The 57,123-nt window shown below is 70.6% G+C and carries 54 protein-coding genes (2 of these 54 running past the window's edge); 44 read left to right on the forward strand and 10 right to left on the reverse strand.

Annotated features, from left to right (window positions below):
- Positions 1–411, reverse strand: the start of a protein-coding gene (sepH, locus tag JOD52_RS06600) for a septation protein SepH (RefSeq protein ID WP_204409139.1). Its footprint begins 867 nt before the window's first position; only the first 411 of its 1,278 coding nucleotides appear in the window; its start codon is at positions 409–411; its stop codon lies off the left edge, out of view.
- A gap of 296 nt (positions 412–707) precedes the next feature.
- Here sepH and JOD52_RS06605 point away from each other — a divergent pair, with 296 nt between their 5' ends.
- Positions 708–1,007 carry a DUF4193 domain-containing protein gene (locus JOD52_RS06605; protein WP_017823650.1) on the forward strand — a complete coding sequence of 100 codons (300 nt, stop codon included), beginning with the start codon at positions 708–710 and terminating at the stop codon, positions 1,005–1,007.
- Positions 1,008–1,076: 69 nt separating this feature from the next.
- Here the strand turns inward: JOD52_RS06605 and JOD52_RS06610 are convergent, their stop codons facing one another.
- Positions 1,077–1,571 (reverse strand): DUF3093 domain-containing protein, encoded by a 495-nt coding sequence (locus JOD52_RS06610; protein WP_204409140.1) that lies wholly within the window; start codon positions 1,569–1,571, stop codon positions 1,077–1,079.
- A gap of 71 nt (positions 1,572–1,642) precedes the next feature.
- Between JOD52_RS06610 and dut the strand changes: the two genes are divergently transcribed.
- The 4 genes from dut to JOD52_RS06630 are packed head-to-tail and all read left to right on the forward strand — an operon-like array spanning position 1,643 to position 3,920.
- A complete protein-coding gene (gene dut / locus JOD52_RS06615; RefSeq protein ID WP_204409141.1) occupies positions 1,643–2,125 on the forward strand; it encodes a dUTP diphosphatase in 483 nt (160 codons plus the stop codon).
- Positions 2,126–2,128: 3 nt separating this feature from the next.
- Positions 2,129–2,893: a DUF3710 domain-containing protein gene (locus JOD52_RS06620; protein WP_204409142.1), complete on the forward strand. Its 765-nt coding sequence runs from the start codon at positions 2,129–2,131 to the stop codon at positions 2,891–2,893.
- On the forward strand, positions 2,890–3,186 hold the full coding sequence (locus JOD52_RS06625; RefSeq protein WP_150108404.1) for an OB-fold nucleic acid binding domain-containing protein: 297 nt from the start codon (positions 2,890–2,892) through the stop codon (positions 3,184–3,186). The genes JOD52_RS06620 and JOD52_RS06625 overlap by 4 nt, the downstream gene beginning before the upstream one ends.
- Positions 3,183–3,920, forward strand: coding sequence for a DUF3159 domain-containing protein (locus JOD52_RS06630; RefSeq protein WP_204409143.1), 738 nt, complete (start codon positions 3,183–3,185; stop codon positions 3,918–3,920). Before JOD52_RS06625 ends, JOD52_RS06630 begins: the two co-directional genes overlap by 4 nt.
- On the opposite strand, the gene JOD52_RS06635 is transcribed toward JOD52_RS06630, so the two are convergent.
- Together JOD52_RS06635 and JOD52_RS06640 are read right to left on the reverse strand one after the other, a co-directional pair.
- Positions 3,841–4,524: a potassium channel family protein gene (locus JOD52_RS06635; protein ID WP_017823644.1), complete on the reverse strand. Its 684-nt coding sequence runs from the start codon at positions 4,522–4,524 to the stop codon at positions 3,841–3,843. The two genes, JOD52_RS06630 and JOD52_RS06635, sit on opposite strands and share 80 nt — an antisense overlap.
- Complete coding sequence (locus JOD52_RS06640) at positions 4,521–5,228, reverse strand: potassium channel family protein (protein ID WP_204409144.1); 708 nt, start codon at positions 5,226–5,228, stop codon at positions 4,521–4,523. Before JOD52_RS06640 ends, JOD52_RS06635 begins: the two co-directional genes overlap by 4 nt.
- Positions 5,229–5,319: 91 nt before the next feature.
- Here JOD52_RS06640 and JOD52_RS06645 point away from each other — a divergent pair, with 91 nt between their 5' ends.
- From JOD52_RS06645 to JOD52_RS06665, 5 genes are all read left to right on the forward strand, one after another.
- A complete protein-coding gene (locus JOD52_RS06645; RefSeq protein WP_017823642.1) occupies positions 5,320–7,338 on the forward strand; it encodes an APC family permease in 2,019 nt (672 codons plus the stop codon).
- Entirely contained in the window at positions 7,335–8,657 is a 1,323-nt protein-coding gene (locus tag JOD52_RS06650; protein WP_204409145.1) for a class I SAM-dependent RNA methyltransferase, read from the forward strand. The genes JOD52_RS06645 and JOD52_RS06650 overlap by 4 nt, the downstream gene beginning before the upstream one ends.
- A gap of 184 nt (positions 8,658–8,841) precedes the next feature.
- Positions 8,842–11,655, forward strand: a complete 2,814-nt coding sequence (locus tag JOD52_RS06655) for an aconitate hydratase AcnA (RefSeq protein ID WP_259885247.1) — start codon at positions 8,842–8,844, stop codon at positions 11,653–11,655.
- A gap of 314 nt (positions 11,656–11,969) precedes the next feature.
- On the forward strand, positions 11,970–13,931 hold the full coding sequence (locus JOD52_RS06660) for a 1-deoxy-D-xylulose-5-phosphate synthase (RefSeq protein ID WP_204409147.1): 1,962 nt from the start codon (positions 11,970–11,972) through the stop codon (positions 13,929–13,931).
- Positions 13,932–13,961: 30 nt separating this feature from the next.
- Positions 13,962–15,857: an HNH endonuclease signature motif containing protein gene (locus tag JOD52_RS06665; protein WP_338124056.1), complete on the forward strand. Its 1,896-nt coding sequence runs from the start codon at positions 13,962–13,964 to the stop codon at positions 15,855–15,857.
- Positions 15,858–15,877: 20 nt separating this feature from the next.
- Here JOD52_RS06665 and map read toward each other — a convergent pair whose 3' ends face one another.
- The 3 genes from map to JOD52_RS06680 form a co-directional block, all read right to left on the reverse strand.
- The gene (map, locus tag JOD52_RS06670; protein ID WP_031307138.1) at positions 15,878–16,693 is read right to left on the reverse strand and encodes a type I methionyl aminopeptidase; all 816 of its coding nucleotides are present in this window, start codon (positions 16,691–16,693) and stop codon (positions 15,878–15,880) included.
- Positions 16,690–17,766, reverse strand: coding sequence for a COX15/CtaA family protein (locus tag JOD52_RS06675; RefSeq protein ID WP_204409148.1), 1,077 nt, complete (start codon positions 17,764–17,766; stop codon positions 16,690–16,692). The genes map and JOD52_RS06675 overlap by 4 nt, the downstream gene beginning before the upstream one ends.
- Before the next feature lie 95 nt (positions 17,767–17,861).
- Entirely contained in the window at positions 17,862–18,653 is a 792-nt protein-coding gene (locus tag JOD52_RS06680) for an ABC transporter permease (RefSeq protein WP_204409149.1), read from the reverse strand.
- 171 nt (positions 18,654–18,824) lie between these two features.
- Here JOD52_RS06680 and istA point away from each other — a divergent pair, with 171 nt between their 5' ends.
- Together istA and JOD52_RS06690 are read left to right on the forward strand one after the other, a co-directional pair.
- Positions 18,825–20,387, forward strand: a complete 1,563-nt coding sequence (gene istA / locus JOD52_RS06685) for an IS21 family transposase (protein WP_204408388.1) — start codon at positions 18,825–18,827, stop codon at positions 20,385–20,387.
- Positions 20,384–21,130, forward strand: coding sequence for an ATP-binding protein (locus JOD52_RS06690; RefSeq protein ID WP_338124028.1), 747 nt, complete (start codon positions 20,384–20,386; stop codon positions 21,128–21,130). Before istA ends, JOD52_RS06690 begins: the two co-directional genes overlap by 4 nt.
- A gap of 110 nt (positions 21,131–21,240) precedes the next feature.
- Here the strand turns inward: JOD52_RS06690 and JOD52_RS06695 are convergent, their stop codons facing one another.
- Both JOD52_RS06695 and JOD52_RS06700 read right to left on the reverse strand, forming a co-directional pair.
- Positions 21,241–22,092 (reverse strand): ABC transporter ATP-binding protein, encoded by an 852-nt coding sequence (locus JOD52_RS06695; protein ID WP_204409150.1) that lies wholly within the window; start codon positions 22,090–22,092, stop codon positions 21,241–21,243.
- Positions 22,093–22,198: 106 nt separating this feature from the next.
- A complete protein-coding gene (locus JOD52_RS06700) occupies positions 22,199–23,257 on the reverse strand; it encodes a glutathione S-transferase family protein (RefSeq protein ID WP_204409151.1) in 1,059 nt (352 codons plus the stop codon).
- Between the two features lie 220 nt (positions 23,258–23,477).
- Between JOD52_RS06700 and JOD52_RS06705 the strand changes: the two genes are divergently transcribed.
- The 6 genes from JOD52_RS06705 (at position 23,478) to JOD52_RS06730 (ending at position 28,574) form a co-directional block, all read left to right on the forward strand.
- Positions 23,478–24,284 carry a helix-turn-helix transcriptional regulator gene (locus JOD52_RS06705; RefSeq protein WP_204409152.1) on the forward strand — a complete coding sequence of 269 codons (807 nt, stop codon included), beginning with the start codon at positions 23,478–23,480 and terminating at the stop codon, positions 24,282–24,284.
- On the forward strand, positions 24,281–25,708 hold the full coding sequence (gene sufB, locus JOD52_RS06710; protein ID WP_017823631.1) for a Fe-S cluster assembly protein SufB: 1,428 nt from the start codon (positions 24,281–24,283) through the stop codon (positions 25,706–25,708). Before JOD52_RS06705 ends, sufB begins: the two co-directional genes overlap by 4 nt.
- Positions 25,708–27,057 carry a Fe-S cluster assembly protein SufD gene (sufD, locus tag JOD52_RS06715; protein WP_204409153.1) on the forward strand — a complete coding sequence of 450 codons (1,350 nt, stop codon included), beginning with the start codon at positions 25,708–25,710 and terminating at the stop codon, positions 27,055–27,057. The genes sufB and sufD overlap by 1 nt, the downstream gene beginning before the upstream one ends.
- Complete coding sequence (locus JOD52_RS06720) at positions 27,057–27,395, forward strand: non-heme iron oxygenase ferredoxin subunit (protein ID WP_204409154.1); 339 nt, start codon at positions 27,057–27,059, stop codon at positions 27,393–27,395. The genes sufD and JOD52_RS06720 overlap by 1 nt, the downstream gene beginning before the upstream one ends.
- 68 nt (positions 27,396–27,463) lie before the next feature.
- Positions 27,464–28,222 carry a Fe-S cluster assembly ATPase SufC gene (gene sufC / locus JOD52_RS06725; protein WP_204409155.1) on the forward strand — a complete coding sequence of 253 codons (759 nt, stop codon included), beginning with the start codon at positions 27,464–27,466 and terminating at the stop codon, positions 28,220–28,222.
- Positions 28,223–28,235: 13 nt separating this feature from the next.
- A complete protein-coding gene (locus JOD52_RS06730) occupies positions 28,236–28,574 on the forward strand; it encodes a metal-sulfur cluster assembly factor (protein ID WP_017823627.1) in 339 nt (112 codons plus the stop codon).
- A 78-nt stretch (positions 28,575–28,652) separates the two neighbouring features.
- Here JOD52_RS06730 and ald read toward each other — a convergent pair whose 3' ends face one another.
- Entirely contained in the window at positions 28,653–29,771 is a 1,119-nt protein-coding gene (gene ald / locus JOD52_RS06735) for an alanine dehydrogenase (RefSeq protein WP_204409156.1), read from the reverse strand.
- A 217-nt stretch (positions 29,772–29,988) separates the two neighbouring features.
- Between ald and JOD52_RS06740 the strand changes: the two genes are divergently transcribed.
- From JOD52_RS06740 to gltB, 26 genes are all read left to right on the forward strand, one after another.
- Positions 29,989–31,593, forward strand: coding sequence for an ABC-F family ATP-binding cassette domain-containing protein (locus tag JOD52_RS06740; RefSeq protein ID WP_017823625.1), 1,605 nt, complete (start codon positions 29,989–29,991; stop codon positions 31,591–31,593).
- 67 nt (positions 31,594–31,660) lie between these two features.
- On the forward strand, positions 31,661–32,266 hold the full coding sequence (locus JOD52_RS06745; protein ID WP_017823624.1) for a MarR family transcriptional regulator: 606 nt from the start codon (positions 31,661–31,663) through the stop codon (positions 32,264–32,266).
- A 99-nt stretch (positions 32,267–32,365) separates the two neighbouring features.
- Positions 32,366–32,923: an elongation factor P gene (efp, locus tag JOD52_RS06750; RefSeq protein ID WP_017823623.1), complete on the forward strand. Its 558-nt coding sequence runs from the start codon at positions 32,366–32,368 to the stop codon at positions 32,921–32,923.
- 1 nt (position 32,924) lies between these two features.
- On the forward strand, positions 32,925–33,464 hold the full coding sequence (nusB, locus tag JOD52_RS06755) for a transcription antitermination factor NusB (RefSeq protein ID WP_017823622.1): 540 nt from the start codon (positions 32,925–32,927) through the stop codon (positions 33,462–33,464).
- A gap of 68 nt (positions 33,465–33,532) precedes the next feature.
- A complete protein-coding gene (pyrR, locus tag JOD52_RS06760; protein WP_042343163.1) occupies positions 33,533–34,147 on the forward strand; it encodes a bifunctional pyr operon transcriptional regulator/uracil phosphoribosyltransferase PyrR in 615 nt (204 codons plus the stop codon).
- Positions 34,144–35,100, forward strand: a complete 957-nt coding sequence (locus JOD52_RS06765) for an aspartate carbamoyltransferase catalytic subunit (RefSeq protein WP_204409157.1) — start codon at positions 34,144–34,146, stop codon at positions 35,098–35,100. Before pyrR ends, JOD52_RS06765 begins: the two co-directional genes overlap by 4 nt.
- Complete coding sequence (locus JOD52_RS06770; protein ID WP_204409158.1) at positions 35,097–36,431, forward strand: dihydroorotase; 1,335 nt, start codon at positions 35,097–35,099, stop codon at positions 36,429–36,431. The genes JOD52_RS06765 and JOD52_RS06770 overlap by 4 nt, the downstream gene beginning before the upstream one ends.
- A 4-nt stretch (positions 36,432–36,435) precedes the next feature.
- On the forward strand, positions 36,436–36,936 hold the full coding sequence (locus JOD52_RS06775) for a PH-like domain-containing protein (RefSeq protein WP_204409159.1): 501 nt from the start codon (positions 36,436–36,438) through the stop codon (positions 36,934–36,936).
- A complete protein-coding gene (gene carA / locus JOD52_RS06780) occupies positions 36,933–38,129 on the forward strand; it encodes a glutamine-hydrolyzing carbamoyl-phosphate synthase small subunit (RefSeq protein ID WP_017823617.1) in 1,197 nt (398 codons plus the stop codon). Before JOD52_RS06775 ends, carA begins: the two co-directional genes overlap by 4 nt.
- Positions 38,129–41,515, forward strand: coding sequence for a carbamoyl-phosphate synthase large subunit (carB, locus tag JOD52_RS06785; RefSeq protein ID WP_017823616.1), 3,387 nt, complete (start codon positions 38,129–38,131; stop codon positions 41,513–41,515). The genes carA and carB overlap by 1 nt, the downstream gene beginning before the upstream one ends.
- The gene (gene pyrF / locus JOD52_RS06790) at positions 41,512–42,393 is read left to right on the forward strand and encodes an orotidine-5'-phosphate decarboxylase (protein ID WP_017823615.1); all 882 of its coding nucleotides are present in this window, start codon (positions 41,512–41,514) and stop codon (positions 42,391–42,393) included. Before carB ends, pyrF begins: the two co-directional genes overlap by 4 nt.
- Positions 42,394–42,500: 107 nt before the next feature.
- Positions 42,501–42,827 (forward strand): integration host factor, actinobacterial type, encoded by a 327-nt coding sequence (mihF, locus tag JOD52_RS06795; protein ID WP_017823614.1) that lies wholly within the window; start codon positions 42,501–42,503, stop codon positions 42,825–42,827.
- Positions 42,824–43,420: a guanylate kinase gene (gmk, locus tag JOD52_RS06800; protein WP_017823613.1), complete on the forward strand. Its 597-nt coding sequence runs from the start codon at positions 42,824–42,826 to the stop codon at positions 43,418–43,420. The genes mihF and gmk overlap by 4 nt, the downstream gene beginning before the upstream one ends.
- Positions 43,421–43,500: 80 nt before the next feature.
- On the forward strand, positions 43,501–43,863 hold the full coding sequence (gene rpoZ / locus JOD52_RS06805; protein WP_017823612.1) for a DNA-directed RNA polymerase subunit omega: 363 nt from the start codon (positions 43,501–43,503) through the stop codon (positions 43,861–43,863).
- 4 nt (positions 43,864–43,867) lie between these two features.
- Positions 43,868–45,154, forward strand: a complete 1,287-nt coding sequence (coaBC, locus tag JOD52_RS06810) for a bifunctional phosphopantothenoylcysteine decarboxylase/phosphopantothenate--cysteine ligase CoaBC (protein WP_204409160.1) — start codon at positions 43,868–43,870, stop codon at positions 45,152–45,154.
- Entirely contained in the window at positions 45,151–46,356 is a 1,206-nt protein-coding gene (gene metK / locus JOD52_RS06815; protein ID WP_017823610.1) for a methionine adenosyltransferase, read from the forward strand. The genes coaBC and metK overlap by 4 nt, the downstream gene beginning before the upstream one ends.
- The gene (gene hisI / locus JOD52_RS06820) at positions 46,353–46,751 is read left to right on the forward strand and encodes a phosphoribosyl-AMP cyclohydrolase (protein WP_017823609.1); all 399 of its coding nucleotides are present in this window, start codon (positions 46,353–46,355) and stop codon (positions 46,749–46,751) included. Before metK ends, hisI begins: the two co-directional genes overlap by 4 nt.
- Positions 46,748–48,349 carry an anthranilate synthase component I gene (locus tag JOD52_RS06825; protein ID WP_204409161.1) on the forward strand — a complete coding sequence of 534 codons (1,602 nt, stop codon included), beginning with the start codon at positions 46,748–46,750 and terminating at the stop codon, positions 48,347–48,349. Before hisI ends, JOD52_RS06825 begins: the two co-directional genes overlap by 4 nt.
- Positions 48,346–49,032 carry a Trp biosynthesis-associated membrane protein gene (locus JOD52_RS06830; RefSeq protein ID WP_042343158.1) on the forward strand — a complete coding sequence of 229 codons (687 nt, stop codon included), beginning with the start codon at positions 48,346–48,348 and terminating at the stop codon, positions 49,030–49,032. Before JOD52_RS06825 ends, JOD52_RS06830 begins: the two co-directional genes overlap by 4 nt.
- A 32-nt stretch (positions 49,033–49,064) precedes the next feature.
- Positions 49,065–49,304: an HGxxPAAW family protein gene (locus JOD52_RS06835; RefSeq protein ID WP_017823606.1), complete on the forward strand. Its 240-nt coding sequence runs from the start codon at positions 49,065–49,067 to the stop codon at positions 49,302–49,304.
- An 8-nt stretch (positions 49,305–49,312) separates the two neighbouring features.
- The gene (locus JOD52_RS06840) at positions 49,313–49,765 is read left to right on the forward strand and encodes a DUF2752 domain-containing protein (protein ID WP_338124057.1); all 453 of its coding nucleotides are present in this window, start codon (positions 49,313–49,315) and stop codon (positions 49,763–49,765) included.
- 37 nt (positions 49,766–49,802) lie between these two features.
- Complete coding sequence (trpC, locus tag JOD52_RS06845; protein ID WP_017823604.1) at positions 49,803–50,636, forward strand: indole-3-glycerol phosphate synthase TrpC; 834 nt, start codon at positions 49,803–49,805, stop codon at positions 50,634–50,636.
- Positions 50,633–52,045: a tryptophan synthase subunit beta gene (gene trpB / locus JOD52_RS06850; protein WP_017823603.1), complete on the forward strand. Its 1,413-nt coding sequence runs from the start codon at positions 50,633–50,635 to the stop codon at positions 52,043–52,045. The genes trpC and trpB overlap by 4 nt, the downstream gene beginning before the upstream one ends.
- Positions 52,042–52,914, forward strand: a complete 873-nt coding sequence (gene trpA, locus JOD52_RS06855; protein WP_017823602.1) for a tryptophan synthase subunit alpha — start codon at positions 52,042–52,044, stop codon at positions 52,912–52,914. Before trpB ends, trpA begins: the two co-directional genes overlap by 4 nt.
- Positions 52,911–53,855 (forward strand): prolipoprotein diacylglyceryl transferase, encoded by a 945-nt coding sequence (lgt, locus tag JOD52_RS06860; protein ID WP_017823601.1) that lies wholly within the window; start codon positions 52,911–52,913, stop codon positions 53,853–53,855. The genes trpA and lgt overlap by 4 nt, the downstream gene beginning before the upstream one ends.
- A gap of 137 nt (positions 53,856–53,992) precedes the next feature.
- A protein-coding gene (gltB, locus tag JOD52_RS06865; protein WP_204409162.1) for a glutamate synthase large subunit crosses the window boundary here: on the forward strand, positions 53,993–57,123 show its 5' portion. The gene runs 1,435 nt beyond the window's last position; the window shows 3,131 of its 4,566 coding nt (coding positions 1–3,131); its start codon is at positions 53,993–53,995; its stop codon lies off the right edge, out of view.

Genomic DNA, 57,123 nt, shown 5'->3' on the forward strand with positions numbered 1-57,123 from the left:
CCAGGCGTCCCAGACGGTGTCGGGGGAGGCATGGCGTGCGGCGAGCCGCTCGGTGACCATCTGCTCCAGGGCGGGGCCGCCTCGGCCCACGTGGAAGGTGCGCGCCCGCTGGGCGGTCCACTCGCGCTCGGCGAGGACCGGCCCCTCGTAGCGGCGCACGTGGTCCAACGGGATCTGCGACATCTCGGAGATGTCCTCGGCACTGCGACCGGAGCGCAGCATGGCCTGGATGTCCTTGGGGCGCAGGGCGCCTGCCTCGGCAGCCCGGACCATGCCCAGGGCGGGGCGGTCACGGCGCACCGCCGCGCGCAGCGCCTCGCCGATGCGCAACGTGTAGCGCTCACCGTCGGAGTCGACCAGGATCAGGTGCTCCCCGTCGTCGTGGATCCCGTCGAGTTCGAGCTCTCGCATCGTCGTCCTCTCCGTCGGAGACCTGTGGGTCGGGTATGCGGATGTGCGGGTGTGTCGGTGAAGGCCGGGTGTGTCGGTGAGGACATGGCGCTGTCACGGCACTGCCGCAGTGTACGGCCCTGACCCTATCCCGCCGCAGGGCTCGTCCAAGCGTCCGCTCCCAGGGGGCGTGTTGTGAGGTGCAGAATGCTCTGCAATAATGCCGCCGCATTCGACGTTGCGACGCGGAGCTGCACTCCTCGTGCAGGACCGGCTCAGGGTCGGCAATCCCTCTGACTACCAGGAACGGACCGTAGATGGCCACAGATTACGACGCCCCGCGCAAGACCGACGACGAATCCGGTGAGGACTCGATCGAGGAGCTGAAGGGTCGGCGCAGCGAAGCCGCCGCCCCCACGGTGGACGAGGACGAGGCCGAGGCCGCGGATTCCTACGAGCTGCCCGGCGCGGACCTCTCCGGCGAGGAGCTCTCCGTCCGCGTCCTGCCCCGCCAGGCCGACGAGTTCACCTGCGCCAGCTGCTTCCTGGTGAAGCACCGCAGCCAGATCGACCATGTCGAGGGCACCCTCATCTACTGCAAGGAGTGCTCTGCCTGAGCAGAGCCCGCCGGCGCTCGGCGCGGTGCACCGTCAGGGACGGGGCGCCGCGCCGTTCTCGTTCCGCCGTCAGTTCGCCTGCGCGGCCCTCAGCGCCAGCGCCAGGTCCTCCGGGCGCCGGGAGGAGGCGATCCACGCGGTGGTCGGATCCTCGTCGTCCAGCACCTCGGCGCGCACACCCGTGTGGATCCAGCCGCGCGTGCAGTGATGGGCCATCGGCTCGAAGTCCTGGCCCATGGCGCGGGCCCACTCCTGGTCCCGCAGCTCCACCGGCTCGCCCAGCAGCCGCACCGGGATCCGCGCGCGTCCCATCGTGAACTGGCCGTCGCGCACCTCCAGCACGGGGGAGGTCACGTACGCCAGCGCGCACAGGGCGATCACGCCGATCACACCCACCACGGCGGCCAGGGTGTAGGACAGCGGCACCAGCACCACCCCGAACGTGGCGCCCAGCACCACGATCACGATCCAGGCGCCGATCCCCGGCAGGAGCCTCTCGTGGAACGACGGGGCAGCAGCGCTGGACGTGGCGGAGGCGGTCGGTGCGGTGGACGGCTCAGGCATGCCGCCATCGTCTCACGCAGCGCTGGGGGAGAGCCGGGCCCCATGCAGGCGCACCCCCTACTCTTGGGGGCATGTACGACGACCCCACCGCTCCCTCCAGCACCCTGCAGGTCAGGCTCGAGGACGGTGTCCCCCTGCCTCATCGCGCCCATGAGGGTGACGCCGGGCTGGACCTCACCAGCAGCGAGGACCTGGTGATCCCCGCCGGCGGTCGCGCACTGGTGGACACCGGCACCGCCGTGGCCCTGCCCCACGGCACCGTGGGCCTGGTGTGTCCCCGCTCGGGCCTCGCGTCCCGTCACGGGGTCACGGTGCTGAACGGTCCCGGTATCGTGGACGCTGGCTACCGCGGCCCCATCCGGGTCGCGCTGCACAACACCGACCTCACCGAGCCGTTCACCCTGCATCGGGGCGACCGCATCGCCCAGCTGGTGATCGTGCCGTTCCTGGCGCCCGTGCTGCAGCAGGTCGATGAGCTCGACGAGACCGATCGGGCCGCCGCGGGCTTCGGCTCCAGCGGTGGCTTCGGCACCGCGCCCTCGAAGGAAGGCTGAACCATGGCACTGTTCTCACGCGGCCGGCGAAAGAACGCCGGGGCCGGACACGACGACGAGACCACCACCGACGCCGTCGCCGCCGACAGCGAGAAGAGCGTCGAGGACGACAGCGCCGACAGCGCCGGCAGCGCCGGCAATGCATCCGCGAAACGTCCGTCGCACCTCGAACCCGGGCCCTACGACCAGGCCGATGCCCCCGACGAGGACCGCATCGATCTCGGTGGCCTGCAGGTGCCCACCATCGACGGCATGGAGCTGCGGATGGAGGTGGACCAGCGCACCGGCACCGTCACCGGCGCGAACCTGGTGATCGCAGGCTCCTCCCTCCAGGTGCAGGCCTTCGCCGCGCCCAAGTCCCGTGGACTGTGGGAGGAGGTGCGCACCTCCCTGCGCGACTCCGTGGTCGAGCAGGGCGGCACCGCCGAGACCCGCAGCGGCGCCTTCGGACCCGAGCTGATCACCCGCCTGCCCGTCAAGCGGGCCGACGGTCGCACCGGCTACCGGCCGGCGCGCTTCATCGGCGTGGACGGCCCGCGGTGGTTCCTCCGTGCGATCCTGACCGGCCCGGCCCTCTCGGACAAGGAGAAGGCGCGCCGCTTCGAGACCCTGCTGTCCCGCCTGGTGGTGGTGCGCGGCAGCGAGGCGATGGCCCCGCAGGAGCTGATCCCGCTGGTGCTGCCGGGCAAGCGCCCGGGTCTGATCCCGCAGAAGGCGGCCCTGATCGATCCGCTCGAGCGCGGCCCCGAGATCACCGAGATCGGATGAGCGCTCCCGTGGAGACCGTCGCGGCGGTCGACGACCGTCGCAAGGTGCACCTGGCCGGCATCATCAGTTCCCTGGTGATCCTGCCGCGCAGCGCCGCTCCTGCCGTGGAGGCGGAGCTCGACGACGGCACCGGCACCATCGCCCTGGTGTGGCTGGGCCGTGACCGCATCCCCGGGATCGAACCGGGTGCGCGCCTGGAGGTCACCGGCTTCGCCGCACGGCGCGGCGGACGGCGCGTGATGTACAACCCCCGCTACGAGATCACCCGGATCAGCGGCCAGGAGGACTCATGAGCAGCACCCCGCCCGGAACCGAGGGACCAGAGCCCGGCCCCGCACCCCGTCGCGGCATGGGCAAGCTCCTCCAGGAGGAGGAGTTCTCCGTCGCCGAGGCCGTGGGAGGCCCCCGCGGTATCATCGAGTCGGTGGCCCCCACGCTGCTGTTCGTGGTGCTGTACGTGGCCACCCGCTCCGTGATAATCGCGGCCGCGGCGGCGGTCGCCGTGGTGCTGATCGCCCTGATCGTGCGGATCGTGCAGCGGCAGAGCCCGGCCACCGTGCTCGGTGGCCTGCTGGGGGTGGCGCTCGGCGCAGTGCTCGCGGTGCGCAGCGGTGAGGGCAGCGACTTCTACACCCCCGGCATCGTGATCAACGCGGTGGCACTGCTGGTGCTGCTGGTATCGCTGGTGGCCCGTCGGCCGCTGGTGGGGCTGTTCATCGGGGTACTGGACCCGCGGGTCGAGGACTGGGCCGAGGACCCTGACGCCCGGCGCGTCTACAACCGCGCCACCATGCTCTTCGCAGGGCTCTACGCCGCCAAGCTCGCCGTCCAGGTCCCGCTGCTGCTGGCCGGCCAGGTGGCGGCACTCGGCGTGGCGAAGCTCGCGATGGGCCTTCCGGCCTTCGCGGTGATCGCCTACCTGGTGTGGCTGATGCACCGCTCCCTGCTCAGCCGTCGCTCCCGTCGGCAGGAGACGGCGGTGCCAGCAGCTTCTCCAGGGACGCCACCTCCGCCTGCACGGCCATGAACAGCAGTTCGTCCCCGCTCTCCAGTGCATCGTGAGGCGTGGGCGCCAAGGGGCGGCCGTCACGGATGATGCCCACCGGAACACAACCCCCGGGCCACCGCATCGACCCCACGGTGCGGCCCACGGCAGGGCTCGCATCCGGCAGGGTGATCTCCACCATCTGGGTGTCGCTGCCGGCGAACTGGAACAGCCGCACCACGCGACCCACGCTCACCGCCTCCTCCACCAGGGCGGTGATCATGCGCGGGGTCGAGACAGCCACGTCCACCCCCCACATCGGCCCGAACATCCATTCGTTGTCCGGATGGGACACCCGGGCCACGGTGCGGGGCACCAGGAACTCGGTCTTCGCCAGCAGTGACACCACCAGGTTCACCTTGTCGTCACCGGTGGCCGCCACCAGCACGTCGGCCTCGTCGATCGCGGCCTCGCGCAGGGTCTCGAGCTCACCGGCGTCCCCGCTGACCCACTCGGCACCGGGCAGCACCTGCCGCCGTTCCGGGGTCACCTTGCGGTCGATCAGGGTGATGCGATGCTGCTTCTCCAACAGTTCGCGGGCGATGGAGCGGCCCACGCTGCCGGCCCCGACGATCAGGATCCTCATGACTGTTCCCCCCGCAGTGCCCGATCGAAGCTCTCGCGCACCTCGTCCTCGTCCCGCTGGTGGGACAGGAGCGTCTCCACCCGGGCCAGGTCCGCGGTGGGAACCATCAGATGCAGTCTGTCCCCCTGCTGCAGGTGCGCATCGGGCCGGGGCAGCTCACCCTCGCCGAAACGGGTCAGGTGCACCACCCGGGATCCCGTCACCCTCTCCATCTCCGTCAGCGCGGTCCCGATCCAGGAGGAATGGGGCTCGGCGGCGATCATGGTGAGCGTCCCGGAGACATCGCGGTACTGGCGCTCCGGAACACCCGGCAGCAGCCGGTTCATCACCTGGGCGGAGGCCCAGCGCACCGTGGGCACCGTGGCGATCCCGAGCCGCTCGTAGACCTCCGCGCGGTGGGGGTCGTAGATCCTGGCGACCACCCGTCGCACCCCGAACTCCTCACGCACCACCCGGGCGGCGATGATGTTGGAGTTGTCACCGCTGGAGACGGCCGCGAAACCGGCGGCCTCCCGCACCCGGGCCCGTTCCAGGGTGGCGCGGTCGAAGCCCATCCCGGCCACCGTCTGGCCGGCGAAGTCCCGGCCCAGCCGCGAGAACGCCGCAGGTTCCTGGTCGATGACCGCCACGGAGTGGCCGCGCTCGTCCAAGGAGAGGGCGAGCATCGCTCCCACTCGCCCACAGCCCATGATCACGAAGTGCATCGAAGTCTCCTCAGGTGCCCCCGCAGTTCTCGGGGCTGCACGTGCGATGGTCACGATAGACCTCCGCGCGGGCGGGCTTACAGTTGACCGCGTGTCGGGCCTTACCTCCACCTCCCTCAAGCGGGCGCTCCTGGGCCGTGCCTTCGCCACGGAGGACCTCTCCCGCGAGCGCCTGCCCAAGCGCCTCGCGCTGCCCACGTTCGCCTCTGACGCACTGAGCGCCGTCGCCTACGCGCCCGACGAGATCCTGCTGACGCTCGCGATCGCCGGGGTCACCGCCTACACCGTCAGTCCGTGGGTGGCGCTCGCGGTGGTGGCGCTGATGGCCGTGGTGGTCACCGCGAACCGCCACAACGTGCAGGAGTACCCCGATGGCGGGGGCGACTACCGCGTGGTCCAGGACAACCTGGGCCAGCGCGCCGGGCGCGCGGTGGGGGCCGCCCTGCTGGTGGACTACGTGCTCACGGTGGCGGTGGCGATCTCCCAGGCGGCGAACTACGCCTCGGGCGGTCTGCCCTTCCTGCACGGCTGGGAGCCCTGGATCGCGATCGGCCTGATCGTGCTCGTGACCCTGGTGAACCTGCGAGGGGTGCGGGAGTCGGGCCGGGCCCTCGCGGTACCGGTGTACCTGTTCATGGGATCGCTGGGACTGCTGCTGCTGGCCGGCGGCGTGCAGGCCCTCACCGGGCAGATCGGGGCCGCCCCCAGTGCGGGGCTCGAGATCGTGCCCGATGCGGCCTTCGACCAGGGCCTGACGGCGCTCGGCGGAGCGTTCCTGGTGCTGCGGGCCTTCTCCTCCGGGTGCGCGGCCCTGACCGGGGTGGAGGCCGTGGGCAACGGCGTGCCGTCGTTCCGGCCGCCGAAGTCCCGCAACGCGGCCACCACCCTGGTGATCCTGGGGGCTCTCTCCTCCGTGTTCATCCTCGGCATCATCCTGCTGGCCGGGGCCACCGGGGTGCGGTACGTCGCGGACCCCGCCACCCAGCTGACCCGGGAGGGCGCACCGGTGGTCGACTACCAGCAGATCCCCGTGATCGCGCAGATCGCCCAGGCCGTGTTCGCCCCCGCCTCCCCGCTGTTCTACCTGGTGCTGATCAGCACCGGGGTGGTGCTGTTCCTCGCCGCCAACACGGCGTTCAACGGCTTCCCCAATCTGGCGAGCGCCCTGGCCCGCTCCCGGCATCTGCCGCGCCAGCTGCGGCTGCGCGGCGACCGGCTCGCCTACTCCAACGGCATCCTGATGCTGTCGCTGGCCTCGATCGTGCTGGTGTGGGTCACCGGGGCGGACGTGAGCCTGCTGATCCAGATGTACATCGTGGGTGTCTTCGTCTCCTTCTCCCTGGCCCAGCTGGGGATGACGATCCACTTCACCCGCCAGCTGCGCGTGACCACCGACGGGGCGCAGCGCCGCCGCATCGCCCGGCGCCGGGTGGTCAACGCCTTCGCCTTCGTGGTGGTCACCGTGGTGCTGGTGATCGTGCTGCTGACCCGCTTCCTGCAGGGTGCATGGGTGGCGGTGCTGGCGATGGTGCTGCTGTGGCTGCTGATGACCGCAGTGAGCAGCCACTACCGGAGGGTGCGCGCCGAGCTCGCCCTGCCCGCGGACCAGGTGGACCCGGTCTCACTGCCGTCCCGCTCCCACGCCCTGGTGCTGGTCGCCTCCCTGGACCGCCCCACCATGCGGGCCCTGGCAGTGGCCTCCGCCACACGCCCCACCACGATCGAGGCGATCATCGTCGATGACGAGGACGTGGACTGGAGGGCGGTGGCCGATCGCTGGCGCGACCTGGACGTGCAGATCCCGCTGCGGATCCTGTACGCGCCGTACCGGCAGTTCAGCGCCCCGGTGCTGGCGCACGTGATGAACCTGCTCTCACGCAGCCCCCGGGACGAGGTGGTCGTCTACATCCCCGAGTTCCTGGTGGGACACTGGTGGGAGGCACTCCTGCACAACCACTCCGCCCGTCGGCTCCGTGCCCGCCTCGAGCACCTGCCTCGAGTGGTGGTGGCCACGGTCCCCTGGCAGCTGGGGAGCGCGCAGGAGGCGATGGACCAGGTGCAGGACGAGGTGCGATCGCTCGCACTGCGAGGAAGGGGGAGGGCCCGATGAGCCCTGAGCAGGAACACGGTCACGGGGACGACGGCGCGGCGACACGGTTCCTCACCCTGACCGCCGGCGCCCCTGCCACCGGCGGCACCTTCGTGGCCCGCCACGAGGGCCGTGTGGTGTTCGTGCGCGGCACCGCCCCCGGCGAGACGGTCACCGTGCAGCTGCTCGACGACCCCCGGGAACAGGCCTCCGCGCGCTTCTGGCGCGCCGAGGCGGTCGACGTGCTCGAGGCGGGCCTGGACCGCGTTCCCACGGTGTGGCCCGAAGCCGGCACCGATGGTGTGGGCGGTGCGGAATGGGTGCACATCGCCCTGCCGGCCCAGCGCCGCATCGCCACCGAGGTGCTGCAGGACCTGCTGCGACGGGCCCATGTGACGTCCTACCCGCTGGACGACGTGCAGGTGGAGCCGGCCCCCCACGACGTGTACGGGCTGGGCTGGCGCACGCGCGTGCGGTTCGCCGTGGACGAGGACGGCCGGGTGGGGATGCGCGGATGGCGCTCCCACGAGGTGCGGGACGTGGGGGAGAACCCCTTGGCCGCCGAGGCCATCCGACGGCTCGACCTGGGCTCGTGGACCGCCCCGCCCGGCACCGAGGCGGTCGATGCGGTGGCACCGTCCACGGGCCCCGCGAGCGTGGTGCTGATCGGACGCGGTCTCGACCCGGAGGCGGTCGAGGTCCCTGCGAGCTGGGGCGATGCCGATGTCAGCGTGCGCACCGCCCGCGGGCTGGTGCCGCTGCGCGGTGACGGCCTGGTGCGCGAGCGGGTGGGGGAGCGACTGTTCGCCGTCTCCGCGACCGGGTTCTGGCAGGTGCACCGCCGAGCCGCCGAACTGCTCAGCGAGGTGGTCGCCGGTGCGCTGCGCGCGCCGCGCGGGGGCAGCGCCTGGGACCTCTTCGGCGGGGTGGGCCTGTTCGCCGCGGTCGCCGCCGAGCAGGTGGGTGAGGACGGACAGGTGATCACGGTGGAGGGCAACCGACGTGCCTCGGTGCTCGCTGCCGAGAACCTCCAGGACCTGCCGCAGGTCAGTGCCGCGACCGCGGATGTCACCGACTGGGTGAAGGCACGTCGCGGCGGCGTGGACTGCGTGGTGCTGGACCCGCCTCGCGCCGGCGCCGGCCTGGAGCTGATGGGTCTGCTCACCCGGGCCGTGCGACGCCGGATCGTGTACGTCTCCTGCGAGCCCTCGACCTTGGCGCGTGACCTGGCGGCCGCGGAGAAGGCGGGCTGGTCCGTGGTGGACCTGCGGGCCTTCGACCTGTTCCCGCACACCCACCACATCGAGTCGGTGGCGGTGCTGGAACCGGTGGCCCGATGATGCCCGGGTGACCAGCGCGTGCTACCATTTATCTTGACGTCAAGATAAATCGGCTGCGCGGTGGCCCTCACAAGGGCCGACGCCGGAGGAGCCGGTCGGCGCCGGTCCGAGACGACATCGGCCGCGAAACCGCGCCGACGCACCTACCATGGGGGAGACGCCCCATCCCGAAGGAGATCGCACTGTGAGCACGATCGACTCGTTCGCCGCGAAGCAGACGCTCGCGGTCGGCGGAACCGACTACGAGATCTACGCCCTCGATGCCGTCGACGGCGCCGAGAAGCTTCCCTACAGCCTCAAGATCCTGCTGGAGAACCTGCTGCGCACGGAGGACGGTGCGAACATCACCGCCGACCACGTGCGGGCCATCGCCGCCTGGGACCCCAAGGCCGAGCCCTCCACGGAGATCCAGTTCACGCCGGCGCGCGTGATCATGCAGGACTTCACCGGCGTGCCCTGCGTGGTGGACCTGGCCACCATGCGCGAGGCCGTCGAGGAGCTCGGGGGCGACCCCGAGAAGATCAACCCGCTGGCACCTGCCGAGCTGGTCATCGACCACTCCGTGATGATCGACGTGGCCGGCCGCATCGACGCCCTCGAGCGCAACATCGAGCTGGAGTACGAGCGCAACAACGAGCGCTACCAGTTCCTGCGCTGGGGCCAGACCGCCTTCGACGACTTCAAGGTGGTCCCCCCGGGCACCGGCATCGTCCACCAGGTCAACATCGAGTACCTGGCCCGCACCGTGATGACCCGCGAGGTCGACGGCGTGCTGCGCGCCTACCCGGACTCCTGCGTCGGCACCGACTCCCACACCACCATGGTCAACGGCCTGGGCGTGCTGGGCTGGGGCGTCGGCGGCATCGAGGCCGAGGCCGCCATGCTGGGCCAGCCCGTCTCCATGCTGATCCCCAAGGTGGTGGGCTTCAAGCTCACCGGCGAGATCCCGCCGGCCGCCACCGCCACCGACGTGGTGCTCACCATCACCGAGATGCTGCGCGAGCACGGCGTGGTCGGCAAGTTCGTCGAGTTCTACGGCGAGGGCGTGGCCCAGGTCCCGCTGGCCAACCGCGCCACCATCGGCAACATGAGCCCCGAGTTCGGCTCCACCGCCGCGATGTTCCCCATCGACCAGGTGACCATGGACTACCTGCGCCTGACCGGCCGCTCCGAGGAGCAGCTGGCCCTGGTGGAGGCCTACGCCAAGCGCCAGGGCCTGTGGCACGACCCCTCCATCGAGCCCGCCTTCTCCGAGTACCTCGAGCTGGACCTGTCCACCGTGGTGCCCTCGATCGCCGGCCCCAAGCGCCCGCAGGATCGTGTGATCCTCAGCGAGGCCAAGGAGTCCTTCCGTCAGGTGCTGCCCTCCTACGCCGGCGAGCAGGGTGCCTCCGAGGACGCCGGGGCGGACGACACCGAGCGCAAGGACCCCTCCGACTCGGGCTCCTTCCCCGCCTCGGACCCGGCCTCCCCGCAGTCGGACAACGTATCCGGTGGTGAGGCCCCCGAGATGCACGCCGTGAGCGGACGGGCCTCCAAGCCCACCCCGGTGGAGGGGCACGACTTCACGATCGACCACGGCATCGTCTCGATCGCCTCGATCACCTCGTGCACCAACACCTCCAACCCCTCGGTCATGATGGCCGCCGGTCTGCTGGCCAAGAACGCCCTGGAGCGCGGCCTGGAGGCGAAGCCCTGGGTGAAGACCTCCATGGCCCCCGGCTCGCAGGTGGTCACCAACTACTACGAGCGCGCCGGCCTGTGGCCCGCCCTCGAGGGACTGGGCTTCCACCTGGTGGGCTACGGCTGCACCACCTGTATCGGCAACTCCGGTCCGCTGGCACCGGAGATCTCCGACGCCATCGCCGAGAACGACCTCGCCGTCACCGCGGTGCTCTCGGGCAACCGCAACTTCGAGGGCCGCATCAACCCCGACGTGAAGATGAACTACCTGGCCTCCCCGCCGCTGGTCATCGCCTACGCGCTCGCGGGCACCATGGACTTCGACTTCGAGAACGACCCGCTGGGCACCGACTCCGAGGGCCAGGACGTGTACCTGAAGGACATCTGGCCCAGCCCCACCGAGGTGGAGCAGGTCATTGCCGAGAACATCTCCCAGGAGATGTTCACCGAGGACTACAAGGACGTCTTCACCGGCGACGAGCGCTGGCAGGGCCTGGACACCCCCGAGGGCGCCACCTTCGACTGGGACCCGGAGTCCACCTACGTGCGCAAGCCCCCGTACTTCGAGGGCATGGGTGCCGAGCCGGAGCCGGTCAAGGACATCTCCGGCGCCCGCGTGCTGGTGAAGCTCGGCGACTCCACCACCACCGACCACATCTCCCCGGCCGGTTCCATCAAGGCCGACTCTCCCGCCGGTCGCTACCTGCGTGAGCACGGCGTGGAGCGCAAGGACTTCAACTCCTACGGCTCCCGCCGCGGCAACCACGAGGTGATGATCCGTGGCACCTTCGCCAACATCCGCATCAAGAACCAGCTGCTGGACGGCGTGGAGGGCGGCTACACCAAGAACTTCCTGACCGGTGAGCAGGAGTTCATCTACGACGCCGCCCAGGCCTACACCGAGCAGGACATCCCGCTGGTGGTCCTGGCCGGCAAGGAGTACGGCTCCGGCTCGTCCCGCGACTGGGCCGCCAAGGGCACCAAGCTGCTCGGCGTCCAGGCCGTGATCACCGAGAGCTTCGAGCGCATCCACCGCTCGAACCTCATCGGCATGGGTGTGCTGCCGCTGCAGTACCCCGCCGGCGAGACCGCCGAGTCCCTCGGACTGGACGGCACCGAGACCTTCGACATCTCCGGTGTGATCGCCATGAACGACGGCGAGACCCCGAAGACGGTCAAGGTCACCGCCACCAAGGAGGATGGCACCGAGATCACGTTCGATGCCGTAGTGCGCATCGACACCCCCGGTGAGGCGGCCTACTTCCGCAACGGCGGCATCCTGCAGTACGTGCTGCGTTCGCTCGTGAAGGCCTGATCGTCCGCGCCCACCACGAGCTGGTGGGCGCGGCCAAGAGTCATCACCGACGGCCCGGACGGAGGAGACTCCGCCCGGGCCGTCAGCGTTCGTGCGCCGCCGTCGCAGGCCCTACCGACAGGTCCAGGGCGCGGGCGTACCGAGAGCTTTGATGCACCCCCGCCCGCGGTATCTGCACCGCGTTGCACACCGGGGCGTCGCGGCGTGAACCCGCCGTGAAGATCTGCACGGATGTGACCACGCCTCCCGTTGTCACAGGTCATCGCGCCGTACTCTGGTGGGTGTCCCGCCGTTCCGATCGAGGAGGATCCCGCGTGCCCACCACCCAGGAGCATCCCGCTGTGCATGCTGATACCACCGAGATCCTCGAGCCCGCCGGTTCCGCCGTCGCCGAGTCGCTCCTCGAGGACATCGACGCCACCCAGGACCCGGCCGAGCCCGGCCAGGCCGATGTCGCCATTCCTGGAGATCCCGCTGCACTGCGCGCTCTGGCTCCTGCTGAGCTCCCGGCTCTTTCTCGCACCCTGCGCCGCAGGCTGCTGGAGATCACCTCGAGCACCGGTGGCCACCTGGGCCCGAACCTCGGCGTGGTGGAGCTGACCATCGCCCTGCACCGCGAGTTCGACTCCCCGCGGGAGGCGATCGTGTTCGATACCGGCCACCAGGCCTACGTGCACAAGATGCTCACCGGGCGCGCTGACCTCGAGGGTCTGCGCAGCGCCGGGGGAGTGTCGGGCTATCCGGATCGCGGGGAGTCCGCGCACGACGTGGTGGAGAACTCCCACGCCTCGGGCTCCATCGCCTGGGCCCACGGCATCGACCGTGCGCACCGCCTGGCCGGTGAGCCGGGCTGTGCGGTCGCGGTGATCGGCGACGGCGCCCTCACCGGTGGGGTGGGGATGGAGGCTTTGAACGAGCTGGCCTCCGACATCGGCTCCGGCACCGTGGTGGTGCTGAACGACAACACCCGCTCCTATGCGCCGACCATTGGAGGGCTCGCCCGCCACCTGCAGGACCTCCGCGACGGCACCACGACCCCGGGCGAGGACCTCTTCACCGCCCTGGGCCTGACCTATCTCGGTCCGATCGACGGGCACGACCACGCTGCCCTCGCAGGCGCTCTGGCGCAGGCCCGGACTGCTGCCGAGGATCCGGCCCGCTCCGGTGTCGTGGTCCACGTGGTGACCCGCAAGGGTGCCGGCTTTGCTCGTGCCGAGGCCGATGTGATGGACCATTGGCACGCCACCGGTCCGTTCGAGATCGAGCCGCCCACCGTGGCCGAGGTGTACCCCCCGGCAGGCGCCCCCGCCCCGGCCACCACCTGGACCGCCCGCTTCGGGGAGACGATCCTGAAGGCCGCCCGGGCCGATGACCGCGTCGTCGCGCTCAGTGCCGCGATGGTGGACCCCGTGGGCCTCACCCCGATGCAGCGGGAACTGCCCGGCCGGGTGCTCGACCTGGGCATCGCCGAGCAGCTCGCGATGGACACAGCCGCCGGACTCGCCCATGGCGGTGCAAAGCCCGTGCTGTCGCTGTACTCCACCTTCCTCAACCGCGCCTTCGACCAGCTGTTGCTGGACGTCGCCCTCCACGAGGAGGACGTCACCATCACGCTGGATCGCGCGGGCGTGACCGGGGACGACGGCCCCAGCCATCACGGTATCTGGGACCTTGCGGTGGCCGCGCAGGTGCCGGGGCTGTCGCTGTGGGCGCCTCGTGACGGTGATCGGCTGAGCGAGGCGGTCCCTGCTGCCCTGTCCACCCACGGCCCCTCCCTGGTGCGCTTCCCCAAGGGCGCCTGCCCCGAGGGCTTGCCCGCGATCGACCGCGTTCCGGCCGGGGATGTGCTGGCCGGGGACCCGTCGGCCCCGATCGACGTGCTGGTGGTGACGATCGGCGCTCTCGCCCACCGCGCGGTGGAGGCCGCGCAGCGGGTCATGGGTGTCGTGCCTGGTGCCGCTGCCGAGGGGGTCGCGCCGAACGTGGTGGTCCTGGACCCGGTGCAGGCCCTGCCGTTGCCGGAAGCACTGTTGGATCTCGCGGGGGCGGCGTCGGCCGTTGTCACGCTGGAGGACGGCGTGGCCGAGCGCGGCATCGGGGCGGCCCTCGCGGTGCGGCTCGCCCAGCGTGCCTCGCGCACCTCGCCGATGCCGCCGCTGCGCACCCTGGGCGTGGTCCAGGAGTTCATCCCCCATGCCAAGCGCGATGCGATCCTGAGTGACAACGGGCTGGACGCCGCAGGCATCGAGGAGAGCGTCCGCTCGCTGCTGGGCTGAGCTCGCCCTCGCTACCCGGGACCCCGCTGGGTGCCGGTTGTCTTCCCTGCATTGGGAATCAGCAGGTTGTCCACAACCGTCCTTGCTCGCCCTCGTTTGTCCGGCCCGCTCTGTATCGTGGAACATATCGAACAAAGGTTCGATGGTCGTGGTTGCCGGGCGGGGTGTCCGGGCCTGCAGAAGGGGGTGGCAGCAGTGAACGGGATGGTAGCAGTGAACACGACGATGGGACACGAATCGCGCCACGTACTGCTTGCGCCTGTCGCTGACGCGGTCCTGGCGGTCCGCAAGCTCGTCGATGAGACCTCCCGAGCCACGCGGGTATCTGGGGACGACTCTCGACCCACGCACGCATCCTCTGCAACTACCACGCAGGGCTCCGGCGCGTTCACGACTGAACCAGTGGCGGTATCAAACCATGCCCTGATCGAGGCCATCGGCCAGATCGAGCAGATGAAGAACGCGCTGGACGCCGCTCAGGCACGGCTCGAGGTGCACCTGCGGTCCGTACGTGTGCAAGCGGAGCGGGCCGCCGGGATCCCAGCGGCGAAGGCAGGCAGCGGGGTGGGGCACGAGATCGGTCTTGCGCGACGCATCTCCCCGGCCTCCGCAGGCAACCAGCTGTCGCTGCGACGGGTGCTTGTGGAGTCGATGCCTCGCACGGTGGCACTGCTGGAGCAGGGGGAGATCTCCGGCTGGGCAGCGGAGGAGGTCGCCCGGGCCGTTCTCGTGCTGGACGACGAGGAGCGCGACACCGTCGATGCCGAGATCGCGCCCCGGCTGCCGGATCTCACCTCCCGCGGAGCCGGCCGAGTCGCGCGGGGGATCGCCGACAGGCTGAATGCCGAAGCGGCCGTGGCGCGGATCCGCCGCAATACCGCCCTGCGCACCGTCACCCAGCGCGCCGCAGGGGAGGGCATGATGCGGTTGTCCGCTCTGCTGCCCACCCGCGAGGGCGTCGCCGCCTATGTCGCACTGACGCAGGCCGCCGGCTCTGCGAAGGCCCAGGGCGATGAGCGCTCCCGAGGAGCTGTCATGGCCGACACCCTGGTCCAGCGGGTCACCGGTGTCGGCGAGGGCGAGATCATCCCGGTCGAGATCCAGCTGCTGATGACCGATGCGACTCTGCTCGCGGGCGGCAATGATGTCGCCTTGATCGACGGCCATCCGATCCCGGGTCCTGTTGCCAGGAACCTGGCACTGACCGGCTCTCTCCTCCCGGATCCGCCCGCGTCACCAGTCGTACGGCCTTCCGCCGTACCAGAGGAGAGCTGTCCGGATGCTGACCCAGGGAAGAGGCGTCCGGGCATCGACGAGGATCGCCCGGAACCCCGAGCGTCCCGATGGCTGCGCCGTCTGTACACGGACCCGGTCAGCGGCGACCTCACTGCGATCGATGCGCGTCGGCGCGCGTTCACGGGGCATGTGCGTGCCTTCATCACGGCGCGGGACCAGCGCTGCCGCGGGCCCTGGTGCGATGCCCCGATCCGACACGTCCACCATGCGCAGGGCTACGCCGATGGCGGCGGGACGACACCCGAGAACGGGGTGGGCACCTGCGAACGCCTGAACCAGGTGGCAGAGCTCCCCGGTTGGAGCACCCGCAGCTCCTCGGGCGAGGGAGGGACGGGAGATCTCACCATCACCACCCCCAGTGGTCACCGCTACACCAGTCGGCCTCCGAGGCTTCAGGAAGAACTGTGCGTCGCACCCACGCGACGGCGCAGCGAGGCGGCGATGAGCGGCACCCGACCGGCTGAAACCGGATCGAGCATCCGGGTCGAGCCGGAGATCCTGGTGCGCGACGCCGATGGCACTCGCGTCACGGACCCGCCCGAGGACTGGTGGATCCCACCGCCGGAGGTCATGCAGGAATGGTTCGTCCCCGAGTACTGGATCCCGGTGGAGGATCTGGAGCCCCTGTGATCATGCAGAAGCTCGCGTGATCAGAGCCGGATCTCCATGCCCGGCCGCGCCGTGAGCACCACGGGGTCGCCGTCGGTGACCCACAGCGTGTGCTCGGCGTGCGCGCCGCGGGAACCGTCGACCGAGCGCTGCGTCCAGCCGTCCTCCTCGTCCACCATCAGGTCATCGGTGGTGGGCATCAGGAACGGCTCCACGGTGATCAGCTGACCGGCCACCAGCTCGGTCCCGCCGCCGGGCACACCGTGGTTCGGCACGAAGGGGGCCTCGTGCATGGTGCGACCCACGCCGTGGCCACCGAACTGCTCATTGATCGTGTAGCCCAGGCGGTGAGCCTCGTTCATCACCGCATGCCCGATGTCGCCCACCGTGTTGCCGGCGCGTACCTGGCGGATCCCGGCCCACATCACCGATTCGGTGTCGGCGATCAGCTGCAGGTCCTCCGCGCGGGGCGCACCCACCACGAAGGAGACGCAGGAATCTGCCACCCATCCCTCCACCTCGACGGCGAAGTCCAGCGACACCAGGTCACCGTCGGCCAGCACCTGATCGCGTGGGCGGCCATGAAGCACCCCGTCGTTGACGGACGTGCAGATCACGTAGCCGAAGGGAGAGGAGCCGAACACGGGGTGATAGTCGAGATAGCAGCTGGTCGCGCCGGCCTCACGGATCATCTCGTGCGCGCGGGCATCGACGTCCAGCAGGTTCCAGCCCACATCCACCGTGCGGCGCAGTTCGGTGAGCACCGAGGCGACGAACTCACCGGCGGGCCGGGCCTGCTCGAGGGTGGGCAGGTCCATGGTGGAGTCCCGGCGGCGGCGTCTGCGCCCGCGGATCATCGCGCACCCCCGTCGGTCAGAGTGCCATCGGGGAGATCCTCCGCAAAGCGGTCCTCTGGATCGCTCGGATCGCTCTCCGCAGCGCGCCAGGTGACCAGACGCGCCCCCACCCAGGCGATGCCGGCGGCGAACAGGGCGGCCCCCAGCAGGTGGAAGAACACCAGCAGCTCCGGCAGTCCGGAGAAGAACTGCACGTAGCCGATCACGCCCTGCAGCACGGTCAGCCCCACCAGGGTCCACGCCGCGGCACGCACCTGGCGCCCGCCTGCGGAGCGGTGCACCAGCACCAGCAGTGCGACCAGCAGGCCGCAGAACAGCCACACCGATCCGGCGTGGATCCGCGAGATCAGCAGCGGGTCGATCGCGATACGGGTGATGTCCCCGTCGTCACCGGAGTGCGGACCGGTGCCGGTGACCAGGGTCCCCAGCACCAGCACGGTGAAGCCCAGCGCGGCCAGGACGGCGTACAGCCCCACGGTGGGCCATCCGACCACGCGGCGGGCGGTGCCGTCACCGTCGTACAGGCGCACCACCAGCACCGTCGATGCCGCGACGATCACGGGCGAGATCAGGAAGTGAGGGCTCACCAGGCCCGGGTGCAGGTCCAGCCACACCACGAACGCACCGATGATCGCCTGCAGCGCGGTCCCGATCAGCGGGACCCACGCCAGGCGGCGGAAGCCCACACCCTTGTGGCGGAGCCACCGCCAGGACACCAGCAGCACGGCCATGGCGAAGATCCCCAGCACCCCCGTGAGGGTGCGGTTGCCGAACTCGACGAAGGGATGGATCCCGGCCTCCAGGGTCAGTTCCGGGGTGAACTGACCGGGCTCGCAGTTGGGCCAGGTCGAGCAGCCCAGGCCGCTGCCGGTGAGCCTCACCGCCCCGCCGGACAGGATGATCCCCATCTGGCACACCAGGTTCCCCCAGAAGGCGATGGCCGCGATCCGCGCCCGGCGCGCGGCGGACCAGGACGGCAGTCGGGGATCGGGCAGGGTGCTGATGCGACCGTGCTGCTCGGGCAGGGGGTCGGAGGCGCGCGGCACCAGGGTCTCGGCGGGCTGGGACGACATGCCGACGATTCTAGGGAGCATGTCTGAAAGCCAGGCGCCCGGCGGCGTGGCGACGAGCGGAATGCGAGCAGTCACTCAGAAGCGGCGGCCGTGACTCAGGAATCGGTCCAGCGGAACCACCGCATCACCGCGAGCACCCCGCCCACGGCCCACACCAGCAGCACCAGGAACGAGCCCAGCAGGAAGGGCCCGCCGGCGAGGCTCGCCCGCATCAGTTCGCCGAGCGCACCGGAGGGCAGCAGGTCCACCAGGCCCCGCAGGATCCGCGGGTAGCTGACCAGTGGGAAGGCGATGCCGCCGACGGAGACGAACAGCAGGAACAGCAGGTTGGACACGGCCAGCACGGCCTCGGTGCGCAGGGTGCCCGCCACCAGCATCCCCAGCGATCCGAAGGCGACGGTCCCCAGGATCCACCCCAGCACCAGCAGCACCAGGCCCGTCGGCTCCGGCCGCCAACCCAGCGCCAGCCCCAGCAGGCCCAGCACCAGGATCTGCAGCACGTGCACACCGAGGGTGGCGAGGATCTTGCCGGCCAGGTAGCCGTCGCGACCCAGCGGGGTGGTGGCCACCCAGCGCAGCACCCCGTTGCGGCGGTCGAAACCTGTCTGGATCGCCTGGGAGGTGAAGGAGGTGGACACCAGTGCCGTGGACAGGGTGGCGGCCATGGCGGTGTCGATCGGGGCCACGCCGTCCAGCCGGCCCACGGGCAGCACCCGCAGGCCGATCAGCACCAGTGCGGGCATCACGATCGCCACCAGGATCTGCTCGCCGTTGGTGAGCAGGATCCGGGCCTCCAACGCGGCGTGGGAGAGGATCCGGCGCAGTGGGGGAGCGGGGGCAGTGATGTGGGAGTCGGCGGCGTGGGGAGTGGGGGTCCGGGTGCTCATGCGTCCTCCTGAATATTCGCCTCGCTGGGGTCCGCTGATCGAGGGTTCGGGTGCCACGTCGCTGCCGTAGCGGTGGCGTCGTTCGGGACCACCAGTGGTGTCGTTGGGGCCGCTCTGTCTACGCTCCTTCCGCCGTGTGTATAGGGCACGCGGCGGAAGGAGCAATCTGGAATGGTACGGAAGATCAGGGCGAAGCTGGTGCTCCAGCTGCGCGCAGAAGGTCTGTCGGGGCGAGCGATTTCGTCCTCGCAGGGCATGTCCCGCAAGTCCGTGAGGGCGGTGTTCGAGGCCGCTGACGCTGCAGGGATCGGGTGGGGCGATATCGCGGACGTCGCCGATGAGCAGGTGTATGCCCGGTTGTTCCCGGGCCGGGGCGAGCACGAGAGCGTGTTCGCACAGCCGGACTGGGAACAGGTCCATCGAGAGATGGCCAGGGTCGGCGTGACGCTGAAGCTGTTGCACGGCGAGTACTTCGACGCGACCACGGCGGCTGGGGATCCGGCGATGGGGTATGACCGGTTTTGCCGCACCTACCAGCACCACGTCATGGTCACCGGTGCCGCTTCGAGAGTCGGTCACAAGGCCGGCCAGAGCGTGGAGGTCGACTGGTCCGGCCCCACGATGGAGCTGGCCGATCCGGTCACCGGCGAGGTCTCGAAGGTGTTCTTGTTCGTTGCCTGCCTGCCTTTTTCTCGTTACGCGTTCTGCTTCCCGGCGCTGGATATGCGCCAGGAGTCCTGGCTGCGAGCGCACGTAGCGATGTTCGAGGCGCTGGGCGGGACGGTCCCGAGGATCGTTCCGGACAACCTCAAGACCGGTGTGGTGAAGCACCCCCGCGAGGGCGAGATCGTCCTGAACGATGCGTATCGCGAGATGGCAGCGCATTACTCGGCGGCGGTGCTCCCGGGGAGGGTGCGGAAACCGAAAGACAAGGCGAGCGTGGAGAACACCGTCGCGCACGTCGCGACCTGGGTCATCGCCGGGCTGCGGGATCAGCGATTCACGTCCCTGCCCGAACTTGCAGCCGCCATCGGGCAGCGGATGGAGGCCTATAACGCGGAGCCGTTCCAGAAGCGGCCCGGATCCCGCGCCAGCGTGTTCGACGCGGAGGAGCGGCCGCTGCTGACGCCGCTGCCGGCGGTGCCCTACGAGATCTCGACATGGCACTACGGACGACGAGTGGGCAGGAACGGGCACGTCACGTTCGCGCGGAACTTCTACTCCGCGCCGTTCGCGCACATCGGCGCGAAGGTCGATCTGCGCATCACGGCCCGGACGCTGGAGATCTATCAGGGCAGCCAGCGACTGACCAGTCACCTGCTGCTCCCGGAGACCGCGAGCAATGAGTACCGCACCAACGACGCGGACCTACCTGCGGGCGAGCGTTTCCAGGCCTGGGACGCGCAGAGGGTGCGGGCGTGGGCAGATCGGGTCGGGCCGGCCACGGTGATCGTGATCCAGCGGATCTTCGAGTCCGTGCCGATCGTGGAACAGGGCCTGGATCCCGCGTTGGCGGTGCTACGGCTCTCTCGCCGCTTCTCCGTAGATCGGGTCGAGGCGGCCTGCGCACTCGCGCTGACGGGACGGGTCCGTTCACCGCGCTATGCGCATCTGCACCCGATCTTGGCCACCGGGCAGGACAAGGTCGCCGCCCTGCGTCCACCCCGCGAGGAACCCGCGGAAGACGGCGGATACGTCCGTGGCGCCGACTACTACGCCGGAGGTGTCCGGTGAGCGTGATCGATAACGACACGAAGCGGAAGCTGCGCGAGATGGGCGCGACCGCGCTGCTGGACGCGATCGATGCCCAGGATGAGGCTCACGTGCTGGGGATGTCGTTCCAGGAACGGCTCCAGCTGATCGTGGACGAGGCGCATTCCATCTTCAATCATGGAAAGGTCGAGGGTCTGATCCGCCGGGCGGGGCTGCGTTATCCCGGAGCGGACCTGCGGCGGCTGGATCTGGTCGAGGAACGGGGACTGAACCGGAACGTGATCGCGCAACTGGCAACCTGCTCCTTCATCCAGCGGCAACAGAACGTGGTCTTCCAGGGCTTCACCGGCTCAGGGAAGTCCTACCTCGGCTGCGCGCTGGCGAAGCAGGCCTGCCAGCACCGGCTCCGAGCCCACTACATCCGAATGCCCGACCTCGAAGAGGCCTGGGCCCTGGCAAAGGACAAGCCGCAGGGCCAGACGAAGTTCCTGCGGAAGTACTCCACGTTCTCGCTGCTGGTGATCGACGAGTGGCTGCTGGACCATCCTGACGAGGGAATGCGTTCGATGCTGCTGGAACTGCTCGAGCGCCGCTATGACACCGGCTCGACCGTGTTCTGCACCCAGTACCCGAAGAAGGACTGGCACGCCCGGCTCGGTGGAGCAGTCCACGCCGATGCGATCATGGACCGCATCGTGCACAACACAATCTGGATCGACACCGGCGACAGGAACATGCGAGAACACACCGCACTGCCCCAGTGACCCGATGCCGGCGGGAGCCAGTGGTCCCCACCGCGGCGGCTACTGGCCCCCGTCGGCACGATCGGCGGTCCCCAAGAGCAAGATTCGGTGGCTCCCACGACTACGAATACTCACTCCTCCATCAGGTCCAGCAGCACGCCCTCCAGATCAGCGGCTCCGCCGGAACCGAGCTCGAGTCGGGCACCGTGCCGGGAGGCCAGGTCGCGCAGGTCGGCGGTGAGGGCGTCGAGGGATGCGGGCGCCACGTCCCGCAGGGTGGCATGCAATGACGCCGCTCCCTTCCCTGCGCTGTGGTCGCTGATCACCTCGTCCACCGATCCCGAGGCCAGGGCGCGGCCCCGGGAGATCACGCACACGGAATCTGCCAGCCCGGCCACGTCGTCCATCAGGTGGGTGGTGAGCACCACGGCGGTGCCGGTGCGGGCGAGACCCCGGATCAGCGTGCGCACACGGCGGCGGATCGAGGGATCCATGCCGGCGGTGGGCTCGTCGAGGAACACCAGCTCCGGGCGGCCGATGATGGCCAGCGCCAGGGCGAGCCGCTGCCGCTGGCCTCCCGAGAGCCGTCGCACCAGGGTGCTGGCGAAGTCGTCGATCCCCAGATGCTCGGAGACCTCGTCCACGTCCAGCGGGTCGGCGTGCAGGCTCGCTCCGTAGCGCAGGAGGGTCTTGGCGGGGGCGCCCGAGGTGAGGCCGCCGTCCTGGATCATGACACCGATGCGGGCGCGGTGCTCTGGTCCGGCCCGCCAGGGGTCCTGGCCGAGCACGCGGATGCTGCCGCCGTCGGGCCTGAGCAGGCCGGTGGCGCAGGAGATGGCGGTGGTCTTGCCGGCGCCGTTGGGGCCCAGCACGGCGGTGACCTCGCCGTGCTCGGCCCTCAGGTCCAGGCCGTCCAGGGCACGCAGCGGGCCGTAGGAGAGGGAGAGGTCCTCGGCGAGGAGGGCGGGGGAGTCGGTGTCCATGGCGCCCCCATCGTAGGCGCGGCCCGGGTGGTCCAGGGACGGACCACCCGGGCCGGGCGGGCGCGTCGCCCTCGAGGGGCGGCGCAGGTACGACGAAGGGGAGGGGTCAGCGACCGGTCACGTGCAGCGGGGTGTGCGCGGGATCGACCACCTCGGAGGCCAGCGGGGGCTCGGGGGCGGTGCCACCGGGGCCCCAGGTGTCGGTCTCGAAGCGGTCGCGGTCATGGGGTTCCATGATGTGGCTCATGTCCGGGCCCAGCGGCACGATCTGGGTGGGGTTGATGTCGGTGTGCACCACGTAGTAGTGCTCCTTGATGTGCTGGAAGTCGATGGTGTCGCCGAAGCCCGGGGTCTGGAACAGGTCCTTGAGGTAGTTCCACAGGTTGGGCATGGTGGCCAGCGTCTGCCGGTTGGCCTTGAAGTGGCCGTGGTACACCGGATCGAAGCGCACCAGGGTGGGGAACAGGCGCACATCGGCCTCGGTGATCGAGGGGCCCATCAGGTAGCGGCGGGTGGACAGGCGCTCCTCGAGCTCGTCGAGGGCCTCCCACAGCAGGTGGTACTCCTTCTCGTAGGCCTCCTGGGAGCCGGCGAAGCCCGTCTTGTACACCCCGTTGTTGATGCGGTGCAGCATCCAGTCGTTGAGCTCGTCGATCTCGGCGCGCAGGTGCTCGGGGTAGAGGTCCGGGGCGCCTTCGCGCTGGAACTCGGTCCACTGGCTGCCCATGTCCAGGGTGATCTGTCCGAAGTCGTTGGTGACCACGGCGCCGTCGCGGGTGTCGACGATCGCGGGCACGGTGATGCCGCGGGGGTAGTCGGGGATGCGCTTGAAGTACGCCTCCTGGAGGCGCTCGATGCCGAGGACCGGGTCCTTGCCGCCCTCATCGAGGTCGAAGGTCCAGGAGCGCTTGTCGTGGGTGGGGCCGGCGATGCCCATGGAGATCGCGCCCTCCAGGCCCAGCAGGCGCCGCACGATGATGGTGCGGTTGGCCCACGGGCAGGCCCGGGAGACGACGAGACGGTAGCGATCCGCCTCGACGGGGTAGCCGTCCTCGCCGTCCTTGGTGATACGGGTGGGGATGTAGTTCATGTCCCGGTCGAAGGACTTGCCCTTGTGGACGTAGCTGCCCTTCTGGTCGTGCTCGTTCGTCTCCTGGGTGCTCATGTCGTCCTCTCCTGTCGTGGAACCTGATGACCCCACTATAGTTGAAAAGTGAAGCAACAGGGAAGGGGGGTGGAGATCGGGAGACGGTGTGTCTCCTCACGCGGGCGGGGTTCACTCTTCGACGGCCGAGTGCGATACCGTTTACGCAAGCGTACGCTTGTCTATTAAGCGTCGCGAGGGTTGCCTCGGCGCCCGCTCAGACCCATGGAAGGAGGAGCAGATGGACCCCCATATCCACCAGGACCGCACTCAGCGACCCACCTCCTCCGGGCCCGCCGCCACCGGGGCCGACACTACGGACCCCGGCGCCACCATCGACCTGCGCGACACACGTGACCGCCTGATCGACGCGATCTCCGCCCACGGGCCGGTCACCGCCCGCCAGCTCGCCGAGCGCTTCGGCCTCACCAGCGCCGCCGTGCGTCGACACCTCGCCGCCCTCCAGGCGGACCGGGTCATCGCCGAGCACAAGATGCCCGTGGGGCACCGCGGGCGCGGACGCCCCTCCAAGGCCTTCGTGCTCTCCGCCTCCGCCCACGAGTCGCTCACCGGTGGCTACGACCAGCTCGCCGTCCTGGCGATGGAGGAGCTGGCCCGCGCCGGCGGCCCCGAAGCCGTGCAGCGGCTCGCCGACAGGCGCGTCGCCGACTGGGAGAGCGAGCTGGAGGCGCTGGTCGCCGAGAGGACCGCGCAGGGCGAGCGGGTCACCGTGGCCCGTCGGGTGGAGCTGCTCGCCGAGCTGCTCACCTCCCGCGGCTACGCCACCACGGTGCGACCGCTCACGGTCCCCATGCCGGCCGCCGGTGCCCGTGGGCGCTCCCGGCCGCGTACGCTCGTGACGGCACAGCTGTGCCACGGGCACTGCCCCGTCCTGGACGTCGCGTCCGGACATCCGGAGTTGTGCGAGGCCGAGACCCGCGTCATCTCCCGCATCGTCGGCGCCCCGGTCCAGCGTCTAGCAACGCTGGCCCAGGGTGCACACGCCTGCACGACCCACATTCCGCTCACCGAGGGAAGGACACCATGACGAGCGCACCAGAGCAGCTCAGCCAGGACGAGATCATCGACTCCATCGGCAACTACGCCTATGGATGGCACGACGAGGACTCGGCCGGCGCCAGCGCGCGGCGCGGCCTGAGCGAGGACGTCGTCCGCGACATCTCCCGCCTGAAGGACGAGCCCGAGTGGATGCTGGAGCGCCGCCTGAAGGCGCTGAAGCTCTTCGACAAAAAACCGATGCCCACCTGGGGCCCGGACCTGTCCGGGATCGCCTTCGACCACATCAAGTACTTCGTGCGCTCCACCGAGAAGCAGGCCACTTCCTGGGAGGAGCTGCCCGACGACATCAAGGAGACCTACGACCGGCTCGGCATCCCCGAGGCCGAGAAGCAGCGTCTGGTCGCCGGCGTCGCCGCGCAGTACGAGTCCGAGGTCGTCTACCACCAGATCCGCGAGGATCTAGAGGAGCAGGGCGTCATCTTCGTGGACACCGACACCGGTCTGCGCGAGTACCCCGAGCTGTTCCAGGAGTATTTCGGCACCGTGATCCCGGCCGGGGACAACAAGTTCTCCGCCCTCAACACCGCGGTGTGGTCCGGCGGCTCCTTCGTGTACGTCCCCAAGGGCGTCCACGTAGAGATCCCGCTGCAGGCCTACTTCCGGATCAACACCGAGAACATGGGCCAGTTCGAGCGCACGCTGATCATCGCCGACGAGGGCTCCTACGTGCACTACGTCGAGGGTTGCACCGCCCCGATCTACAAGTCCGACTCCCTGCACTCGGCCGTGGTCGAGATCGTGGTGAAGAAGGATGCCCGCGTTCGCTACACGACCATCCAGAACTGGTCGAACAACGTGTACAACCTGGTCACCAAGCGCACCACGGTGGAGCAGGGCGGCACCATGGAGTGGGTCGACGGCAACATCGGCTCCAAGGTCACCATGAAGTACCCGGCCGTGTGGCTGATGGGCGAGCACGCTCGCGGTGAGACCCTCTCGATCGCCTTCGCCGGCGAGGGGCAGCACCAGGACACCGGTTCCAAGATGGTGCACATGGCACCGAACACCTCCAGCTCGATCGTCTCCAAGTCGGTCTCGCGCGGCGGTGGGCGCAGCTCGTACCGCGGCCTGGTGCAGGTGATGCCGGGTGCCGAGCACTCCGCCTCCACCGTGCTGTGCGACGCCCTGTTGGTGGACCAGATCTCCCGCACCGACACGTACCCCTATGTCGACGTGCGCGTGGACGACGTCCAGATGGGCCACGAGGCCACCGTCTCCAAGGTCTCCGAGGAGCAGCTCTTCTACCTGATGAGCCGCGGCATGGAGGAGACCGAGGCGATGGCGATGATCGTGCGCGGCTTCATCGAGCCGATCGCGCGTGAGCTGCCCATGGAGTACGCCCTCGAGCTGAACCGCCTGATCGAACTGCAGATGGAAGGAGCAGTCGGCTGATGACCTCGTCCGATGTCACCGATGTGAAGGGCGCCGAGAGCGCCGGCGACCCGACGGCCAACGAGGCCGTGGGCCACGCGGCAGGAGCCGCACCCGTCTCTGCCCAGGAGGCCCTGCACGAGACCGATGCCCAGGACGCCCGCGAGGGCGGCCCGGTACTGGAGGACGAGGCCATCTCGCTTCCGGGGGAGGAGGCGGAGAAGTCCGCCGCGCACGGCGCCGCCAACCGCGGCGACCGCAAGCGCTCCTTCGAGCTCGCCGATCACGAGGTTCCCACCTCCAAGGTCGAGGAGTGGCGCTTCACCCCGTTGCGCCGCTTCGCGCCGCTGTTCGAGGACACGGCCACCGACGACCGCGAGGGCGACCCGGCCCTGGACTACCAGGTCCAGGTCCCCCAGGGAGCCACCGACGTGTCCAACCTGGCCCCGGGCCAGGCCCCCCGCGGGACCGTGCTGGTGCCCGAGGACCTCACCAGCGCCGTGGCCTCCGCCCGGTGCGCGGAGGCCCTGCACCTGGTGGCCCCCAAGAACGCCGAGATCGCCGAGCCCTTCCGGGTGGCGATCACCGGTCGGGGTGCCGAGCGCCGCGGGAACGCGCACATCGTGCTGGAGACCGAGGAGTCCTCCAGCGCGACCTTCGTTCTGAACCACACCGGCACCGCCCAGTACGCGCAGAACGTGGAGATGGTGGTCGGCGACAACTCGCAGATGACCGTCATCGCCCTGCAGGACTGGGATGACGACGCACTGCACATCGCCACCCACCACGCCCGCGTGGGTCGGGACGCGAAGCTCAAGCACATCGTGGTCTCCCTCGGGGGCAGCGGCGTGCGCGTCAACGTGATCGGTGAGCTGGCCGCACCCGGCGGCGAGGTCGAGAACCTCGGCCTGTACTTCTCGGACGCCGACCAGTTCCTCGAGCACCGCCTGTTCGTGGACCACGCCGCCCCCAACTGCACCTCCGACGTGGCCTACAAGGGCGCGCTGCAGGGCGCCAAGGCCCGCTCCGTGTGGGTGGGCGACGTGCTGATCCGCAAGCAGGCCGAGGGGACCAACACCTACGAGCTGAACCGCAACCTGGTGCTCACCGAGGGGGCGCGTGCCGACTCGGTGCCGAACCTCGAGATCGAGACCGGGGAGATCGAGGGTGCCGGCCACGCCGCCGCCACCGGTCGCTTCGACGACGAGCAGCTGTTCTACCTGCAGGCCCGCGGCATCCCCGAGAAGGATGCGCGTCGTCTGGTGGTGCGCGGCTTCTTCGCCGAGCTGATCCAGAAGATCGACGTCCCGGAGATCCGCGAGCACCTCTTCGACTCGATCGAGAACGAGCTCGAGCGGAGCATGAACTGATGTCGGGCACCTTCGTCCCCGTCGCCACCCTCGATCAGCTGGCCCCCGGCGAGGCGATCGACGTCATCGTCGGCGGCATCGAGATCGCCCTGGTGCGCGACGAGGACGGGGGCGTCCACGCCATCGAGGACCGCTGCTCCCACGAGGACGTCCCGCTGTCGGACGGCGACGTGGAGGGCTGCACCCTCGAGTGCTGGAAGCACGGCAGCCAGTTCGACCTGCGCACCGGCCGCCCGCTGCAGCTGCCCGCCGTCCTGCCCGTCCCGGTGTACCCGGTGCGGGTGGACGAGACCACCGGCGAGATCTCGGTCGACCCGACCGCGACCCTCACCGCCTGAATCCCCCTGACACATCACGCACTACGTCGTCATACGCACGTCGTCACACAGCTGAGGAGAACCACCACATGTCGATCCTGGAGATCAAGGACCTCCACGCCACCGTCGAGACCCCTGAGGGCACCAAAGAGATCCTCAAGGGCGTGGACCTGACCATCAAGGCGGGGGAGACCCACGCCATCATGGGTCCCAACGGCTCGGGCAAGTCCACCCTGGCCTACGCCATCGCCGGCCACCCCAAGTACGAAATCACCAGCGGTTCGGTCACCCTGGACGGCGAGGACGTGCTGGAGATGAGCGTGGACGAGCGCGCCCGCGCCGGCCTGTTCCTGGCCATGCAGTACCCCGTCGAGGTGCCCGGCGTGACCGTCTCCAACTTCCTGCGCACCGCCAAGACCGCGATCGACGGCGAGGCGCCTGCTCTGCGCACCTGGGTCAAGGACATGAAGGGCGCCATGGCGGACCTCCGCATGGACCCGGTGTTCGCCGAGCGCAACGTGAACGAGGGCTTCTCCGGCGGTGAGAAGAAGCGCCACGAGATCCTGCAGATGCAGCTGCTCAAGCCCGGCATCGCCATCCTCGACGAGACCGACTCCGGCCTGGACGTGGATGCGCTGCGCATCGTCTCCGATGGCGTCAACCGCGCCAAGGAGAACACCGAGGTGGGCATCATGCTGATCACCCACTACACCCGCATCCTGCAGTACGTGAAGCCCGACTTCGTCCACGTCTTCGTGAACGGAAGGGTCGCCGAGCAGGGTGGCCCCGAGCTGGCCGAGCGCCTCGAGTCCGAGGGCTACGACCGCTACCTCACCCCCAGCGCCTGAGCAAGGAGCGACGATGACTGAGACCACCGCCCCCGACGCCTCGGAGCACGTCACCTCCGAGCAGGTCATCGAGGCCATGAAGGACGTCATCGACCCCGAGCTGGGGATCAATGTCGTGGACCTGGGCCTCGTGTACGGCGTGACCGTCGAGGAGGGCAACGCCGTGGTGGACATGACGCTCACCTCGGCCGCCTGCCCGCTCACCGACCTGCTCGAGGAGCAGACCTTCGCTGCCCTGGACCCCATCACCGAGTCCCACCGCATCAACTGGGTGTGGATGCCGCCGTGGGGCATGGAGAAGATCACCGAGGACGGCCGCGAACAGCTGCGCGCGATCGGCTTCAACCTCTGAGCTGCCTGCCCCCGGGCAGCTGAACGAAGAAGGGCCCGCACCCCCCGATCGGGGAGTGCGGGCCCTTGCTCTGTCGGCTCAGGCGCCCAGCAGCTGGGACGGGTCCGAGAGCTCGATGCCGTGGGCCTCGGCCGTGCCGTCGTGGTACAGCTTGCCCTCGTAGGTGTGCAGGCCCTTGGCCAGCGCCGCATCCTTCTTCAGGGCGTCCAGGCCCTCGCTGCCCGCGAGCTTCACCACGTAGGGGATGGTCGCGTTGTTCAGCGCCTTGGTGGCGGTGTTCGGCACGGAACCGGGCATGTTCGCCACGCAGTAGAACACGGCGTCGTGGACCTTGAAGGTGGGAGCGTCATGGGTGGTGGGCTTCGAGTTCTCGAAGCAGCCGCCCTGGTCGATCGCGACGTCCACCAGCACGGAGCCCGGCTTCATCTGGGACACCATCTCGTCGGTCACGAGCTTGGGGGCCTTCTTCCCCGGGATCAGCACCGAGCCGATCACGACGTCGGCACCGGTGACCAGCTCGGTCACGTCCAGCTTGCTGGAGTAGCGGGTGAGGATGTCGCCGTTGTGGACGGTGGAGATCTCGTTCAGGCGGGCCACGTTCACGTCCATCACGGTGACGTTGGCATGCAGGCCGCGCGCCATGATGGCCGCCTGCTCGCCCACCACACCGCCACCGATCACGACGACCTTGGCCTCGTCGGTGCCGGGCACGCCGCCCATCAGCTTGCCGGAGCCGCCCAAAGGGCTCATCAGATGGTACGCGGCCACCTGGGTGGCCAGACGACCGGCGATCGCGCTCATCGGCGCCAGCAGCGGCAGAGAACGGTTGGGCAATTGGACGGTCTCGTAGGCCACGGAGGTGACCTTGCGCTCCATCAGCGCCTCAGCCAGAGGCTTGTTCGCCGCGAGGTGCAGGTACGTGAAGAGCAGCTGCCCCTCGCGCATGTGCTCGTACTCCTCCGCCAGCGGCTCCTTGACCTTGACGATCAGGTCGGCCTGCTCCCAGACCTTGTCTGCCGAATCGAGGATCGTGGCCCCGGCGGCGCGGTACTCGTCATCGGTGACGCCGGCACCCACGCCGGCGCCGGTCTCGACCACGACGTCGTGGCCGCGGTCCACCAGCTCGTACACACCGGCGGCAGCAAGACCCACCCGGTTCTCGTTGTTCTTGACCTCGCGGGGAACACCCACTCGCATCTCTGGTGCCTCCTTGCATAGAAAGTCGGTCGCCTCACGCGGCCGTACCGATCCAGCTTCTCATGAATGACGAACTGGGATCGTAGGCCGTGGGTCCCGGGGGGAGAGGCCTGTCACATGCCTCGGTGCAACCTGGTGGTGCGCCTACACTCGAACCCGGCCCGCGCGCCTCGACGTGCCCTCTGCCTCCCACCCCACATCGAAAGCGAGTCCCCTGGTGATCACCGTGCACGACCTCGCCGTCCGCGTCGGCGCACGGCTGCTGATGAGCGAGGTGAGCTTCCAGGTGGTGGACGGCGACCGGGTGGGTCTGGTGGGGCGCAACGGCGCCGGTAAGACCACCCTGACCAAGGTGCTCTCCGGCACCGTCCAGCCCACCGAGGGTCGGGTCGAGGTGAGCGGGGAGCTGGGCTACCTGCCCCAGGACACCCACAGCGGCGACGACACAGAGTCCGTGATCTCCCGCATCCTCTCCGCCCGCGGCCTGGACGAGGTGCTGCGCCGGCTGCGACGTGCGGAGGAGGAGATGGCCGACATGAGTCTTACGGAGGCCAAGCGGGAGAAGGCCATGAACCGCTACCCGCGCCTGGAGGCCGAGCTCGATGCCGTCGGCGGATACGCCGCCGAGGCCGAGGCCAAGCGGATGGCCGCGAACCTGGGCCTGCCCAACCGGCTGCTGGAGCAGGAGCTGGGCACCCTCTCCGGCGGTCAGCGGCGCCGCGTGGAACTGGCCCGCATCCTGTTCTCCCAGGCCACCACCATGATCCTCGACGAGCCCACCAACCACCTCGACGCCGACTCGGTGGTGTGGCTGCGCGAGTACCTGATGAGCTACCGCGGTGGTCTGATCGTGATCAGCCACGACGTGCAGCTGGTGGAGCAGGTGGTCAACAAGGTGTTCTACCTCGATGCCAACCGCGCCGTGATCGACGTGTACAACATGGGCTGGAAGCAGTACCTGCGCCAGCGCGAGGACGACGAGAAGCGCCGCCGGCGGGAGCGCCAGGGCGCCGAGAAGAAGGCCTCCGCCCTCACCGCCCAGGCCGAGAAGATGCGCGCCAAGGCCACCAAGGCCGTCGCAGCGCAGAACATGCTGCGCCGCGCCGAGCGGATGCTGAGCGCCACCGAGGGGGAGCGCCAGAAGGACCGCGTGGCCTCCCTGCGCTTCCCCAAGCCCGCCCCGTCCGGCAAGACCCCGCTGATGGCCGAGGGGCTCTCGAAGTCGTACGGCAGCCTGGAGATCTTCACCGACGTGGACCTGGCGATCGACCGCGGCTCGAGGGTGGTGATCCTGGGCCTGAACGGCGCCGGCAAGACCACCCTGCTGCGCATCCTCGCCGGGGTGGACCTTCCCGACACCGGGGAGATCCAGCCCGGCCACGGGCTGCGCATCGGCTACTACGCCCAGGAGCACGAGACCCTGGACCTGGACCGCACGGTGCTGGAGAACATGATGAGCGCCGCGATCGAGCTGCCCGAGGTGGAGGCCCGCAAGATCCTGGGCTCCTTCCTGTTCACCGGGGACGACGTGCACAAGCCCGCCCGGGTGCTCTCCGGCGGGGAGAAGACCCGCCTGGCCCTGGCGACACTGGTGGTCTCCAGCGCGAACGTGCTGCTGCTGGACGAGCCCACCAATAACCTCGACCCCGCCAGCCGTGAGGAGATCCTGGGGGCGCTGGCCGCCTTCGAGGGTGCCGTGGTGCTGGTCTCCCACGACCCCGGTGCGGTCACGGCCCTGTCCCCGGAGCGGGTGCTGGTGATGCCCGATGCGGTGGAGGACCTGTGGAACTCGGAGTACGAGGAGCTGGTGCAGCTGGCCTGAGCTGCCGGAACACGCTGTACAGACGATAACAGCGTAATAAATGTGTACAAGGTGGTAGGGTCCACGCATGCACGTCCTGCTGCTCACCCCGGCCCGCACTCATCGCGGCGGCGACCCGTTGCCCGATCTCACCTCCGCCCTCGCGCCGCTCGGCCTGCGTCACCCCGCAGAGCGCACCCTCGGGGATGAGGCGATCGTGGTGGCGGACCGCGCCGAGCAGGCCGTGGACGTGATCCGCGTCGCCAGTGAACTGGGCGGGTGGTGCACCGGCCTCGGGGTGGGAGCCGTGGACAAGCCCCTCCCCGAGGAGGTCCGCGCCCTGCGCGGCCCCGCCGTCGATGCCGCTCGGGAGGCGCTGCATGCCGCCCGCACCACCGCCCAGGTGCCCCTCGCGGTCAGGGCCGGTGATCCCCGCCAGGCAGGCACCGCCGCCGATGCAGAGGCGGTGCTGCGCCTGATCGGCTGGATGATCGCCACCCGCAACACCGGGCAGTGGCGCGTGGTGCGCGCCCTGCGGGAACGGCCCGGGATCACCCAGCGCGACCTCGCCGAGCACCTCGGCATCACCCAGCAGACCGTCTCCCGCTCGCTGAAGACCAGTGGTTGGCGGGAGGAGAGCGCCGCCCACCCCCTGCTGGTGCGGCTGCTGTCCATGATCGATCTGACCTCCTGACGGCGCGCTATCCTTGACCAGCGCTCGCGGCCCCGGCCCGAGCAGCCCACCGACCCCGCCGCCCGGCCGCCACGCCCCGCGGCACATCCGAGGAGATCCATGGCGACCACGAACGACCTCAAGAACGGAATGGTCCTCAAGCTGGAGAACCAGCTGTGGAGCGTTGTCGAGTTCCAGCACGTCAAGCCCGGCAAGGGCCCCGCCTTCGTGCGCACCAAGCTGAAGAACGTGCTGTCCGGCAAGTCCGTGGACAAGACCTTCAACGCCGGCCTGAAGGTGGAGACCGCCACCGTGGACCGTCGCGACATGCAGTACTCCTACCTCGACGGTGACATGTACGTGTTCATGGACACCTCCACCTGGGAGCAGACCAACGTCGCCGCCGACGTGGTGGGCGACGCCAAGGACTTCATGCTCGAGGGCCAGGACGTCATCGTGGCCTTCCACGAGGGCACCCCGCTGTACATCGAGCTGCCCGCCTCCGTGGTGCTCGAGATCACCTTCACCGAGCCCGGCCTGCAGGGCGACCGCTCCAGCGGCGGCACCAAGCCCGCCACCGTGGAGACCGGCCGCGAGATCCAGGTGCCGCTGTTCCTCGAGCAGGGCACCAAGGTCAAGGTCGACACCCGCTCCGGCGACTACCTCGGACGCGCCTGAGGTGACCGACTCCTCCAGCAGCACCGGAAAGCCGCAGAAGGACCCCGGCCTCCCCCTTCCCGGCAGGGAGGGGGAGGAGGTGGCCTTCGAGCGCACCGTCCCGGCCCGCACCGACAGGCTCACCGGCCGAAGTCGCGACCGCATCCGCGCCCTGGACGTGGTGTACGAGGCCGATGCCCGCCGTCGCGACGTGAACGACGTGCTCAGCGACCGCATCGCCCGCACCGCAGCCCAGTCGCCACTGCCGCCCTACGCACGGGAACTGGTGGCCCTGTACGCCCAGCACGTCGAGGAGATCGACGAGCAGCTGTCCACCCACTCCCGTGACTGGCCGCTGCACCGCATGCCGGCCGTGGACCGGGCCATCCTGCGCCTGGGCACCGCCGAGGTGGTGCATGGTCCCGAGCAGGCGGACACGCCACGCGGACTGATCGTGGGCGAATACACGAAGATCGCAGAAGTGCTGTCCACGGACGACTCGCCGCGCTTCGTCAACGGGCTGCTGCAACGCATGCTGGACATGCGCGGCCTGCTGGGCTGAGCCCGCACTAGACTGCGTTCGACCACCCTTTAACGACGCGTCCTGTGAGGCGCCCAAGGGAGATAACGATGACTGATCCGTCATACCCCGACCATCGGAGCCGGGTGCTCGGCGCGGAGGAGATCCGCCGCGCCCTGACCCGCATCGCCCACGAGATCCTCGAGAGCGGCCACGGGGCCGACGACCTCGTGCTGCTGGGCATCCCGCACCGCGGCGTCCCCCTGGCCCGCCGGCTCGCGGAGAACATCGTCCGCGCCGAGGGCCTGGGAGGTGACACCGCAGGTGACGGCGACACTGAGGAGCAGGTGCGCCGCCTGCACGGCTCGCTGGACATCACGATGTACCGCGACGACCTGCGCAAGAACCCCACCCGCGCCCCCGGCCCCACCCGCATCCCCCGCGAGGGCATCGACGGCCGCACCGTGGTGCTGGTGGACGACGTGCTCTACTCCGGCCGCACCGTGCGCGCGGCCCTGGACGCCCTGGGGGCGATCGGTCGGCCCGCCGCCGTGCGCCTGGCGGTGCTGGTGGACCGCGGGCACCGCGAACTGCCCATCCGGGCCGACCACGTGGGCAAGAACCTCCCCACCTCCCGCAGCGAGCGGGTGTTCGTGCACCTGACCGAGACCGACGGCGAGGACTTCGTGGACATCCTTCGCCCCGCCACGGAGGTGACGGCATGAGGCACTTCATCTCCATCGCCGACCTGGACCGCAGCCAGGCCATCGAGGTGCTCGCCACCGCCGAGCACATGGCCGAGACCCAGTCCCGCTCGATCCGCAAGCTGCCCACCCTGCTGGGCTCCACCGTGGTGAACCTCTTCTTCGAGGACTCCACCCGCACCCGGATCAGCTTCGAAGCCGCCGCCAAGCGGCTCTCGGCCGACGTCATCAACTTCTCCGCCAAGGGGTCGAGCCTGTCCAAGGGCGAGTCCCTCAAGGACACCGCCCTGACCCTGCAGGCCATGGGCGCCGACGCCGTCGTGGTGCGATCGGCGTCCTCCGGCGCCGCCCACCAGCTGGCCCACGCCGGCTGGATCGACCAGCCCATCATCAACGCCGGGGACGGAGCCCACGAGCACCCCACCCAGGCCATGCTCGACGCCTTCACCCTGCGCCGCCATCTGCGGTCCGGGGACCATCACGGCGGCCTGGACGGTCTGCACGTGGTGATCGTCGGCGACGTGCTGCACTCCCGGGTGGCCCGCTCCAACGTGCTGCTGCTGACCCTGCTGGGGGCCCGCGTCACCCTCGTGGCCCCGCCCGCCCTGGTCCCTGTCGGGGCCCGGGCCTGGCCCTGCGAGGTGCTCTACGACCTCGACGAGGCCCTCGCCGCCGGACCCGACGCCGTGATGATGCTGCGCGTGCAGCGTGAGCGCATGGTCGGCGGCGGGTTCTTCCCCACCGAGGGCGAGTACGCCCGCCGCTACGGCCTGTCCACCCAGCGCGCTGCCCGCCTGCCCGGGCACACCATCGTGATGCACCCCGGCCCCATGAACCGCGGCTTCGAGATCGCCGGAGACGTGGCCGACTCCGAGCGCAGCGTGATCGTCGAACAGGTCGCCTCCGGCGTGTTCGTGCGCATGGCCGTCCTCTACCACCTGCTCGCCACCGACGTCCGGGAGGATGCCCGATGACCACCCAGCCCACCCCCCACGGGACCTACCGTCCGATCCTGGTGCGCGGCGGGTCCCTGTACGGCGACGAGACCTGCGACCTGCTCATCGACGGCGGTGTGATCAGCGCGATCGGCACCGACCTCGAGGCCGCGGGGCTGCCCGAGGACACGGAGGTCATCGACGCCACCGGGTGCATCCTCCTGCCCGGCCTCGTGGACCTCCACACCCACCTGCGCGAGCCCGGCGGCGAGGAGTCCGAGACCGTCGAGACCGGCACCCGGGCGGCCGCTCGCGGCGGCTTCACCGCCGTGCACGCCATGGCCAACACCACTCCTGTCGCGGACACCGCGGGCGTGGTGGAGCAGGTGGCCCGCACCGGCGATGCCGCTGGCTGGTGCACCGTGCGCCCCATCGGAGCGGTGACCGTGGGACTGGCGGGGGAGCGGCTCGCCGAGCTCGACGCCATGGCGAACTCCCGCGCCAAGGTGCGGGTGTTCAGCGACGACGGCAAGTGCGTGCACGACCCGGTGCTGATGCGCCGTGCGCTGGAGTACGTCAAGGCCTTCGACGGGGTCATCGCCCAGCACGCCCAGGACCCGCGCCTGACCGAGAACGCCCAGATGCACGAAGGCGTCGTCTCCGCGGAGCTGGGGCTCACCGGCTGGCCGGCCGTCGCCGAGGAGTCGGTCATCGCCCGCGACGTGCTGCTGGCCCACCACGTCGGCTCCCGCCTGCACGTGTGCCACCTGTCCAGCGCCGGCAGCGTCGACATCGTCCGCTGGGCCAAGCAGCGCGGCATCGCCGTGACCGCCGAGGTCACCCCGCACCACCTGCTGCTCACCGATGAGGAGGTGCGCGGCTTCGACGCCCGGTACAAGGTGAACCCGCCGCTGCGCACCCAGGAGGACGTGGAGGCCGTGCGACAGGGCCTGGCCGACGGCACCATCGACATCGTCGCCACCGACCACGCCCCCCACCTGCGCGATGCCAAGGACCGCGAGTGGGACCAGGCCGCCATGGGCATGACGGGGCTGGAGACCGCACTGCCGATCGTGCAGCACACCATGGTCGACACCGGCGCCCTCACCTGGCGGGACGTGGCCCGGGTCCTCTCGGAGACCCCCGCCATGATCGCCCGCGACGAGGACCACGGCCGCCCCCTCGCCGTCGGCTCACCCGCCCACCTGCTGGTGTGGGATCCGCGGCCCCGCCGCGTCGTGGACACCGCCGAGCACGCCTCCCGCAGCACCAACAGTCCCTTCGTGGGCCTGGAGCTGCCGGGCCTGAACCGCCTCACCGTCCACGACGGTCGCATCACCGTGCGCGACGGCGCACTCCAGGAGCGCTGAACCGATGGACCAGCTCGTCCCCGCCCTGATCCTGCTGGGCGTGTTCCTGGGGATCCTCGCGCTGATGTACCTGGGCTGGCGCGGACGCGGCGCCCGCCAGGCCGACCTTCCCGCCCCCGACCTCGACGAACCGCTCGAGACCCTCGACGGCGGCGTGGAGGCAGGCCCCTTCGAGGCCGTGTACGTCTCCACTGTGCTGGCCGACAAGCCCTTCGAGCGCGTGGTCGCCCACGGCCTCGGCACCCGCTCGCGCGCCCACCTCAGCCGCGGCACCGGAGGGTCCTGGCGCATCGAGCGGGAGGGCGCCCCCTCCTTCACTATCCACGGCGACCGCGTGCTCGACATCGCCGCCGCCCCCGGCATGGCAGGCAAGGTCGTCGGCGGCGACGGACTGCTGGTGATCCGCTGGCAGCACGGCCCCGACTCCACCGCGCTGGACACCGGCCTGCGCCTGACCAGCCGCGCCGACCACGACCTGCTGCTTCGGAAGGAGCACACCTCATGACCGCACAGCCCACCACCACGCGACGTTCCCGCAACGACCCCGCCGTGCTGATCCTCGAGGACGGCACCGTGGTCCACGGCACCGCCTACGGGGCCCGTGGCCAGCGCCTGGGCGAGGTCGTGTTCTCCACCGGCATGACCGGATACCAGGAGACCCTCACCGACCCCTCCTACGCCGGACAGATCGTCGTGCAGACCGCACCCCACATCGGCAACACCGGCGTCAACACCCACGACATGGAGTCGCGGAAGGTCTGGGTGCGCGGCTACGCCGTGCGCGAGGCCAGCCGCATCCCCTCCAACTGGCGCAGCGAGCAGGGCCTGGAGGAACTGCTGGCCGCCGAGGAGGTGGTGGGCATCGCCGGGATCGACACCCGCATGGTCACCCGCATCCTGCGCGAGCACGGCGCCATGCGCGGCGGCGTGTTCTCCGGCGAGGCACTGGAAGCGGGGGAGGGGGCACTGCTGGAGCGCGTGCGCTCCGCCCCCACCATGGAGGGATCCGGCTTCCTCGAGGAGGTCACCATCGCCCAGCCGGTGCTGCTGGAGCCCGAGGGGGAGGCGATCGGCACGGTCGCCGCCGTGGACCTCGGGATCAAGGGCGCCACCCCCCGCAGCATGCTGGAGCGCGGTCTGCGCGTGCACCTGCTGCCGGCCACCACCACCCTGGAGGAGCTGCTGGCCGCCTCGCCGGACGCCGTGTTCTTCTCGAACGGCCCCGGGGACCCCGCCACCGCCGACCACCAGGTGGAGCTGCTGCGCGGGGTGCTCGATGCGGGCCTGCCCTACTTCGGGATCTGCCTGGGCAACCAGATGCTGGGACGGGCCCTCGGCTTCGGCACCTACAAGCTGAAGTACGGGCATCGCGGCATCAACCAGCCCGTCCTGGACAAGGCGACCGGCAAGGTCGAGATCACCGCCCACAACCACGGGTTTGCCGTGGACATCCCCCTGGACGGGCAGCACACCGCCCCCCACGACGGCGGTCGCTACGGCCGCGTGGAGGTCTCCCACGTGGGCCTCAACGACGACGTGGTCGAGGGCATCCGCTGCCTCGACATCCCCGCCTTCTCCGTCCAGTACCACCCCGAGGCCGCGGCCGGCCCGCACGACGCCGCCCACCTCTTCGATCGTCTGGCCCAGCTGGTGCACGAGCACCGCAGCGGCTCCGCCGCAGGAAAGAAAGAGTCCTGATGCCCCGTCGTACCGATATCTCCTCCGTCCTGGTCATCGGCTCCGGTCCCATCGTGATCGGGCAGGCAGCGGAGTTCGACTACTCCGGCACCCAGGCCTGCCGGGTGCTGCGTGAGGAGGGCCTGCGGGTCATCCTGGTCAACTCCAACCCGGCCACGATCATGACCGACCCCGGCATCGCCGACGCCACCTACATCGAGCCGATCGATCCGGGCATCATCCGCTCGATCATCGCCGCCGAGCGCCCCGACGCGATCCTGCCCACCCTGGGCGGGCAGACGGCGCTGAACGCCGCCGTGGCCCTGGCGGAGCAGGGCGTGCTCGAGGAGTTCGGCGTGGAGATGATCGGCGCCAGCCTCGACGCGATCCAGAAGGCCGAGGACCGCAGCCAGTTCAAGGAGGTCGTGGAGCGCGTGGGCGGCGAGTCCGCCCGCTCGGTCATCTGCCACACCATGGAGGACTGCCTGGCCGCGGCCGAGGAGCTGGGCTACCCGATGGTGGTGCGCCCCAGCTTCACCATGGGGGGCCTCGGCTCCGGCATGGCCTACGACGAGGCCGACCTGCGCCACATCGCCGGTGCCGGCCTCCACTACTCGCCCACCACCGAGGTGCTCCTGGAGGAGTCCATCCTGGGGTGGAAGGAGTTCGAGCTGGAGCTGATGCGCGACCACAAGGACAACTGCGTGGTGGTGTGCTCCATCGAGAACGTGGACCCGGTGGGCGTGCACACCGGCGATTCGGTCACGGTGGCCCCGGCCCTCACCCTCACCGATGTCGAGCTGCAGCAGCTGCGCGACCTCGGCATCGGGATCATCCGTGAGGTGGGGGTGGACACCGGCGGCTGCAACGTCCAGTTCGCCGTGCACCCCGAGACCGGCCGCACCGTCGTGATCGAAATGAACCCCCGCGTCTCGCGCTCCTCGGCGCTGGCCTCCAAGGCCACCGGCTTCCCGATCGCGAAGATCGCGGCCCGCCTGGCCATCGGCTACAGCCTCGACGAGATCCGCAACGACATCACCGGCACCACCCCCGCCAGCTTCGAGCCCACCCTGGACTACGTGGTCGTGAAGGTGCCGCGCTTCGCCTTCGAGAAGTTCCCGGCGGCGGACCCCACCCTCACCACCACCATGAAGAGCGTGGGGGAGGCGATGGCGATGGGCCGCAGCTTCACCGAGGCCCTCGGCAAGGCGCAGCGCTCCCTGGACGTGCCCTCCGCCGTGCCGGACTTCCGCGGCGAGGCCCCCACCCCCGCCGAGGTGGCCGAGCTGATCGAGCAGGTGCGCACCCCCACCGACACCCGACTGGTGCGCATCTCGCGTGTTCTGCGTGCTGCCGCCGAGGGCGTGGTGGACCCCGCCGAGACCGTCGAACGCCTCTACGAGGCCACCGCCATCGACCGCTGGTTCCTGGACCAGATGCTGCAGGTCCAGGAGATCGCCGCCGACATCCGCAGCAGCGCCGTGCTGGGGACCCACCAGCTGCGGCTCGCCAAGCGCCACGGCATGTCCGACGACCAGATCGGGCAGCTGCGCCACGTCTCCGGCGAGGTGATCAAGGGCGTGCGCGAGGCCCTCGGCATCAACCCCGTGTACAAGACGGTGGACACCTGCGCCGCGGAGTTCGCCTCCCGCACCCCCTACCACTACTCCACCTACGACCAGGAGACCGAGGTGGAGCCCCGCGAGCGGGCTGCCGTGCTGATCCTGGGCTCCGGCCCCAACCGCATCGGACAGGGCATCGAGTTCGACTACTCCTGCGTGCACGCCGCGATCGCCCTGGGCAGGGCCGAGACCGAGGACGGCCTGGGGTACGAGACCGTCATGGTCAACTGCAACCCCGAGACCGTCTCCACCGACTACGACGTGGCCGACCGCCTCTACTTCGAGCCGCTCACCTTCGAGGACGTGCTGGAGGTGTACGAGGCGGAGATCGCCGCCGGCCCGGTGGCCGGCGTCATCGTGCAGCTGGGCGGCCAGACCCCGCTGTCCCTGGCACGCCGCCTGCAGGACGCGGGCCTGCCGATCCTGGGCACCGACCCCACCGCCATCGACGCCGCCGAGGACCGAGGAGCCTTCGGGGCAGTCCTGGCCCGTGCGGGCCTGCCCGCCCCTCCCTACGGCACCGCCTGGGCCCTGGACGACGCCCGCACGGTCGCCGCCGAGGTGGGCTACCCGGTGCTGGTTCGCCCCAGCTACGTGCTGGGCGGTCGCGGCATGGAGATCGTGTACGACGAGGAGGGCCTGGTCGACTACGTGGCCCGCAACCTCCCGGAGACCGGCCGCGCGGAGGCCCCGATCCTGATCGACCGCTTCCTGGACACCGCCACCGAGATCGACGTGGACGCCCTGTTCGACGGGCAGGACCTGTACATCGGGGGCATCATGGAGCACATCGAGGAGGCCGGTATCCATTCCGGCGACTCCGCGTGCACCCTGCCGCCCGTGGCACTGGGGGAGGACGTCGTCGACCGCATCCGCACTTCCACCCGGGCCATCGCCGAGGGCGTGGGCGTGCGCGGCCTGCTGAACGTCCAGTACGCCCTCGCCCAGGACGTGCTCTACGTCCTGGAGGCCAACCCGCGGGCATCGCGCACGGTGCCCTTCGTCTCCAAGGCCACCGGGGTGCAGCTCGCTCAGGCCGCAGCCCTGGTGAAGATGGGCCGCACCGTCGCCGAGCTGCGCGAGCAGGGACTGCTGCCCGCTCACGGCGACGGCACGGACCTGCCGGAGGACGCCCCCATCTCGGTCAAGGAGGCGGTGCTGCCGTTCAAGCGGTTCCGCACCCGCGACGGACACGCCGTGGACTCCCTGCTGGGGCCGGAGATGCGCTCCACCGGCGAGGTGATGGGCATGGACTCCACCTTCCCGCTGGCCTTCGCCAAGTCGCAGCTCGCGATCGCCGGGCAGGGCCTGCCCACCTCCGGCGCGGTGTTCGTGTCCGTGTCCGACCGCGACAAGCGCGGGGTGGTGCTCGCGGTCGCTCGCCTGGCCGCCCTCGGCTTCGAGGTGCTCACCACCGAGGGGACCGGCCGCACCCTACGCCGCTCCGGGATCCCCTGCAGGGTGCTGCGCAAGGCCTCGCAGCCGGGGGAGGACGCCAGCGTGATCGACCTGATCGAGTCCGGGGAGGTGTCGCTGGTGGTCAACACGCCCTCCGGCACCAACGCCCGCGCCGACGGCTACGCCATCCGTGCTGCCGCCACCAGCATGGACATCCCGATCATCACCACGCTGCAGGAGTTCCAGGCGGCGGTCCAGGCCATCGAGGCGCTGCCGGAGGAACCCTTCGCCGTGACCAGCCTGCAGGCCCACACGGCACGCCTGGAGAGCGCCCGGGCAGCGGCGGCATCGGGAGCCGCAGCATCGGGAGCCGAGGTCAGCGCATGAGCGAGCCGGCCAGGATCCCGGCCGCCTTCGGCCGGCGGCTCCAGCTCTCCGTCGCCGAGCACGGCCCGATCCTCGCCGGCATCGACCCCCATGCCTCCCTGCTGGCGGCCTGGGTCCTGCCCGACACCCCGGCCGGACTGCGGGAGTTCTCCCTCACGGCGCTGGACGCGGTGGCAGGTCGGGTGTGCGGCATCAAGCCGCAGTCGGCCTTCTACGAGCGCCACGGCTCCGCCGGGGTGGCGGTGCTGGAGGAGCTGCTGGCCCGTGCACGAGAGCGCGGTGTGCTCACCGTGCTGGACGTCAAGCGCGGGGACATCGGCTCCACCATGGGCGCGTACGCCCAGGCGCACCTGCGCCCCGGTGCGCCGCTGGAGGCGGATGCGATCACCGTGAGCCCGTACCTGGGGGCCGGCTCCCTGGACCCCGCGGTGGACCTCGCACTCGAGCACGGCAAGGGCCTGTTCGTGCTCGCGCTGACCTCCAATCCCGGAGCCGGAGCCGTGCAGCACGCCCGCACCGCCGGCGGCTCCGCCCTGGCCGTGGACGTGGCGCGACACGCCGAGTCCGTGGGGCGCGGCGGAGCCGGGTCCTGGGGGAGCGTGGGGCTGGTCGTCGGGGCCACCGTCGAGGACGCCTTCACCCGCCTGGGGCTCGATGCTGCAGCACCGACATCACCCCTGCTGGCGCCCGGTTTCGGGGCTCAGGGAGCAGGTCCAGCCCAGCTCGCGGAGGTGTTCGGGCAGTCAGCCGGCAGGGTGCTGGTCAGTCTGTCGCGCGGGCTGCTGGCCGCAGGCCCCGACCCGGACGGCCTGTCGGAGCGTGCCGAGCAGCTCCGAAAGCTCTACACGGAGGTCGCGCCCGACGCGCCCACCAGGTAAAAAGCGTGTCAGGTGTGCGCCCCGCCACCATGATGGGGTTACGCTCTACCCACGTCCGGCTCCAGCCGGAACCGATCACGAACGCCGAAGAACAAGAGGTAAGAACCGTGGCTCTCCCTCCCCTCACCCCCGAGCAGCGGGCGGACGCCCTCAAGAAGGCCGCCGAGGCCCGTCGTGAGCGCGCTGCGATCAAGGCTCGCCTGAAGGACAGCGCCGGCCGTCGCGGCGAAGAGATCTCGAAGGTCCTGGCCGAGGCCGAGACCAACGAGATCGTCGGCCGTCTGCGCGTCTCCGCCCTGCTGGAGGCCCTGCCGGGCGTCGGCAAGGTCAAGGCGCAGCAGATCATGGAGGAGATCGGCATCTCCCCGTCCCGCAAGATCCGCGGCCTCGGCTCCCATCAGGCGGAGAAGCTCGTCGCGCACTTCTCGGAGTGACCCGTACCCCGGGGGCCGGTGTCCCCGTAACACCGGCCCCGGTCACGGTCCTCGCCGGCCCCACCGCCGTGGGCAAGGGGACCGTCTCAGCGGCCATCCGCGCCCGCTACCCGGAGATCTGGCTCTCCGTCTCCGCGACCACCCGTGCCCCGCGCCCCGGTGAGCGCGACGGCGTGCACTACTACTTCCTCGACGAGGACGAGTTCACCCGCCTGGTCGAGGACGGCCAGATGCTGGAGTGGGCCGTGGTGCACGGCCGCCACCGCTACGGCACCCCGCGCGGCCCGGTGGATGAGGCCGTCGCCGCCGGTCGCCCCGTGTTGCTGGAGATCGACCTCGCCGGGGCCCGGCAGGTGCGCGAGACCCTCCCGGACTCCCGGTTCGTGTTCCTCGCGCCCCCGGACTGGGACACCCTGGTCGAGCGGCTCGTGGGCCGCGGCACCGAATCCGAGGAGGAGCGGGAGCGCCGCCTGGCCACCGCCCGCATCGAGCTCGCCGCCGAAGCGGAGTTCGACGTGACCATCGTCAACGACACCGTGGATCGGGCATCCGCCCAGCTCGCCGCCCTGATGGGCGTGGGGCACCTCACCTGACCACGCACTCCCTCGCCTGGCCTCCCACGGCCCTGGGGCGTATCCTGGAGTGTCGCACCATCCTCTACGAAGGGACTTCCGTGGCCGGAACCGTCGCCCATCCCGAAGGCATCACGAACCCGCCCATCGACAGGCTCCTGGAGACCGTCGACTCCAAGTACGCCCTGGTGCTGTACGCATCCCAGCGTGCCCGCCAGATCAACGCCTACTACTCGCAGCTCTCCGAGGGCCTGCTGGAGTTCGTGGGCCCGCTGGTGGACGTGGACAACCAGGAGAAGTCGCTGTCGATCGCCCTGCGCGAGATCGACGAGGGCCTGCTGACCGTCCGCGAGATCGACGAGGCCGAGGAGGCAGCGGCCCAGGCCGCCGAGGACGACGGCCCCGCACCCCTGGTGCTGGGTGACGACGCCCCCGAGATCCCCCCGTCCGACTTCTCCTTCTGATCGGATGAGCAGCCTGGCCGGTGCCCGCGTCCTGCTGGGCGTGGGCGGCGGCATCGCCGCGTACAAGAGCGCACTGCTGCTGCGCGGCCTGGTGGGCGAGGGCGCCCAGGTGCAGGTGATCCCCACGCGCTCCTCGCTGGAGTTCGTGGGCGCCGCCACCTGGGAGGCCCTCAGCCACAACAAGGTCCTCACCAGCGTGTTCGAGCACGTCGACGAGGTCGCCCACGTGCGCATCGGCCAGGACGCCGATCTGGTGGTCATCGCTCCGGCCACCGCCGACCTGCTGGCCCGGATGCGCGCCGGCCGCGCCGACGACCTGCTCACGGCCTCGCTCCTGGTGACGCGGGCACCCGTGGTGATCGCCCCGGCGATGCACACCGAGATGTGGGAGCACCCCGCCACGGTGGAGAACGTCGCCGTGCTGCGTGAGCGCGGTGTGATCGTGCTGGAGCCGGCCGTGGGCCGCCTCACCGGCCCCGACTCAGGCCCGGGCCGACTCCCCGAGCCCACCGCGATCCTCGATGCTGCCCGCGCAGCCATCGCCGCCCCCCGCACTGCACTCGGTGGCGTGCAGCAGGACCTCAGTGGTCGTCACCTGCTGATCAGCGCCGGCGGCACCCGCGAGGAACTTGACCCGGTGCGCTTCCTGGCCAACCACTCCTCGGGCCGGCAGGGCTGGGCGCTGGCCCACGCGGCACTGGCTCGCGGCGCGAGGGTGACCCTGGCCGCTGCGAGCGTGGACCTCGAGACCCCTCCGGGTGCTGACCGCCGCGATGTCACCAGCGCGGCCCAGCTGGCCTCCCTCGTCGCCGAGCAGCGCGACCGGGCCGATGCCGTGATCATGGCAGCCGCCGTCGCCGACTTCACAGCCGCCCAGCGGTCGGAGGCCAAGATCAAGAAGACCGACAACGGGGACAGTGCTGAGGGTGCCGGGGGCACTGACGAGGCCCCGTCGATCCCGTTGCGCCGCACCGAGGACGTGCTGCGCACCACGGTCACCTGGCGCGGGGACGGGCAGCGGCCCGCGATCGTGGGCTTCGCCGCCGAGACCGGTGGCGAGGGGCACACCGCATTCGAGCTCGCCCAGCAGAAGGCCCGCCGCAAGGGTGCCGACCTGCTGGTCTTCAACGATGTCACCGCCGGGGTGTTCGGCTCGGCCGACAACGCCGTGCGGATCCTCGACGCCGACGGCGAGCAGGTCGCCTCCGCCGAGGGCAGCAAGACCGAGGTCGCCCACGCCGTGCTCGATGAGCTCGTCCGTCGGCTCCCGGACGTACCCTTGACCGCATGAGTTCCAGCGAGCTGCGCACCTTCACCTCCGAGTCCGTCACCGAGGGCCACCCCGACAAGATCTGCGACCAGATCTCCGACGCGATCCTCGACGACATGCTGGCCCAGGACCGCGGCGCCCGTGTCGCCGTGGAGACCATGGTCACCACGGGCCTGGTGCACGTGGCCGGCGAGGTCCGCACCAAGGGGTACAGCGACGTGGCTCGGATCGTGCGCGACGTGATCCGGGAGATCGGCTACGACTCCTCGGAGAAGGGCTTCGACGCCGACTCCTGCGGCATCGAGGTGTCGATTGGCTCCCAGTCCGACGATATCTCCGCCGGGGTGGAGACCTCCTTCGAGTCCCGCGGCGGCAGCGACGAGGCCTACGCCCGCCTGGGTGCCGGGGATCAGGGCCTCATGTTCGGCTACGCGTGCGACGACACCCCCGAGCTGATGCCGCTGCCGATCCACGCCGCCCACACGCTCACCAGGAACCTCTCCCGGGCCCGCCGCGACGGTGTCCTGCCCTACCTGCGGCCCGACGGCAAGACCCAGGTCTCCATCGGCTACGACGAGCAGGGCGTGGCCCGCAGCGTGGAGGCCATCGTGGTCTCCAGCCAGCACGCCGAGGAGATCGACCTGGACACCCAGCTGGCCCCCGCCCTGCACAAGGTGGTCATCGCCCCCGTCCTGGAGGAACTGGGAGCACTGGGCCTGGACATCGCAGACGTCACCACCCACATCAACCCCTCCGGGCGCTTCGTGATCGGCGGCCCCAAGGGCGACGCCGGGCTCACCGGCCGCAAGATCATCGTGGACACCTACGGCGGCATGGCACGCCACGGCGGCGGCGCCTTCTCCGGCAAGGACCCCTCGAAGGTGGACCGCTCCGGCGCCTACGCGATGCGCTGGGTCGCCAAGAACATCGTCGCCGCGGGCCTGGCCAAGCGCTGCGAGGTGCAGGTGGCCTACGCCATCGGCGTGGCAGAGCCCATGGGCCTGTACGTGGAGACGTTCGGCACCGGCGTGCGCCCCGACCACCAGATCGCCGCCGCGGTGCGCAAGGTGTTCGACCTGCGCCCCGCCGCACTGATCGACGCCCTGGACCTGCTGCGCCCCATCTACCGGCTCACCTCCACCGGCGGGCACTTCGGTCGTAAACTGCCCGAGTTCACCTGGGAGCAGGCCGACCGCGTCGAGGAGCTGGAGCGGGCCCTGTGACCACGCCCCACCCCGCCGAGCCCGCGAGCTCCCTGGACCCGACGATCGCCGCGCGCCTCAAGCGGGACGGGGCAGGCCTGGTCACAGCCGTGGTGCAGGACGCCACCGACCACCGGGTGCTGATGGTGGGCTGGATGGACGACGAGGCCCTGCACCGCACCCTCACCACCGGTCGTGCCACCTACTGGTCCCGTTCCCGCGGCGAGTACTGGCGCAAGGGCGACACCAGCGGCCATGTGCAATGGGTGCGATCGGTCGCCCTGGACTGCGACGGCGACACCCTGCTGGTCCAGGTGGACCAGGTGGGCGCCGCCTGCCACCGGGGCACCGACACCTGTTTCGACGGTTCCGAGCTCCCCGCCTATGTCACCCCCGTAACGGAGCGCAACGTATGAGCACCCCCGCCCCCGGCTCCACCTCCCGCGAGCAGGCCTACCCCGAGCTGGTGCGAGGCCGCGAGGGCAACCTCCTGGGCAGGATCGAACCGGACCGCGACACCTTCCGCACCCTCGCCGCCCAGCAGCGCATCGTGCCGGTGACCCTGCGGCTGCTTGCCGATGAGGACACCCCCGTCTCGCTGTACCGCCGGCTGACCGCCGGCACCGACGGGGCCGGCACCTTCCTGCTGGAGTCCGCCGGCCAGGCCGCCGACGCCGAGGACTCCCGCTGGTCGATCATCGGTTCCCGCGCCCGCGCGGCGCTCACCGAGCAGGACGGCCGTGCCCTCTGGCGCGGGGACGCGCCCGTGGGCATCACCGAGGGCACCACCCCGGTGGAGGCCCTGCGCGATGTCGCCGCCGCCTTCCGCGCCGCCCGCAACCCCCAGCTGCCGCCCTTCACCGGGGGCCTGGTGGGCTTCGTCGCCTACGACGCGGTGCGCTACTGGGAGAAGCTCGAGTCCCCGGGCCCGGACGAGATCGGCCTGCCGGACCTCTCCCTGCTGCTGGCCCAGGACGTCGCCGTGCACGACTCCCGCGACTCCACCGTGCTGCTGGTCGCCAACGCCCTGAACCTCAACGGCACCGACGACGGCGTGGACGATGCCTACGACGATGCCGTCTCCCGCCTCGAGGCGATGCGGGAGAAGCTGCGCTGGCCGCTGGACTCCGCCCCCATGGTCTACGAGACCGTCAGCGAGATCGAGCCCAAGGCCCGCACCGCACAGCTCGAGTACGAGCAGGCGGTGCGCGAGGCCGTCCAGGACATCATCGACGGTGAGATCTTCCAGGTGGTGCCCTCCCAGCGCTTCTCGCTGCCGGTGGCCGCGCACCCCCTGGACGTGTACCGCGTGCTGCGGCGCATGAACCCCAGCCCGTACATGTTCCTGCTGCGCACCACCGATGCCGACGGCACCCCCATCGACGTGGTCGGCGCCAGCCCGGAGTCCCTGGTGACAGTGCGCGGCGGAACAGCTACCACGCACCCCATCGCCGGCTCGCGGCCCCGAGGCGCCGACCCGGAGGCCGACCAGGCACTGGCCGAGCAGCTGCTGGCCGACCCCAAGGAGCGCTCCGAGCACCTGATGCTGGTGGACCTGGCCCGCAACGACCTGCAGAAGTTCTGCGACCCCGGCACGGTGGTGGTGCGCGATTTCATGCACATCCAGCGGTACTCCCACATCCAGCACATCGTCTCCACCGTCACCGGTCGCATCCGTGAGGGCGCCACCGCCTACGACGCCCTGCGGGCCACCTTCCCGGCCGGCACCCTCTCCGGTGCGCCCAAGCCCTCGGCCCTGCGGATCATCGACCGGCTCGAACCCGTGCGCCGCGGTATCTACGGCGGCACCGTGGGGTACATCGACTTCGCCGGCGACATGGACATGGCGATCGCCATCCGCACCGCCGTGCTGAAGGACGGCACCGCCCACGTGCAGTCCGGCGGGGGAGTGGTGGCCGACTCCGACCCCACCATGGAGCACCGCGAGACCCAGTCCAAGGCCGCCGCCGCACTGCGCGCCGTCGCCTCGTCCGAGACCCTGCGGCCGGCATGACTGCCGTACTGGACCGCCTGACCAAACCAGTCGTGGTGCTGCTGGGCCTGGCATCGTCACTGGCGCTGGCCGGGACCACCGCCCTCGAATGGCTCCGGGCCACCGCCCCCGATCTCACCGGCACCGTCATCGAGGTGCCCGTCACCGGGCAGGAGGCCGCCCCGGCGGTGATGGCCCTGGGGCTGGTAGGCGCGGCCGCATCGCTCGCCAGCGCCCTGTCCTCGGTCTGGGTGCGCTGGGTGACCGGTCCCGTCCTGGTGCTCACCGGGGCAACGGCCGCCGTGCTCAGCGCGGGAGTCTTCCTGGACCCCGAGGCCGCAGCCCGGGCGGGCGTCGCCCGCGCCACCGGGCTGCTCGGCGGTGACCTGCATGCCACCACGGGCACCTGGCCGCTGCTGGCCGTGGTCCCCGCGGTGCTCGTCGCCCTCGCCGGCCTCGCGGTCCTCGTGGCCGGAGGCCGCTGGCGCACCGGCAGCCGCTACCGCAGCGCTGCCGTCGCCGCCCCACAGGCCGCTGCCGCGTCCCCGCAGGACGACCCGGCCGCTGCCTGGGACGCCCTGACCCGCGGCCAGGATCCCACCGAGTACGAGGTCGATCCCGCCCAGCACACCGGTCCCGAGCCCGACCGGGGACACGACGCGGTGGGCGAGGACCGATCGCCGCGCCACGACGTGGCACAATGAGCCCGACCCTGCCCTGACCCCGGAGAAGGACCATGCCGAAGACTTACGCCGTCCCGCCGCCCCCGCCCCACAACGAGGGCAAGACCGTGGCTGCCTGGACCCTCAACCTGGGTGTGGTCCTCGGTGCCGTCCTGGTGGCTCTGGGGATGGTGCGCGGCGAATCCATGTTCATGATCGTCGGTGCCGGGGTGATGGCGCTGGCCATCGTCGCCGGTGTGGGCCTGTCCTTCGCGGGACTGGGCCAGAAGTCCACCAAGGCCGAGGAACGGTGACATCCGCGGTGCGGACCGAGCGCCCCCAGGGGGCGCCCGTCGGTCCCGCCCGCGGATCCCGCCGTGCACTGCTCCCGCTTGCTCTCGCAGCCGGGGGACTCGCCGTCGCGCTGCTGGTGCAGGCGGTCTTCGACCCGTTCCGCACCGACGTGCCGCTGTGCCCCGTGTACCACCTCACCGGTCTGCACTGCCCCGGATGCGGAGCGATCCGCTCGGTCCACGCCCTGCTCGACGGTGATCTCGCGCTCGCTCTCCGCAGCAACGCAGTGCTGATGGTGGCGCTGCCCGCGGTCGCGCTCGGCTTCGGCCGGTGGACGCTGCGCCGCATGCGCGGCCTGCGGACCGCAGCACCGCCGTCGAGCGTCGTCCTGGCCGGCGCTGTCATCGCCGTCGTCTTCGGCATCCTCCGGAACCTGCCCTTCTTCTGGTTCCTGGCCCCCGTCTCGTTCGTGGGTGCCTGAGCCGGCCCGGCCTGCACCCCATCCCAGGAGTCCCATCGTGACCACCACCGGAACCGTCCTCGACGACATCATCGTCGGCGTCCGCGAGGACCTCGAGCAGCGACGCCGCGCGGTCGGCAGCCGCGACCTCGAGCGTCTCGCCGTCGAGATCGGCCCTGCCCTCGACGCCGAGGCCTCGCTGCGCGGTGACGGCAGCACCCTGGGCCTCATCGCCGAGGTCAAACGGTCCAGCCCCTCCAAGGGCGAGCTCGCCAGCATCCCCGCCCCCGCCGATCTCGCCGCCATCTACGAGCAGGGCGGTGCCGGCGCCATCAGCGTGCTCACCGAGCAGCGCCGCTTCCGAGGCTCCCTGGCCGATCTCGACGCCGTGCGCGCTCGCGTGGAGGTGCCGCTGCTGCGCAAGGACTTCGTGGTGGACCCGTACCAGATCCTCGAGGCACGCGCCCACGGCGCGGACCTGATCCTGCTGATCGTCGCGGCGCTGGACGACCAGCAGCTGCGGGACTTCCACGACCTCACCACCGAGCTGGGCATGCAGGCCCTGGTGGAGACCCACACCCCCGAGGAGCTCGAGCGGGCGCTGGCGATCGATCCCGCGATCGTCGGGGTCAACGCCCGCGACCTGAAGACCCTCGACGTCGACCTCGACCGCGCCGCGGGACTGCTGGGGGACATCCCCGGGCACGTCCTGGCGATCGGCGAGTCCGCCGTCGCGAGTGTCGCCGATGTCGAGGCCTACGCCCGCGCCGGAGCCGACGCCGTCCTGGTGGGCGAGGCACTGGTCACCTCCGGTGACACCCTCACCACCGTCCAGTCCTTCCGCGACGTCGCCCGCCGCGGTCGCCCCGCCACCGAAGGAGGTCCCCAGTGACCGTTCCAGACCTGTCCCGCCCCACCGGCGACCTGCGCTCCCACGCCGGGCCCTGGTTCGGCGACTTCGGCGGGCGATTCCTGCCCGAGGCCCTGGTGCCCGCTCTCGACGAGCTCTCCGAGGTCTACGAGAAGGCGATCGTGGACCCGGACTTCATCGCCGAGCTGCAGCGCCTGGCGGAGGAGTACACCGGCCGCCCCTCCCTGCTCAGTGAGGCCCCGCGCTTCTCACGCCTCGCCGGCGGCGCCAGGATCCTTCTCAAGCGCGAGGACCTCAACCACACCGGTTCGCACAAGATCAACAATGTGCTGGGCCAGGCGCTGCTGACCATGCGCATGGGCAAGAAGCGCGTCATCGCCGAGACCGGCGCCGGTCAGCACGGCGTGGCCACCGCCACCGCCGCGGCCCTGTTCGGCCTGGACTGCACCATCTACATGGGAGAGGAGGACACCCGCCGGCAGGCCCTGAACGTGGCGCGGATGCGCCTGCTCGGCGCCGAGGTGGTGCCCGTGACCCATGGCTCGCGCACCCTCAAGGACGCCATCAACGAGGCATTCCGCGACTGGGTCACCAACGTGGAGACCTCCAACTACATCTTCGGCACCGTCGCCGGGCCCCACCCGTTCCCCACCATGGTGCGGGACCTGCAGCGGATCATCGGCGAAGAGGCCCGCGCCCAGGTCCTCGACCGCGTAGGGCGCCTGCCCGACGCCGTGGTGGCCTGCGTGGGCGGCGGCTCCAACGCCATGGGCATCTTCCACGCCTTCCTCGACGACACCGAGCCCGGGGAGCACGTGCGCCTGATCGGCTGCGAGGCCGCCGGCGACGGTGTGGACACCGACTTCCACGCGGCCACCATCGGCCGCGGCACCCCCGGTGTGCTGCACGGGGCACGCTCCTTCCTGCTGCAGGACGAGGACGGCCAGACCATCGAGTCCCACTCGATCTCCGCCGGACTGGACTACCCGGGTATCGGGCCGGAGCACGCGTGGCTGGCCGACATCGGCCGTGCCGAGTACCGCGCCGTCACCGACGCCGAGGCGATGGACGCCTTCGCCCTGCTGTCGATGACCGAGGGCATCATGCCGGCCATCGAGTCCTCCCACGCCCTGGCCGGTGCCCTCGCCCTCGGCAAGGAGCTGGGCAAGGACGCCGTGATCCTGGTGAACCTCTCCGGCCGCGGCGACAAGGACGTCCACACCGCCTCGGAGTGGTTCGGCCTGCTGGACGGCGACCCTGCCGACGAGTCCGACGATGGCACGAGTCCAGACGGCACCGACCCGGAGGACGCCGCAGCCACTGGCACCGACGGCGCCGTCCGCCACGGGCGCGCGGACCTCACGCCGCTGCGGGACCTGGCCCGCACCACGATGGATGCCGCCACCGCCGGCACGGAGGAGGACGCATGAGCGAGCACGCGCACGGCGACAGGCTGCGATCGGCGCAGGTGCTGGAGCGCACCCGCGCCGAGGGCCGCGCCGCACTGATCGGCTACCTGCCCGTGGGATACCCCGACCTGGCCGGCTCGATCGATGCCGCCCGCACCCTGATCGACCACGGCGCCGACATGATCGAGCTGGGCCTGCCCTACTCCGATCCCGTCATGGACGGCCCCGTCATCCAGCGCGCCGCCACCGCGGCCCTCGCCGGCGGAGTGCGCAACCGCGACGTCATCACGGCGGTGGAGCAGCTCTCCGGCCGCGGCGCCGCGATCCTGGTGATGAGCTACTGGAACCCCGTGCTGGCATACGGCGTGGACGCCTTCGCCCGCGACCTCGCCTCCGCCGGCGGCGCCGGGCTGATCACCCCGGACCTCATCCCCGACGAGGCCGGTGACTGGCTCGCCGCATCCGAGACCCACGCACTGGACCGCGTGTTCCTGGTCGCACCCAGTTCGCCGCGGGACCGACTCGAACACGTCGTCGAGCACACCACCGGTTTCGTGTACGCAGCCAGCACCATGGGGGTCACCGGCACCCGCACCAGCGTCTCCGCCGCCACCGAGGGCCTGGTCCAGCGCACCCGCGACGCCGGCGCCCAGAACGTGTGCGTGGGACTGGGGGTCTCCACCGGGGACCAGGCAGCCCAGGTGGGGGCCTACGCCGACGGTGTGATCGTGGGCTCCGCCTTCGTGCGCACCCTGCTGGAGGCGCAGGACGCCGGCCGCGGCAACGACCTCACTGCCCTGGCCGCAGTGGCGGACGACCTGCGTGCGGGCGTGGACCGAGCACGCACCGGCAACCGGCCCACTGCCGGCTCCGCCGAGGGCCGCGCATGAGCCTCGCCCTGATCCCCAGCCCCCCGATCTCCGCGATCTCCCTGGGGCCGCTGACCCTGTACTTCTACGCCGTGTGCATCCTGGCCGGCATCGGGGTCGCCCTGTGGTGGGCCACCAAGCGGTGGGAAGCGCGCGGCGGCAACGGCGACGACCTCTTCGACATCGTGTTCGTGGCCGTGTTCGCCGGGATCATCGGCGCCCGCATCTGGCACGTGCTCACCTCCCCGGCCCCGTTCTTCGGTCCCGGTGGGGACCCGGTCTCCGCCCTGTACATCTGGGAGGGGGGCCTGGCGATCTACGGGGCCGTGGCCGGTGGTGCCCTGGCCGTGTACCTCATGGCCCGCGCCAAGGGCGTGTCCTTCACGGCCCTGGCCGACACCATCGCCCCCACCCTGATGGTGGCGCAGGCGATCGGTCGGCTGGGCAACTGGTTCAACCAGGAGCTGTACGGCCCGCCCACCGACCTGCCCTGGGGCTGGGACATCACCTGCGTCACCAACGGCGACCGCATCGGCGGCTGCGAACCCGGCACCTACCACCCCACCTTCCTGTACGAGCAGCTGTGGCTGCTGGCAGGCATGGCACTGCTGCTGTTCCTCTCCCGCCGCCTCCACCTCGCAGGCGGTCGCGTGTTCTGGGCGTACGTAGCGATCTACTCCACCGGGCGCGCCTTCATCGACGCCATCCGCAGCGAACCGGTGCTGATGGTGGGACCGCTGCGCATCCACACCCTGGTGGCCATCGTGATGGCCGTCGTGGCCGTCGCAGTGCTCGTCGCGCTCACCATGCGCAAGCAGAAGCGCGGGGGAGAGGTGGTCGCGGCCGACGGCTCCTTCCAGTGGCCGGACCCTGCCGCAGAGCCATCGGGCCCCGGCTCAGGCCCCACCGCGGCCGGAGCGGGAACGGACAGAGGATCCGGGCCGATCTCACCCCAACGCTGAGGCACTCCGTGGCCGTTGCCTCCCCGCGGCCGTTACCTCCCCGTGACCGGGGTGTCCGCATCCCGGAAACCGACGTGGCGCCGTGACCGCGCTGGCTATATGCTCGCCCGGTTCACCACACCCTTGGAGGGATGCGCATGCGACCGTTGTCCGCCCGCTTCTCGGCCATCCCCCCGGCACAGGGCCTGTACCGGCCCGAGGACGAGAAGGACGCCTGCGGCGCAGCGATGGTCGCCACCCTGCGCGGCACCCCCGGGCACGACATCGTCACCCTGGCGCTGACCGCACTGGAGAACCTCGAGCACCGCGGAGCCGTGGGCGCCGAGGAGACCACCGGTGACGGCGCCGGGATCCTCACCCTCATGCCCGACCGCTTCCTGCGGGAGGAGCTGGCCGCCGAGTCCGATGCCGAGCTGCCCCCGGCCGGGCAGTACGCGGCCGGCTGCCTGTACCTCTCCCGCGACGAGACCGAACGTGCCGGGCAGCTGCAGGCGATCGAGCAGATCGCCGCCTCGGAGGGCCTGAGGATCCTCGCCCGGCGCGATGTCCCGGTGGTCCACGGGCTCGTGGGCCCCTCCGCCGAGCGCACCCGGCCCCACATCGTCCAGCTGGTGCTGGTGGACGCAGAGGGCTGCCGTGCCGGACTGGACCTCGAGCGGGCCGCGTTCGCGGTGCGCCGACGCGTGGAGCACGGGACCGAGACCTACTTCCCCTCCCTGTCCACCCGCACCATGGTCTACAAGGGGATGCTCACCACCGCCCAACTGGGGGCCTTCTACCCCGATCTGCGCGATGAGCGGTTCGAGACCGAACTGGCGATCGTCCACTCCCGCTTCTCCACCAACACCTTCCCGTCCTGGCCCCTCGCCCAGCCCTTCCGGATGCTCGCCCACAACGGCGAGATCAACACCGTGGTGGGAAATCGCAACCGTCTGCGCGCTGCCGAGGGGCGCATGGCCACCGACGCCTTCGGCGAGGACTTCGAGCGCCTGCTGCCGGTGAACACCCCCGGGGCCTCCGACTCCGCCAGCCTGGACGAGGCCCTCGAACTGCTGCAGCTGTCCGGGCGCTCCCTGCCCCACGCGATGATGATGCTGGTCCCGCAGCCCTGGGAGAACGACCCGGTGATGGATGCGGACCTGCGGGCCTTCTACGAGTTCCACGCCTGCCTGCAGGAGCCCTGGGACGGGCCGGCCGCACTGATGGCCACCGACGGCACGCTGGCCTGCGCCACCCTGGACCGTAACGGCCTGCGCCCCCTGCGCTGGTGGCTGGGCAACGACGGCCTGGTCCTGGTGGGCTCCGAGGCCGGCATGATCCCGATGGACCCCGCCGACGTCGCCGCCCGTGGCCGTGTCGCCCCCGGTGACATGTTCTGCCTGGACCTCTCGGCGGGGCGGATCGTCCCGGCCCAGGAGGTGCGCGACGACGTGGTGGGACAGCACCCCTGGGGTCGCTGGCTGGCCGAGCAGAAGGTCCACGTCACCGAGCTGCCCGAGCGGGAGCACGTGGGCCACTCCCGGGCCTCCGTCACCCGGCGGCAGCAGACCTTCGGCTACACCGAGGAGGAGCTGCGCATCCTCATCGCCCCCATGGCCGCCAAGGGCATCGAGCCGATCGGCGCGATGGGCACCGACACTCCGATCGCGGTGCTCTCGGACCGGCCGCGGCTGCTGTTCGACTACTTCACCCAGATGTTCGCGCAGGTCACCAACCCGCCGCTGGACTCGATCCGCGAGGAGATCGTCACCAGCCTGGGAGTGACCATCGGTGAGTCCCGCAACCTGCTGGACGCCACCCCGGCCCATGCCCGGCAGCTGGCGCTGGACTTCCCGATCATCGACAACGACCAGCTCGCACGGATCCTCGCGATCTCCGCCTCACCTCGCACCGCCGACCTCCACACCGTGCGCCTGCGCGGTTTGTATCCCGTCGCCTCGGGAGCGCAGGGCCTGCAGCAGCGCCTCACCGAGATCTGCGAGGAGGCGGTCACGGCGATCGACGAGGGCGCCACCTTCCTGGTGCTCTCCGATCGCGACTCCAACGCACACCTGGCTCCGATCCCCAGCCTGCTGCTCACCAGCGCGGTGCAGCACCACCTGATCCGCACCGGCCGTCGCACCCGCGCCGCCCTGCTCGTGGAGGCCGGGGACGTGCGCGAGGTCCACCACGCGGCCCTGTTGATCGGGTACGGCGCCAGCGCTGTGAACCCCTACCTGGCGATGGAGACCGCCGAGGACCTGGTGCGCCGCGACGTGGTGGGCGGGGTCACCGGTGCCCAGGCCGTGGCCAACCTGATCAAGGCCCTCGGCAAGGGCGTGCTGAAGATCATGTCCAAGATGGGCATCTCGACCGTCGCCTCCTACCGCGGGGCCCAGCTGTTCGAGGCCGTGGGTCTGTCCCACGAACTCGTCGAGCAGTACTTCCCGGGCACCACGAGCCGGATCGACGGCATTGGGCTGGACGTCATCGCCGAGGAGAACGCCGCGCGGCACCGCCGTGCCCACCCGGCGGACGGCACCGAGCTGCCGCACCGCCGCCTCGAGGTGGGAGGGGAGTACCAGTGGCGCCGCGAGGGCGAGCCGCACCTGTTCACCCCCGAGACCGTGTTCCGCCTGCAGCACTCCACCCGCACCCGCCAGTACGAGGAGTTCCGCCGGTACACCGACCTGGTGGACGACCGCTCCGAGCACCTGCTGACACTGCGCGGCCTGCTGCGCCTCCGCACCGACGAGACCGCAGCGATCCCGGTGGAGGAGGTGGAGCCGGTCGAATCGATCGTGAAGCGCTTCATGACCGGCGCGATGAGCTATGGCTCCATCTCCCAGGAGGCCCACGAGACGCTCGCGATCGCCATGAACCGCCTGGGCGGCATGTCCAACTCCGGGGAGGGCGGCGAGGACCCTGAGCGCCTGCACGACCCGGAGCGATCCAGCGCCATCAAGCAGATCGCCTCCGGCCGCTTCGGCGTGACCAGCGAGTACCTCACCTTCGCCCGCGACATCCAGATCAAGATGGCACAGGGCGCCAAGCCCGGCGAGGGCGGCCAGCTGCCCGGCCAGAAGGTGTACCCGTGGATCGCACGCACCCGCCACTCCACCCCCGGCATCGGGCTGATCTCCCCGCCGCCGCACCACGACATCTACTCCATCGAGGACCTCGCCCAGCTGATACACGACGCGAAGTCCGCGAATCCCGCGGCCCGCATCCACGTCAAGCTGGTCTCCCGCTTCGGGGTGGGGACCGTGGCCACCGGGGTCTCCAAGGC

The organism is Brachybacterium muris, assembly GCF_016907455.1.
Taxonomy (GTDB): domain Bacteria; phylum Actinomycetota; class Actinomycetes; order Actinomycetales; family Dermabacteraceae; genus Brachybacterium; species Brachybacterium muris.

What these genes read in the sequence shown, in the direction of transcription:
- JOD52_RS06605 (WP_017823650.1), top strand. Translation starts at nt 708, where the DNA reads ATGGCCACAGATTACGACGCCCCGCGCAAGACCGACGACGAATCCGGT.
- JOD52_RS06610 (WP_204409140.1), bottom strand. Translation starts at nt 1,571, where the DNA reads ATGCCTGAGCCGTCCACCGCACCGACCGCCTCCGCCACGTCCAGCGCT.
- dut (WP_204409141.1), top strand. Translation starts at nt 1,643, where the DNA reads ATGTACGACGACCCCACCGCTCCCTCCAGCACCCTGCAGGTCAGGCTC.
- JOD52_RS06620 (WP_204409142.1), top strand. Translation starts at nt 2,129, where the DNA reads ATGGCACTGTTCTCACGCGGCCGGCGAAAGAACGCCGGGGCCGGACAC.
- JOD52_RS06625 (WP_150108404.1), top strand. Translation starts at nt 2,890, where the DNA reads ATGAGCGCTCCCGTGGAGACCGTCGCGGCGGTCGACGACCGTCGCAAG.
- JOD52_RS06630 (WP_204409143.1), top strand. Translation starts at nt 3,183, where the DNA reads ATGAGCAGCACCCCGCCCGGAACCGAGGGACCAGAGCCCGGCCCCGCA.
- JOD52_RS06635 (WP_017823644.1), bottom strand. Translation starts at nt 4,524, where the DNA reads ATGAGGATCCTGATCGTCGGGGCCGGCAGCGTGGGCCGCTCCATCGCC.
- JOD52_RS06640 (WP_204409144.1), bottom strand. Translation starts at nt 5,228, where the DNA reads ATGCACTTCGTGATCATGGGCTGTGGGCGAGTGGGAGCGATGCTCGCC.
- JOD52_RS06650 (WP_204409145.1), top strand. Translation starts at nt 7,335, where the DNA reads ATGAGCCCTGAGCAGGAACACGGTCACGGGGACGACGGCGCGGCGACA.
- map (WP_031307138.1), bottom strand. Translation starts at nt 16,693, where the DNA reads ATGATCCGCGGGCGCAGACGCCGCCGCCGGGACTCCACCATGGACCTG.
- JOD52_RS06675 (WP_204409148.1), bottom strand. Translation starts at nt 17,766, where the DNA reads ATGTCGTCCCAGCCCGCCGAGACCCTGGTGCCGCGCGCCTCCGACCCC.
- JOD52_RS06680 (WP_204409149.1), bottom strand. Translation starts at nt 18,653, where the DNA reads ATGAGCACCCGGACCCCCACTCCCCACGCCGCCGACTCCCACATCACT.
- istA (WP_204408388.1), top strand. Translation starts at nt 18,825, where the DNA reads ATGGTACGGAAGATCAGGGCGAAGCTGGTGCTCCAGCTGCGCGCAGAA.
- JOD52_RS06695 (WP_204409150.1), bottom strand. Translation starts at nt 22,092, where the DNA reads ATGGACACCGACTCCCCCGCCCTCCTCGCCGAGGACCTCTCCCTCTCC.
- JOD52_RS06700 (WP_204409151.1), bottom strand. Translation starts at nt 23,257, where the DNA reads ATGAGCACCCAGGAGACGAACGAGCACGACCAGAAGGGCAGCTACGTC.
- JOD52_RS06705 (WP_204409152.1), top strand. Translation starts at nt 23,478, where the DNA reads ATGGACCCCCATATCCACCAGGACCGCACTCAGCGACCCACCTCCTCC.
- sufB (WP_017823631.1), top strand. Translation starts at nt 24,281, where the DNA reads ATGACGAGCGCACCAGAGCAGCTCAGCCAGGACGAGATCATCGACTCC.
- sufD (WP_204409153.1), top strand. Translation starts at nt 25,708, where the DNA reads ATGACCTCGTCCGATGTCACCGATGTGAAGGGCGCCGAGAGCGCCGGC.
- JOD52_RS06720 (WP_204409154.1), top strand. Translation starts at nt 27,057, where the DNA reads ATGTCGGGCACCTTCGTCCCCGTCGCCACCCTCGATCAGCTGGCCCCC.
- sufC (WP_204409155.1), top strand. Translation starts at nt 27,464, where the DNA reads ATGTCGATCCTGGAGATCAAGGACCTCCACGCCACCGTCGAGACCCCT.
- JOD52_RS06730 (WP_017823627.1), top strand. Translation starts at nt 28,236, where the DNA reads ATGACTGAGACCACCGCCCCCGACGCCTCGGAGCACGTCACCTCCGAG.
- ald (WP_204409156.1), bottom strand. Translation starts at nt 29,771, where the DNA reads ATGCGAGTGGGTGTTCCCCGCGAGGTCAAGAACAACGAGAACCGGGTG.
- JOD52_RS06745 (WP_017823624.1), top strand. Translation starts at nt 31,661, where the DNA reads ATGCACGTCCTGCTGCTCACCCCGGCCCGCACTCATCGCGGCGGCGAC.
- efp (WP_017823623.1), top strand. Translation starts at nt 32,366, where the DNA reads ATGGCGACCACGAACGACCTCAAGAACGGAATGGTCCTCAAGCTGGAG.
- pyrR (WP_042343163.1), top strand. Translation starts at nt 33,533, where the DNA reads ATGACTGATCCGTCATACCCCGACCATCGGAGCCGGGTGCTCGGCGCG.
- JOD52_RS06765 (WP_204409157.1), top strand. Translation starts at nt 34,144, where the DNA reads ATGAGGCACTTCATCTCCATCGCCGACCTGGACCGCAGCCAGGCCATC.
- JOD52_RS06770 (WP_204409158.1), top strand. Translation starts at nt 35,097, where the DNA reads ATGACCACCCAGCCCACCCCCCACGGGACCTACCGTCCGATCCTGGTG.
- JOD52_RS06775 (WP_204409159.1), top strand. Translation starts at nt 36,436, where the DNA reads ATGGACCAGCTCGTCCCCGCCCTGATCCTGCTGGGCGTGTTCCTGGGG.
- carA (WP_017823617.1), top strand. Translation starts at nt 36,933, where the DNA reads ATGACCGCACAGCCCACCACCACGCGACGTTCCCGCAACGACCCCGCC.
- carB (WP_017823616.1), top strand. Translation starts at nt 38,129, where the DNA reads ATGCCCCGTCGTACCGATATCTCCTCCGTCCTGGTCATCGGCTCCGGT.
- pyrF (WP_017823615.1), top strand. Translation starts at nt 41,512, where the DNA reads ATGAGCGAGCCGGCCAGGATCCCGGCCGCCTTCGGCCGGCGGCTCCAG.
- coaBC (WP_204409160.1), top strand. Translation starts at nt 43,868, where the DNA reads ATGAGCAGCCTGGCCGGTGCCCGCGTCCTGCTGGGCGTGGGCGGCGGC.
- metK (WP_017823610.1), top strand. Translation starts at nt 45,151, where the DNA reads ATGAGTTCCAGCGAGCTGCGCACCTTCACCTCCGAGTCCGTCACCGAG.
- JOD52_RS06825 (WP_204409161.1), top strand. Translation starts at nt 46,748, where the DNA reads ATGAGCACCCCCGCCCCCGGCTCCACCTCCCGCGAGCAGGCCTACCCC.
- JOD52_RS06830 (WP_042343158.1), top strand. Translation starts at nt 48,346, where the DNA reads ATGACTGCCGTACTGGACCGCCTGACCAAACCAGTCGTGGTGCTGCTG.
- JOD52_RS06835 (WP_017823606.1), top strand. Translation starts at nt 49,065, where the DNA reads ATGCCGAAGACTTACGCCGTCCCGCCGCCCCCGCCCCACAACGAGGGC.
- trpA (WP_017823602.1), top strand. Translation starts at nt 52,042, where the DNA reads ATGAGCGAGCACGCGCACGGCGACAGGCTGCGATCGGCGCAGGTGCTG.
- lgt (WP_017823601.1), top strand. Translation starts at nt 52,911, where the DNA reads ATGAGCCTCGCCCTGATCCCCAGCCCCCCGATCTCCGCGATCTCCCTG.